General features: G+C 69.9%; 61 protein-coding genes and 1 pseudogene (2 of these 62 cut by a window edge). 53 read left to right on the top strand and 9 right to left on the bottom strand.

The genetic code is table 11. From position 1 onward, the window contains the following. The 6 genes from nusG to GIS00_RS10785 all read left to right on the top strand — a co-directional run. A protein-coding gene (nusG, locus tag GIS00_RS10810) for a transcription termination/antitermination protein NusG (RefSeq protein WP_154768471.1) crosses the window boundary here: on the top strand, positions 1-135 show its final stretch. The gene continues 720 nt to the left of window position 1, outside the view; only the last 135 of its 855 coding nucleotides appear in the window; its start codon lies beyond the left edge, outside the window; it ends in the stop codon at positions 133-135. Positions 136-202: 67 nt separating this feature from the next. Continuing rightward, complete coding sequence (gene rplK / locus GIS00_RS10805; RefSeq protein ID WP_154768470.1) at positions 203-637, top strand: 50S ribosomal protein L11; 435 nt, start codon at positions 203-205, stop codon at positions 635-637. Positions 638-754: 117 nt separating this feature from the next. Next, positions 755-1474, top strand: a complete 720-nt coding sequence (gene rplA / locus GIS00_RS10800) for a 50S ribosomal protein L1 (protein WP_154768469.1) — start codon at positions 755-757, stop codon at positions 1472-1474. 455 nt (positions 1475-1929) lie between these two features. After that, positions 1930-2505 (top strand): 50S ribosomal protein L10, encoded by a 576-nt coding sequence (gene rplJ / locus GIS00_RS10795; protein ID WP_154768468.1) that lies wholly within the window; start codon positions 1930-1932, stop codon positions 2503-2505. 117 nt (positions 2506-2622) lie between these two features. Beyond that, positions 2623-3015 (top strand): 50S ribosomal protein L7/L12, encoded by a 393-nt coding sequence (gene rplL, locus GIS00_RS10790; RefSeq protein WP_154768467.1) that lies wholly within the window; start codon positions 2623-2625, stop codon positions 3013-3015. Between the two features lie 570 nt (positions 3016-3585). Continuing rightward, positions 3586-4122: a hypothetical protein gene (locus tag GIS00_RS10785; RefSeq protein ID WP_154768466.1), complete on the top strand. Its 537-nt coding sequence runs from the start codon at positions 3586-3588 to the stop codon at positions 4120-4122. A 150-nt stretch (positions 4123-4272) separates the two neighbouring features. Here GIS00_RS10785 and GIS00_RS10780 read toward each other — a convergent pair whose 3' ends face one another. Then, the gene (locus tag GIS00_RS10780) at positions 4273-4659 is read right to left on the bottom strand and encodes a VOC family protein (protein WP_154768465.1); all 387 of its coding nucleotides are present in this window, start codon (positions 4657-4659) and stop codon (positions 4273-4275) included. A 1166-nt stretch (positions 4660-5825) separates the two neighbouring features. Here GIS00_RS10780 and rpoB point away from each other — a divergent pair. The 6 genes and pseudogenes from rpoB to GIS00_RS10750 form a co-directional block, all read left to right on the top strand. Then, positions 5826-9247 (top strand): annotated as a pseudogene (gene rpoB / locus GIS00_RS10775) (DNA-directed RNA polymerase subunit beta); the annotation flags it as partial. Between the two features lie 200 nt (positions 9248-9447). Beyond that, positions 9448-13362: a DNA-directed RNA polymerase subunit beta' gene (locus GIS00_RS10770; protein WP_322097881.1), complete on the top strand. Its 3915-nt coding sequence runs from the start codon at positions 9448-9450 to the stop codon at positions 13360-13362. A gap of 310 nt (positions 13363-13672) precedes the next feature. Beyond that, entirely contained in the window at positions 13673-14146 is a 474-nt protein-coding gene (locus tag GIS00_RS10765) for a VOC family protein (RefSeq protein WP_154768463.1), read from the top strand. Positions 14147-14261: 115 nt separating this feature from the next. Next, on the top strand, positions 14262-15224 hold the full coding sequence (locus GIS00_RS10760; protein ID WP_154768462.1) for a phosphotransferase enzyme family protein: 963 nt from the start codon (positions 14262-14264) through the stop codon (positions 15222-15224). Between the two features lie 144 nt (positions 15225-15368). Beyond that, on the top strand, positions 15369-15884 hold the full coding sequence (locus GIS00_RS10755) for a sigma-70 family RNA polymerase sigma factor (protein ID WP_154768461.1): 516 nt from the start codon (positions 15369-15371) through the stop codon (positions 15882-15884). Next, on the top strand, positions 15881-16624 hold the full coding sequence (locus tag GIS00_RS10750; protein ID WP_154768460.1) for an anti-sigma factor family protein: 744 nt from the start codon (positions 15881-15883) through the stop codon (positions 16622-16624). The genes GIS00_RS10755 and GIS00_RS10750 overlap by 4 nt, the downstream gene beginning before the upstream one ends. 266 nt (positions 16625-16890) lie before the next feature. Here the strand turns inward: GIS00_RS10750 and GIS00_RS10745 are convergent, their stop codons facing one another. The 5 genes from GIS00_RS10745 to GIS00_RS10725 all read right to left on the bottom strand — a co-directional run bounded on the left by GIS00_RS10745 (position 16891) and on the right by GIS00_RS10725 (position 22901). Beyond that, positions 16891-18369, bottom strand: coding sequence for a mannitol dehydrogenase family protein (locus tag GIS00_RS10745; protein WP_154768459.1), 1479 nt, complete (start codon positions 18367-18369; stop codon positions 16891-16893). Further along, entirely contained in the window at positions 18370-19266 is an 897-nt protein-coding gene (locus GIS00_RS10740; RefSeq protein ID WP_154768458.1) for a carbohydrate ABC transporter permease, read from the bottom strand. Further along, positions 19263-20228 (bottom strand): carbohydrate ABC transporter permease, encoded by a 966-nt coding sequence (locus tag GIS00_RS10735; protein WP_154768457.1) that lies wholly within the window; start codon positions 20226-20228, stop codon positions 19263-19265. Before GIS00_RS10735 ends, GIS00_RS10740 begins: the two co-directional genes overlap by 4 nt. A gap of 238 nt (positions 20229-20466) precedes the next feature. Further along, positions 20467-21921, bottom strand: a complete 1455-nt coding sequence (locus GIS00_RS10730) for an ABC transporter substrate-binding protein (protein WP_154768456.1) — start codon at positions 21919-21921, stop codon at positions 20467-20469. Between the two features lie 206 nt (positions 21922-22127). After that, the gene (locus GIS00_RS10725; protein WP_154768455.1) at positions 22128-22901 is read right to left on the bottom strand and encodes a DeoR/GlpR family DNA-binding transcription regulator; all 774 of its coding nucleotides are present in this window, start codon (positions 22899-22901) and stop codon (positions 22128-22130) included. A gap of 1061 nt (positions 22902-23962) precedes the next feature. Between GIS00_RS10725 and rpsL the strand changes: the two genes are divergently transcribed. The 5 genes from rpsL (at position 23963) to GIS00_RS10700 (ending at position 29610) form a co-directional block, all read left to right on the top strand. After that, positions 23963-24337 carry a 30S ribosomal protein S12 gene (rpsL, locus tag GIS00_RS10720; protein ID WP_154768454.1) on the top strand — a complete coding sequence of 125 codons (375 nt, stop codon included), beginning with the start codon at positions 23963-23965 and terminating at the stop codon, positions 24335-24337. Between the two features lies 1 nt (position 24338). Beyond that, positions 24339-24809, top strand: coding sequence for a 30S ribosomal protein S7 (gene rpsG, locus GIS00_RS10715; protein ID WP_154768453.1), 471 nt, complete (start codon positions 24339-24341; stop codon positions 24807-24809). A 179-nt stretch (positions 24810-24988) separates the two neighbouring features. Beyond that, a complete protein-coding gene (gene fusA / locus GIS00_RS10710; protein WP_322097831.1) occupies positions 24989-27085 on the top strand; it encodes an elongation factor G in 2097 nt (698 codons plus the stop codon). Positions 27086-27339: 254 nt separating this feature from the next. Further along, positions 27340-28530 carry an elongation factor Tu gene (tuf, locus tag GIS00_RS10705; RefSeq protein WP_322097830.1) on the top strand — a complete coding sequence of 397 codons (1191 nt, stop codon included), beginning with the start codon at positions 27340-27342 and terminating at the stop codon, positions 28528-28530. Positions 28531-28797: 267 nt separating this feature from the next. Then, entirely contained in the window at positions 28798-29610 is an 813-nt protein-coding gene (locus GIS00_RS10700; protein ID WP_154768451.1) for an MBL fold metallo-hydrolase, read from the top strand. A 68-nt stretch (positions 29611-29678) separates the two neighbouring features. On the opposite strand, the gene GIS00_RS10695 is transcribed toward GIS00_RS10700, so the two are convergent. After that, positions 29679-30164, bottom strand: coding sequence for an SRPBCC family protein (locus GIS00_RS10695; protein ID WP_154768450.1), 486 nt, complete (start codon positions 30162-30164; stop codon positions 29679-29681). Next, entirely contained in the window at positions 30161-30679 is a 519-nt protein-coding gene (locus GIS00_RS10690) for an ArsR/SmtB family transcription factor (RefSeq protein ID WP_154768449.1), read from the bottom strand. Before GIS00_RS10690 ends, GIS00_RS10695 begins: the two co-directional genes overlap by 4 nt. An 89-nt stretch (positions 30680-30768) precedes the next feature. On the opposite strand from GIS00_RS10690, the gene GIS00_RS10685 reads away from it, so the two are divergent. The 30 genes from GIS00_RS10685 (at position 30769) to GIS00_RS10540 (ending at position 51168) form a co-directional block, all read left to right on the top strand. Next, positions 30769-31032, top strand: a complete 264-nt coding sequence (locus GIS00_RS10685; RefSeq protein WP_230313442.1) for a hypothetical protein — start codon at positions 30769-30771, stop codon at positions 31030-31032. Positions 31033-31444: 412 nt separating this feature from the next. Further along, positions 31445-31879, top strand: a complete 435-nt coding sequence (locus GIS00_RS28930) for an NUDIX domain-containing protein (RefSeq protein WP_322097829.1) — start codon at positions 31445-31447, stop codon at positions 31877-31879. Between the two features lie 528 nt (positions 31880-32407). After that, a complete protein-coding gene (gene rpsJ / locus GIS00_RS10675; protein WP_003938093.1) occupies positions 32408-32713 on the top strand; it encodes a 30S ribosomal protein S10 in 306 nt (101 codons plus the stop codon). Positions 32714-32780: 67 nt separating this feature from the next. Then, on the top strand, positions 32781-33443 hold the full coding sequence (gene rplC / locus GIS00_RS10670) for a 50S ribosomal protein L3 (protein ID WP_154768447.1): 663 nt from the start codon (positions 32781-32783) through the stop codon (positions 33441-33443). After that, complete coding sequence (gene rplD, locus GIS00_RS27490; RefSeq protein ID WP_154768446.1) at positions 33443-34126, top strand: 50S ribosomal protein L4; 684 nt, start codon at positions 33443-33445, stop codon at positions 34124-34126. Before rplC ends, rplD begins: the two co-directional genes overlap by 1 nt. Beyond that, positions 34123-34416 carry a 50S ribosomal protein L23 gene (rplW, locus tag GIS00_RS27485; protein ID WP_322097828.1) on the top strand — a complete coding sequence of 98 codons (294 nt, stop codon included), beginning with the start codon at positions 34123-34125 and terminating at the stop codon, positions 34414-34416. Before rplD ends, rplW begins: the two co-directional genes overlap by 4 nt. Positions 34417-34438: 22 nt before the next feature. Beyond that, positions 34439-35278 carry a 50S ribosomal protein L2 gene (gene rplB, locus GIS00_RS10655; protein ID WP_154768444.1) on the top strand — a complete coding sequence of 280 codons (840 nt, stop codon included), beginning with the start codon at positions 34439-34441 and terminating at the stop codon, positions 35276-35278. Between the two features lie 9 nt (positions 35279-35287). Further along, positions 35288-35569: a 30S ribosomal protein S19 gene (gene rpsS, locus GIS00_RS10650; protein ID WP_154768443.1), complete on the top strand. Its 282-nt coding sequence runs from the start codon at positions 35288-35290 to the stop codon at positions 35567-35569. A 19-nt stretch (positions 35570-35588) separates the two neighbouring features. Further along, entirely contained in the window at positions 35589-36014 is a 426-nt protein-coding gene (gene rplV, locus GIS00_RS10645) for a 50S ribosomal protein L22 (protein WP_154768442.1), read from the top strand. Continuing rightward, on the top strand, positions 36014-36856 hold the full coding sequence (gene rpsC / locus GIS00_RS10640) for a 30S ribosomal protein S3 (protein ID WP_154768441.1): 843 nt from the start codon (positions 36014-36016) through the stop codon (positions 36854-36856). Before rplV ends, rpsC begins: the two co-directional genes overlap by 1 nt. A gap of 3 nt (positions 36857-36859) precedes the next feature. Then, the gene (gene rplP / locus GIS00_RS10635) at positions 36860-37279 is read left to right on the top strand and encodes a 50S ribosomal protein L16 (RefSeq protein WP_154768440.1); all 420 of its coding nucleotides are present in this window, start codon (positions 36860-36862) and stop codon (positions 37277-37279) included. Continuing rightward, positions 37279-37521 (top strand): 50S ribosomal protein L29, encoded by a 243-nt coding sequence (gene rpmC, locus GIS00_RS10630; RefSeq protein ID WP_154768439.1) that lies wholly within the window; start codon positions 37279-37281, stop codon positions 37519-37521. The genes rplP and rpmC overlap by 1 nt, the downstream gene beginning before the upstream one ends. Continuing rightward, entirely contained in the window at positions 37518-37829 is a 312-nt protein-coding gene (gene rpsQ / locus GIS00_RS10625; protein WP_154768438.1) for a 30S ribosomal protein S17, read from the top strand. The genes rpmC and rpsQ overlap by 4 nt, the downstream gene beginning before the upstream one ends. A 113-nt stretch (positions 37830-37942) precedes the next feature. Then, entirely contained in the window at positions 37943-39253 is a 1311-nt protein-coding gene (locus GIS00_RS10620; protein WP_154768437.1) for a phosphotransferase, read from the top strand. Between the two features lie 161 nt (positions 39254-39414). Continuing rightward, the gene (locus GIS00_RS27480; RefSeq protein WP_230313441.1) at positions 39415-40011 is read left to right on the top strand and encodes an N-acetyltransferase; all 597 of its coding nucleotides are present in this window, start codon (positions 39415-39417) and stop codon (positions 40009-40011) included. 484 nt (positions 40012-40495) lie between these two features. Beyond that, complete coding sequence (gene rplN, locus GIS00_RS10610; RefSeq protein ID WP_322097827.1) at positions 40496-40864, top strand: 50S ribosomal protein L14; 369 nt, start codon at positions 40496-40498, stop codon at positions 40862-40864. 2 nt (positions 40865-40866) lie between these two features. Further along, on the top strand, positions 40867-41187 hold the full coding sequence (gene rplX / locus GIS00_RS10605) for a 50S ribosomal protein L24 (protein WP_154768436.1): 321 nt from the start codon (positions 40867-40869) through the stop codon (positions 41185-41187). After that, entirely contained in the window at positions 41187-41756 is a 570-nt protein-coding gene (gene rplE / locus GIS00_RS10600; protein ID WP_154768435.1) for a 50S ribosomal protein L5, read from the top strand. The genes rplX and rplE overlap by 1 nt, the downstream gene beginning before the upstream one ends. 2 nt (positions 41757-41758) lie before the next feature. Then, complete coding sequence (locus tag GIS00_RS10595) at positions 41759-41944, top strand: type Z 30S ribosomal protein S14 (RefSeq protein WP_154768434.1); 186 nt, start codon at positions 41759-41761, stop codon at positions 41942-41944. A 167-nt stretch (positions 41945-42111) separates the two neighbouring features. Next, the gene (rpsH, locus tag GIS00_RS10590) at positions 42112-42510 is read left to right on the top strand and encodes a 30S ribosomal protein S8 (RefSeq protein ID WP_154768433.1); all 399 of its coding nucleotides are present in this window, start codon (positions 42112-42114) and stop codon (positions 42508-42510) included. A 19-nt stretch (positions 42511-42529) separates the two neighbouring features. After that, positions 42530-43066 (top strand): 50S ribosomal protein L6, encoded by a 537-nt coding sequence (gene rplF, locus GIS00_RS10585; protein ID WP_154768432.1) that lies wholly within the window; start codon positions 42530-42532, stop codon positions 43064-43066. Further along, entirely contained in the window at positions 43066-43434 is a 369-nt protein-coding gene (gene rplR, locus GIS00_RS10580; protein WP_154768431.1) for a 50S ribosomal protein L18, read from the top strand. Before rplF ends, rplR begins: the two co-directional genes overlap by 1 nt. Positions 43435-43465: 31 nt before the next feature. Continuing rightward, positions 43466-44098: a 30S ribosomal protein S5 gene (rpsE, locus tag GIS00_RS10575; protein WP_154768430.1), complete on the top strand. Its 633-nt coding sequence runs from the start codon at positions 43466-43468 to the stop codon at positions 44096-44098. 2 nt (positions 44099-44100) lie between these two features. After that, positions 44101-44298, top strand: coding sequence for a 50S ribosomal protein L30 (gene rpmD, locus GIS00_RS10570; protein WP_154768429.1), 198 nt, complete (start codon positions 44101-44103; stop codon positions 44296-44298). Positions 44299-44305: 7 nt separating this feature from the next. After that, complete coding sequence (gene rplO, locus GIS00_RS10565) at positions 44306-44749, top strand: 50S ribosomal protein L15 (RefSeq protein WP_154768428.1); 444 nt, start codon at positions 44306-44308, stop codon at positions 44747-44749. A 434-nt stretch (positions 44750-45183) separates the two neighbouring features. Next, positions 45184-46536 carry a preprotein translocase subunit SecY gene (gene secY, locus GIS00_RS10560; RefSeq protein ID WP_154768427.1) on the top strand — a complete coding sequence of 451 codons (1353 nt, stop codon included), beginning with the start codon at positions 45184-45186 and terminating at the stop codon, positions 46534-46536. Next, positions 46536-47087, top strand: a complete 552-nt coding sequence (locus GIS00_RS10555; RefSeq protein ID WP_154768426.1) for an adenylate kinase — start codon at positions 46536-46538, stop codon at positions 47085-47087. The genes secY and GIS00_RS10555 overlap by 1 nt, the downstream gene beginning before the upstream one ends. Positions 47088-47093: 6 nt before the next feature. Next, complete coding sequence (gene map, locus GIS00_RS10550; protein ID WP_322097826.1) at positions 47094-47963, top strand: type I methionyl aminopeptidase; 870 nt, start codon at positions 47094-47096, stop codon at positions 47961-47963. 522 nt (positions 47964-48485) lie between these two features. Then, positions 48486-50456, top strand: coding sequence for a sensor histidine kinase (locus GIS00_RS10545; RefSeq protein WP_154768425.1), 1971 nt, complete (start codon positions 48486-48488; stop codon positions 50454-50456). Continuing rightward, on the top strand, positions 50443-51168 hold the full coding sequence (locus tag GIS00_RS10540; protein ID WP_322097825.1) for a response regulator: 726 nt from the start codon (positions 50443-50445) through the stop codon (positions 51166-51168). Before GIS00_RS10545 ends, GIS00_RS10540 begins: the two co-directional genes overlap by 14 nt. On the opposite strand, the gene GIS00_RS28925 is transcribed toward GIS00_RS10540, so the two are convergent. After that, positions 51056-52129: a phosphatase PAP2 family protein gene (locus tag GIS00_RS28925; RefSeq protein ID WP_154768423.1), complete on the bottom strand. Its 1074-nt coding sequence runs from the start codon at positions 52127-52129 to the stop codon at positions 51056-51058. The two genes, GIS00_RS10540 and GIS00_RS28925, sit on opposite strands and share 113 nt — an antisense overlap. 616 nt (positions 52130-52745) lie before the next feature. Between GIS00_RS28925 and infA the strand changes: the two genes are divergently transcribed. The 6 genes from infA to GIS00_RS10505 all read left to right on the top strand — a co-directional run. Further along, a complete protein-coding gene (gene infA / locus GIS00_RS10530) occupies positions 52746-52967 on the top strand; it encodes a translation initiation factor IF-1 (protein ID WP_010228514.1) in 222 nt (73 codons plus the stop codon). A gap of 197 nt (positions 52968-53164) precedes the next feature. Continuing rightward, the gene (gene rpmJ, locus GIS00_RS27470) at positions 53165-53278 is read left to right on the top strand and encodes a 50S ribosomal protein L36 (RefSeq protein ID WP_322097824.1); all 114 of its coding nucleotides are present in this window, start codon (positions 53165-53167) and stop codon (positions 53276-53278) included. A 350-nt stretch (positions 53279-53628) separates the two neighbouring features. Continuing rightward, positions 53629-54006: a 30S ribosomal protein S13 gene (gene rpsM / locus GIS00_RS10520; RefSeq protein WP_154768421.1), complete on the top strand. Its 378-nt coding sequence runs from the start codon at positions 53629-53631 to the stop codon at positions 54004-54006. Between the two features lie 6 nt (positions 54007-54012). Further along, entirely contained in the window at positions 54013-54423 is a 411-nt protein-coding gene (gene rpsK / locus GIS00_RS10515; RefSeq protein WP_154768420.1) for a 30S ribosomal protein S11, read from the top strand. A 19-nt stretch (positions 54424-54442) separates the two neighbouring features. Next, a complete protein-coding gene (gene rpsD / locus GIS00_RS10510) occupies positions 54443-55048 on the top strand; it encodes a 30S ribosomal protein S4 (RefSeq protein ID WP_154768419.1) in 606 nt (201 codons plus the stop codon). Positions 55049-55220: 172 nt separating this feature from the next. Next, positions 55221-55967 carry the 5' portion of a DNA-directed RNA polymerase subunit alpha gene (locus GIS00_RS10505; protein WP_154768418.1) on the top strand. Its footprint extends 312 nt past the window's final position, so the window shows 747 of its 1059 coding nt (coding positions 1-747); the start codon lies at positions 55221-55223; its stop codon lies off the right edge, out of view.

Genomic DNA, 55967 nt, shown 5'->3' with positions numbered 1-55967 from the left:
GACGGCCCGTTCGCGACGCTCCCGGCCACCATCAACGAGGTCAACGCCGACGCGCAGAAGCTCAAGGTGCTGGTCTCCATCTTCGGCCGCGAGACGCCGGTCGAACTCAACTTCACCCAGGTCGCCAAGATCTGACCCGGGGAGAGAACGTCCGGGGTACAGGCCCGGATGCACCATCACCCAGACGACGAGGAAGAAAGAAATGCCTCCCAAGAAGAAGAAGCTTGCAGCGATCATCAAGCTGCAGATCAAGGCCGGCATGGCCAACCCGGCCCCGCCGGTCGGCCCGGCGCTCGGCCAGCACGGCGTCAACATCATGGAGTTCTGCAAGGCCTACAACGCCGCGACCGAGTCGCAGCGCGGCGAGGTCGTGCCGGTCGAGATCTCGGTCTACGAGGATCGGTCGTTCGACTTCAAGCTGAAGACCTCGCCCGCCGCCCGCCTGCTGCTCAAGGCCGCCGGTGTGGAGAAGGGCTCCGGCACGCCGCACACCACCAAGGTCGCGACGATCACCATGGCCCAGGTCAAGGAGATCGCCGAGATCAAGAAGGTCGACCTCAACGCCAACGACGTGGACGCCGCCGCGAAGATCATCGCCGGCACCGCCCGTTCCATGGGCATCATCGTCAAGGACTGACGAGAAGCCGCACCACCAGCACCGTTCGACCGGCGGACGATCCCGTCCGCCGGAGTGGGAGGGCCTGCGCAGGCCCGATGACCACGAACTCCGTTCACCGCAGTACGAGGAGAAGAGATGAAGCGCTCGAAGGCCTACAAGGCCGCCGCAGCACTGGTCGACCGCGAGAACCTGTACGCGCCGCTCGCCGCAGCCGCGCTCGCGCAGAAGACCAGCACCACCAAGGGCCAGGACGCCACCGTCGAGGTCGCCATGCAGCTGGGTGTCGACCCGCGCAAGGCCGACCAGATGGTCCGTGGCACCGTCAACCTGCCGCACGGCACGGGCAAGACCGCCCGCGTCATCGTGTTCGCGGTCGGTGACAAGGCCGCCGAGGCCGAGGCCGCCGGCGCGGACGCCGTGGGCTCGGACGACCTGATCGCCCGCATCCAGGGTGGTTGGCTCGACTTCGACGCCGCGATCGCGACGCCGGACCAGATGGCCAAGGTCGGCCGGATCGCCCGGGTGCTGGGGCCCCGCGGTCTGATGCCGAACCCGAAGACCGGCACCGTCACGGCCGACGTGACCAAGGCCGTGTCCGACATCAAGGGCGGCAAGATCAACTTCCGCGTCGACCGGGCTGCGAACCTGCACCTGGTCATCGGCAAGGTGTCCTTCCCGACCGAGAAGCTGGTCGAGAACTACGCCGCCGCGCTGGACGAGATCCTGCGGGCCAAGCCGTCGGCCGCCAAGGGCCGGTACCTGAAGAAGATCTTCTTCAGCACCACCATGGGCCCGGGGATCCCGGTCGACCCGGCGGTCACCCGCAACCTGCTCGAGGTCGCCGAGACCGCCTGATCGGTCCGGCAACACAGCAGCACGCCCAGCAGGACCCCGGCTCTCGAGCCGGGGTCCTGCTGCGTTCCCGGGTCGCGGAGCCCGGGCACCCGGGTGGGTCGATGTCGGGACCTTCGTGGTCGTGCGCCCGTCACGCAGTGGTGCGCCGGAGGGCGCCCCGCTCGTCATGGAACACCGGCGTTCCGGGATTGGGCTGGTGGGCCGCTCGCTGCTACTCTGGTCGACGTTCCACCGAAGACCGTCGGCTCCCGGCTGCCCGCCTCGCGGGTGATCGGGTGAAGGTTCCGGATTCCGGACGGCCCACGCAGGAGGACGAGGTTCGTCGGGGCATGCCCCGATCATGACGCCCCGTGCCGCTTGCGCCGGGGCGTTCGTCGTCTCTCCCCTCCGATGCCCGAGGTGGTGGGCGCCGGCAGTTGCCGGTGTCCGTCCCGACGCAAGAGGAAGGAGGCGAGATGGCAGGGTCGAGCAAGAAGAGCGAGAAGGTCGGCACCGTCGCCGAGATCGCGGATCAGTTCCGTACCTCGAGCGCAGCGGTCGTCACCGAGTACCGCGGCCTGACCATGGCGCAGCTCACCACGCTGCGTCGCTCGCTGGGTGGCGACACGTCGTACACCGTCGCCAAGAACACGCTGGTCAAGCGTGCAGCTGCCGATGCCGGCGTGGAGGGTCTGGACGACCTGTTCACCGGTCCGACGGCCGTGGCCTTCATCAACGGCGAGCCGGTCGATGCCGCGAAGGCGCTCCGCGACTTCGCCAAGGCCAACCCGCTGCTGGTGATCAAGGGCGGTCTGCTGGACGGCAAGGCACTGGACGCCGCCGAGGTCACCAAGCTGGCCGACCTGGAGTCCCGTGACGTCCTGCTGGCCAAGCTGGCCGGCGCGATGCTCGGCACGCTCACCAAGGCGGCCGTGGTCCTCAACGCGCTGCCGTCGAAGATGGCGCAGCTCGCTGCGGCACTGCAGGAGAAGAACTCTGCGGGCGAGGCTCCGGCCGAAGCCGCGCAGGAGGAGCAGGCCGTCGAGGCCTGATCCGACCACCGGTCGCGCTCCCGTCGGGAGTGCGGCCACCACCCCGGTCGGATCAGACCGGTACCACCCTTTCCCCACCGGTTCGACCCGGCGGGGTTGCTACGAAAGGACGCCATCATGGCGAAGCTGAGCACTGACGAGCTGCTGGATGCCTTCAAGGAGCTCACCCTCATCGAGCTCTCCGAGTTCGTGAAGCAGTTCGAGGAGACCTTCGGCGTCACCGCCGCCGCCCCGGTTGCCGTTGCCGGCCCGGCCGGCCCGGCCGGTGGCGCTCCGGCCGAGGCCGCCGAGGAGCAGGACGAGTTCGACGTCATCCTCGAGGCTGCTGGTGACAAGAAGGTCCAGGTCATCAAGGCCGTCCGCGAGATCGTTTCCGGGCTGGGCCTGAAGGAGGCCAAGGATCTGGTCGACGCCGCGCCGAAGCCGATCCTGGAGAAGGTCGCCAAGGAGCAGGCCGAGGCCGCCAAGGCGAAGCTCGAGGAGGCCGGAGCCAAGGCCACCGTCAAGTGACCTTGCGCCTCGCGCGTCCCGTCCGCTGAGCGGACGACAGCAGTCCCCGCAGGGCGGGCATCCGATCCGGATGCCCGCCCTGCGGCGTTCCCGGGCGTCGATCGGGAGTGCCGTGCGATACTTGCGGCCGAACGGGTGAACGGGGGAATCATGCGCGGACGCATGGCGGGTGCAGTGCTGGGTCTGGTTCTGGGGGTGGCCGTCCTCGCCGGCTGCTCCTCCGCCGTGAGCGGGGGAGGGACCTTGCCGGCCGCGTCGTCCGCGGCGATGGCGTCGCAGTCGACGACAGATGCTGTGCCCCACACCTTCTCGTCGTCGACCACGTCAGTGCCGGCATCCACCTCGTCACCCTCGTCGACTGCTCCGGCGACGGGTGCGACATCGGACGGGACGCACGTCCCGCAGTCATCATCCTCGTTCTCAGCCCCGTCCTCAGGCCCGTCCTCATCGACGTCGGCGGATCTCGACTGGCGAACCTCGGTGCTCGGGTTGCTCGACGGCGCCGCTAACATCCACACGCAGCTGATCGCATACCTGCCCGGCGGGAAGACGGCGGGCCTGAATTCGACAGTGAACTTCGGGGCCGACGGCACGCCGGTGTCCGCGGACTCGTCGCGGCACTCTCCTGCGGGGGACCGGTACTGGATCTGGACCGAGGATCGCTGCTTCGCCCTGGGTCTCGCGGTCGAAGAGCTGGGATATCCGGTCGAGCTGATGCCTGAGGGGTACTTCCTGGAGGTACCGGTGGAGGAGGCCCGCGAGGACTCGGGCATCTGCGACCCGAACTCGGTGTTCCCGAATCCGGCTGCTCTCGAGGAGCTGGTGGACATCCTGCAGGTGGAGCCGGGGACCACGGGAGGCGGTCGCAGCGTGCAGGCGGCTGCTGATGCTGCGGGCCTGGCCCGGCTGCTCCAGCTCCCGCCGGACGTCGTCGCCCAATTCGAGGACAAGGAGGCGACCGTCAGCTTCTCGGTCCACGAGCACCGGTTGGCCGGCTCCTTCCGGTTCCCCGCGGGCGACGGGATCACGGTGGTCGCCAACTTCCAGGTCTCCGAATCCCCGGAACAACGGAAGATGGAGCCGCCCCGGCTGATCGTCGTGCCGTGATGATCCGCCGCACCGGGGAACGGCGAGCGCCGGCACCCGCGGACCGGTCGGCCCTCGACGTGAACACCTCGGACACCGCGGCTCGGGTTCCGGTTGCCCGGCTGGATCCGCGTGCCCTGACCACGCGGGCCTGCTCGGACCCGGTCGCAGTCAGCCGTGGTGGACGGTTTCGACGTTGTGGCCGTCGGGATCACGCAGGAAAACGGCGTAGTAGCCGGGGTGGTACTCGGGCCACTCGCGGGGCGCGTGCAGCACCTCGACGCCCGCGTCGAGCGCGGCCTGATGGACGGCGTCGACCTCGTCCCGGCCGCCGGCGGCGAACGCGAAGTGGCTCTCCCGGGTGGGGCCGTCGCCCGGGCTCAGCCAGAAGTCCGGCGGACCGGACCTGCCCGAGAACCCCACCACCAGACCGGCTTCCGGACCGGGACCGGTCGGGAAGCGCACCGCCTCGGTGATCCCGATCGGCGCGAAGACCGTCGAGTAGAACTGCGCGGAGGCCGCGACGTCGGCGGCCTGGATGCCGAAGTGATCGATCATGCCGACATCCTGACCCCCGCCACCGACAGTCGCCCGGCGGGCCGCTGCTCGTCCGCTCGCAGTGAGCGTGCGGTGCGGTGGGGGACTGCACCCGGGTCGGTGGCAAGTCCGTGTGGGCGGGAGCGGGTGGCGCCGGCGGCGGGTCATCAGCCTCGGCATCCGGACCGAAGGTCGACGTCCGCCGTCGCGTGGTCGCGACGGATCAGCGATCCGTTGCCGGCGGCCACGTGGGCCGTGGCTGTTCGCACCGGATCCGGTGGGGCCGGGGGCGGTCGTGGTCGGGCCCGTCGCCGCTCGCCGATCCGGGAGACCCTGCCCGGACTTCGGTGCGCGGCGATTCGCGATCCGTTGCTGCAGGCCACGTGGGCCGTGGCTGTTCGCACCGGATCCGGCAGGGCCGCGCTCCTGTCGGGGCCGGGCGCCGACACGCGGGTCGGGCGGTGGCACCTCTGCCGCGTGCGGCAGGCCCCGGCCGGGCCGGGCGCCCCGGGCCGGTCGCGCCCGGCACACCGGCGCCCGATCGGCCGGCCCTCGATCGACAAGAGCACCCGGGCAACAGCCGCTGCCCGCCTCACGCGTGAGGACACGCCGCGGCACCGCCCCGAACAGGGAAGTTGTCCACACTTCGGGGGAGAACCGGGCGATGGTGCTTGACGGATCGCCCCGCTGGGGCCACTCTTTCCCTACGACGTCGGCCATATGGCGGGCCGAAGTCCCTTCCGAAGTCGCGACGCGACGGGAAGTCGGCTCCTGATGGTTTTCCGGGAGCCGCCCCGTTCTGCGAGTCGTGAAGGGTACGTCTTGATAGGCGTGCCCTGAGCTGCTAAGCTGCGTGTTTGCGCTGCCTTCTTTGCGCTGCCCGATCCCCGTCCGCTCCCACCGGTCCTGAATTCTGCCGGTCGGAAGGGCACTGATCAGGGAGAACGGGCGGGGGCGCGAGCAGGACCCAGCACCGCCGCACCACCCAGCACGATGCACGACCCAGCGACACCAGCAGCAGGCACCACCCGCACCGAGCAGTACCAGCACCGAGCAGTACCAGCACCACCCAGCAGCAGGCGGCACGACCCGACACCCCACCGGAAGCACCTCCGGCCGACCGGGTCCGATGCCGCAGACCGCGACCGAGTCCTCGGAAGGACGCATCTTGGCAGTCACCGGCACCACCTCCGGCACCACCCAGCGGGTCAGCTTCGGAAAGCTCCGTGAGCCCCTGGAAGTCCCCAATCTCCTCGCACTGCAGACCGAATCGTTCGAGTGGCTCGTCGGCGCCCAGGCGTGGCGCGACCGCCAGGACGGTCCGACCCCCAGCGGTCTGGACGAGATCCTGGCCGAGATCTCCCCGATCGAGGATTTCGCGGGCAACCTCTCCCTGTCCTTCATGGATCCCCGTTTCGACGAGGTCAAGGCGAACGAGGAGGAGTGCCGGGACAAGGACATGACCTACTCGGCGCCGCTCTTCGTCACCGCCGAGTTCATGAACAACGAGACCGGTGAGATCAAGTCCCAGACCGTCTTCATGGGTGACTTCCCCATGATGACCAGCAAGGGCACCTTCATCATCAACGGCACCGAGCGCGTCGTCGTCTCGCAGCTGGTGCGTTCCCCGGGTGTGTACTTCGACCGCACCCTGGACAAGACCGCCGGCAAGGAGGTCTTCGCGGTCAAGGTCATCCCGTCGCGGGGTGCCTGGCTCGAGTTCGACATCGACAAGCGCGACACCATCGGTGTCCGCATCGACCGCAAGCGCCGCCAGCCGGTCACCGTGCTGCTGAAGGCGCTGGGCTGGGACGCCGACCGCATCCGGGAGAAGTTCGCCTGGTCGCCGGTCCTGCTGGCCACCCTGGAGAAGGACCACATCGCCGGCGTCGACGAGGCGCTGCTCGACATCTACCGCAAGCTGCGTCCGGGCGAGCCGCCGACCAAGGAGTCGGCGCAGGCCCTGCTGGAGAACCTGTTCTTCAAGGACAAGCGCTACGACCTGGCCAAGGTCGGCCGGTACAAGCTGAACAAGAAGCTGGGTCTGAACATCCAGACCAACGTCGGCACCCTCACCGAGGACGACCTGGTCGCCGTCGTCGAGTACCTGCTGCGCCTGCACGACGGCCAGGAGTCCTGGACCGTCCGTGGTCAGGACCTGCCGGTCGGCACCGACGACATCGACCACTTCGGCAACCGCCGGCTGCGCACCGTGGGCGAGCTGATCCAGAACCAGATCAGGGTCGGCCTGTCCCGTATGGAGCGCGTCGTCCGCGAGCGGATGACCACCCAGGACGTCGAGGCGATCACGCCGCAGACCCTGATCAACATCCGGCCGGTCGTCGCCTCCATCAAGGAGTTCTTCGGCACCAGCCAGCTGTCGCAGTTCATGGACCAGACCAACCCGCTCGCCGGTCTGACCCACAAGCGCCGGTTGTCCGCGCTCGGCCCGGGCGGTCTGTCGCGTGACCGCGCCTCGCTCGAGGTCCGTGACGTGCACCCGTCGCACTACGGCCGCATGTGCCCGATCGAGACCCCTGAGGGCCCGAACATCGGCCTCATCGGTTCGCTGTCGACCTTCGCCCGGGTGAACCCCTTCGGGTTCATCGAGACGCCGTACCGCAAGGTCGTCGACGGCAAGGTCACCGACCAGATCGACTACCTGACCGCCGACGAGGAGGACCGTTTCGTCATCGCCCAGGCCAACGCCCGGACGAACCTGACGACCGGCGCCTTCCTCGAGGACCGGGTGCTCGTCCGCCGCAAGGGCGGCGAGGTCGACCAGGTCGGCGCCGACGAGGTCCAGTACATGGACGTCTCCCCGCGCCAGACGGTGTCCGTCGCGACCGCGATGATCCCGTTCCTGGAGCACGACGAGGCGAACCGTGCGCTGATGGGCGCCAACATGCAGCGCCAGTCGGTCCCGCTGCTGCGCAGCGAGTCGCCGCTGGTCGGCACCGGCATGGAGGCCCGCGCGGCCGTCGACGCCGGTGACGTCGTGGTGGCGGAGAAGGCGGGTGTGGTCGAGGAGGCCACCGCCGACTACATCTCGGTCATGGCCGACGACGGCACCCACCGCACCTACCGGCTGCACAAGTTCCGCCGCTCCAACCAGGGGACCAGCTTCAACCAGAAGCCGATCGTCGAGGAGGGCATGCGGGTCGAGGTCGGCCAGGTCATCGCCGACGGCCCGTGCACCGAGGGCGGCGAGATGGCCCTCGGCAAGAACCTGCTGCTGGCGATCATGCCGTGGGAGGGCCACAACTACGAGGACGCGATCATCCTCTCTCAGCGCATCGTCCAGGACGACGTGCTGACCTCGATCCACATCGAGGAGCACGAGATCGATGCCCGCGACACCAAGCTGGGGCCGGAGGAGATCACCCGGGACATCCCGAACGTCTCCGAGGAGGTGCTGGCGGATCTCGACGAGCGCGGCATCATCCGCATCGGCGCCGAGGTCCAGGACGGCGACGTGCTGGTCGGCAAGGTCACTCCGAAGGGCGAGACCGAGCTGACCCCCGAGGAGCGGCTGCTGCGCGCGATCTTCGGCGAGAAGGCCCGCGAGGTCCGCGACACCTCCCTCAAGGTGCCCCACGGCGAGACCGGCAAGGTCATCGGCATCCGGGTCTTCTCCCGGGACGACGACGGCGCCGAGCTGCCCCCGGGCGTCAACGAGCTGGTCCGCGTCTACGTGGCCCAGAAGCGGAAGATCCAGGACGGCGACAAGCTCGCCGGCCGCCACGGCAACAAGGGCGTCATCGGCAAGATCCTGCCGGTCGAGGACATGCCCTTCCTGCCGGACGGCACTCCGGTCGACATCATCCTGAACCCGCACGGCGTGCCGCGACGGATGAACGTCGGCCAGATCCTGGAGACCCACCTGGGCTGGGTGGCCAGCCAGGGCTGGAGCATCGACGGCGACCCCGACTGGGCGAAGAGCATCGGTGAACTGGCCCGGACCGCGGATCCGTTCACCCGGACCGCGACCCCGGTGTTCGACGGTGCCTCCGAGGAGGAGATCGCCGGTCTGCTGGACTCCACCATCCCGAACCGGGACGGCCAGCGGATGGTCTCCACCGACGGCAAGGCGACGCTGTTCGACGGCCGCTCCGGCGAGCCGTTCCCGTACCCGGTGGCCGTCGGCTACATGTACATCATCAAGCTGCTGCACCTGGTGGACGACAAGATCCACGCCCGCTCGACCGGCCCGTACTCGATGATCACGCAGCAGCCGCTGGGTGGTAAGGCGCAGTTCGGCGGTCAGCGGTTCGGCGAGATGGAGTGCTGGGCCATGCAGGCCTACGGCGCCGCCTACACGCTGCAGGAGCTGCTCACCATCAAGTCGGACGACATCGTCGGCCGGGTGAAGGTGTACGAGGCCATCGTCAAGGGCGAGAACATCCCCGAGCCGGGCATCCCCGAGTCGTTCAAGGTGCTCCTCAAGGAGCTCCAGGCCCTGTGCCTGAACGTCGAGGTGCTGTCCAGCGACGGTGTCGCCATCGAGATGCGCGACAGCGACGACGACGACCTCGAGCGAGCTGCCGCCAACCTCGGCATCAACCTCTCCCGCAACGAGTCCGCCTCGGTGGACGACCTGGTCAACTGACCTCCGCGCCGGCGGTGCGAACCGCCGGCCGGGGCAGTTGCCTCTCGGAGCCCCCGCGGCGGTCCGGGCCCCACTCCTCGGGGCCCGGATCGCCCGGGATCAGCAGGCCCCCGGGATCCACGCGATCCCACCCCGGCCGGGACCCGGTGCAGCAACCGGGATCCGGCCACAGACACACGACACAAAGGGACGTGCAACCAGTGCTCGACGTCAACTTCTTCGACGAGTTGCGTATCGGCCTCGCCAACGCGGACGACATCCGCGCGTGGTCCCACGGCGAGGTCAAGAAGCCCGAGACGATCAACTACCGCACCCTCAAGCCGGAGAAGGACGGGCTCTTCTGCGAGAAGATCTTCGGCCCCACCCGTGACTGGGAGTGCGCCTGCGGCAAGTACAAGCGTGTCCGGTTCAAGGGCATCATCTGCGAGCGCTGCGGCGTCGAGGTCACCCGCGCCAAGGTGCGTCGCGAGCGGATGGGCCACATCGAGCTGGCCGCTCCGGTCACCCACATCTGGTACTTCAAGGGTGTTCCCTCGCGCCTGGGCTACCTGCTCGACCTGGCCCCGAAGGATCTCGAGAAGATCATCTACTTCGCGGCCTACCTGATCACCTCGGTCGACGAGACGGCCCGGCACAACGACCTGCCGACCATCGAGGCCGAGATGTCGGTGGAGCGCAAGAACGTCGAGAACGCGCGTGACGCGGACCTCGACGCGCGCTCCAAGAAGCTCGAGTCCGACCTGGCCGAGCTCGAGGCCGAGGGTGCGAAGTCCGACGTGCGCCGCAAGGTGCGCGAGGGCGGCGAGCGGGAGATGCGGCAGATCCGCGACCGCGCGCAGCGTGAGATCGACCGCCTCGACGAGGTGCTCGACGCCTTCCGCAAGCTCAAGGTCCGCGATCTGATCATCGACGAGCTGATCTACCGCGAGCTCGAGGACCGCTTCGGTGACTACTTCACCGGTGGCATGGGTGCCGAGGCGCTGCAGAAGATCATCAAGGACTTCGACATCGACGCGGAGTCCGAGTCGCTGCGCGACACCATCAAGAACGGCAAGGGCCAGCGCAAGATCCGCGCGATCAAGCGCCTCAAGGTCGTCGCCGCGTTCCAGACCACCGGCAACTCGCCGCTGGGCATGGTGCTCGACTGCGTACCGGTGATCCCGCCGGAGCTGCGGCCGATGGTGCAGCTGGACGGTGGCCGCTTCGCGACCTCCGACCTCAACGACCTGTACCGCCGGGTGATCAACCGCAACAACCGGTTGAAGCGACTGATCGACCTCGGCGCGCCCGAGATCATCGTGAACAACGAGAAGCGGATGCTGCAGGAGGCCGTCGACGCGCTGTTCGACAACGGCCGCCGCGGCCGGCCGGTGACCGGCCCGGGCAACCGCCCGCTGAAGTCGCTGTCCGACCTGCTCAAGGGCAAGCAGGGCCGGTTCCGCCAGAACCTGCTCGGCAAGCGTGTCGACTACTCGGGCCGTTCGGTCATCGTGGTCGGCCCGCAGCTGCAGCTGCACCAGTGCGGTCTGCCGAAGCTGATGGCGCTCGAGCTGTTCAAGCCGTTCGTCATGAAGCGGCTGGTCGACCTGAACCACGCGCAGAACATCAAGTCCGCCAAGCGGATGGTGGAGCGTCAGCGGCCGCAGGTGTGGGACGTGCTGGAGGAGGTCATCGGGTCGCACCCGGTGATGCTCAACCGTGCGCCGACGCTGCACCGCCTGGGCATCCAGGCCTTCGAGCCGCAGCTGGTGGAAGGCAAGGCCATCCAGCTGCATCCGCTGGTCTGTGCCGCGTTCAACGCCGACTTCGACGGTGACCAGATGGCGGTCCACCTGCCGCTGTCCGCCGAGGCCCAGGCCGAGGCGCGGGTGCTGATGCTCTCGAGCAACAACATCCTGTCCCCGGCCTCCGGCAAGCCGCTGGCCATGCCGTCGCTGGACCTCGTCACCGGTCTGTACTACCTGTGCGGCAAGGACGACGAGGCCAAGGGCGCCGGGCTGGCGTTCTCCTCGCCGGCCGAGGCGATCATGGCGCGCGACGCGGGCCTGATCGACGTGCGGTCGCCGATCAAGATCCGGCTGACCGGGGTCAACCCGGGCAGCCTGCCGCTGCCGGAGGACCACGAGGAGGGCCAGCCCTTCCTCGCGGAGACCACCCTGGGCCGGGTGCTGTTCAACGAGCTGCTCCCGGACGGCTACCCGTACATCAACGAGGAGATGCCGAAGAAGCGCCAGGCGGCGATCGTCAACGATCTCGCCGAGCACTACCCGATGTCGGTGGTGGCGCAGACGCTGGACAAGCTGAAGGAGGCCGGCTTCTTCTGGGCGACCCGCTCGGGGATGACGGTGGCCATCGGCGACGTCATCATCCCGGACGCCAAGAAGGACATCCTCGCGAAGTACGACCTCGAGGCCGAGAAGGTCGAGAAGGCGTTCCAGCGCGGCAACCTGTCCGGCGACGAGCGTCGTGAGGACCTGGTCAAGATCTGGGAGGCCGCGACCGTCGAGATCGGCAAGGCCGTCGAGACCGCGTACCCCAAGGGCAACCCGATCTACAACCTGGTCGCCGCGGGTGCCGCCGGTAACTGGATCCAGGTCCGGTCGCTGGCCGGCATGAAGGGTGTGGTGGCCAACTCCAAGGGCGTGCAGATCGCCCGTCCGATCCGGGCCTCGTTCCGCGAGGGCCTGTCGGTGCTGGAGTACTTCATCAACACCCACTCGGCCCGTAAGGGTCTGGCCGACACCGCGCTGCGTACGGCGGAGTCGGGCTACCTGACCCGTCGTCTGGTCGACGTCTCGCAGGACGTCATCGTGCGCGAGTCGGACTGCGGCACCGAGCGCGGTGTCGAGCAGCCCGTCGCGCAGCGGCTGGCCGACGGCCGGCTGGTCGCCGACGAGTTCGTCGAGACCTCGGTGCAGGCCCGGGTGCTGGCCGTGGACGCGATCGGGACCGACGGTTCCGTGGTCGTGCCGGCCGGGACGGACCTGCGCGAGGAGCACGTCGCGGCCCTCGTCGCGGCGGGCGTGGAGAACGTCAAGGTCCGGTCCGTCCTCACCTGTGAGGCCGCGATCGGCACCTGCGCGGTCTGCTACGGCCGCAGCCTGGCCACCGGCGAGCTGGTGGACGTCGGCGAGGCGGTGGGTGTCGTCGCGGCGCAGTCCATCGGCGAGCCCGGTACCCAGCTGACCATGCGGACCTTCCACACGGGTGCGGCGTCGGGTTCCTCCGACATCACCCAGGGTCTGCCGCGTGTGCAGGAGCTGTTCGAGGCCCGGGTCCCGAAGGGCAAGGCGCCGATCGCCGACGCCGCCGGACGGATCCGGATCGAGGACGCCGACAAGTTCCTGACGATCACCATCGTCCCGGACGACGGCTCCGAGGAGGTCGTGTACCCGAAGCTGCCCAAGACGCAGCGGCTGGCCACGATCACCGTGGACGGCAGCGAGCGCCTGCTCGACGAGGGTGACCACGTCGAGGTCGGCCAGCAGCTGCTCGAGGGCAACGTCGACCCGCACGAGGTGCTGCGCGTCATGGGTGCCCGCCGGGTGCAGCTGCACCTGGTCCGGGAGACCCAGGAGGTCTACCGCTCGCAGGGCGTGTCGATCCACGACAAGCACATCGAGGTCATCGTCCGGCAGATGCTCCGCCGCGTCACGATCATCGACTCCGGCTCGACCGAGTTCCTGCCGGGTGCGGTGATCGAGCGCAAGGAGTTCGAGGCGACCAACCGCCGCGTGCTCGCCGAGGGTGGCGAGGCCGCAGCCGGTCGTCCGGCGCTGATGGGCATCACCAAGGCGTCGCTGGCCACCGACTCGTGGCTGTCGGCGGCGTCCTTCCAGGAGACCACCCGCGTGCTCACCGACGCCGCCATCAACGGCAAGTCGGACAAGCTCGTGGGCCTGAAGGAGAACGTGATCATCGGCAAGCTGATCCCGGCCGGTACCGGCATCGCCCGGTACCGCGACATCCAGGTGCAGCCGACCGAGGAGGCGCGGGCCGCGGCCTACAGCCTGTCCTCGTTCGACGACACCTACTACGGCGCCGACACCTTCGGTGCCACCACGGGTGCCGCAGTGCCGCTGGACGACTACGACATGGGCCGCGACTACCGCTGACCCTGCTCCGACGTCCCGCACGTCGACGAACCACCCGGACGGGCCGGTCTCCTCACGGAGGCCGGCCCGTCCGGCGTTCCCGGCCACCTACCCCTGCGCGCGAGGATCTTCATCGCCGACGCGTACGAAGATGTCGGTTCTGGGACGTGTGAGGCGGGAGTCGCCACTTTCGTACGCGTGCAGGGGGGCGCCTGCCCTTGTCCGCCGGCTCGTGAGCACCACCGCGGTGGCGATGAGTCCGGGGCTGCGGCACAGTCGGTCCAGCAGTGGGCCGGAGCCGCCGGCCCGGGGACGACGAGTGAGGCGCACGATGCCCGAGTTGACGACCTGCCTGTGGTTCGACACCGAAGGGGAGCAGGCGGCGGAGCTGTACGTGTCGATCTTCCCGGACTCCCGGATGGGCACCATCACCCGTTATCCGGAGGGCGGCGGCCGGCCTGCTGACCTTGCCCTCACCGTGGAGTTCGAGCTGCAGGGACAGAAGTTCGTCGCGCTCAATGGCGGCCCGCAGCACACCTTCACCGAGGCGGTTTCGTTCCAGATCCCGTGCGCCGACCAGGCCGAGATCGACCGGTACTGGTCACTGCTCGGGGACGGCGGGGAGGAAGGGCCGTGCGGGTGGATCAAGGACCGGTTCGGCCTGTCCTGGCAGGTGATCCCGGCGAACATGGGGGAGCTGATGGGCGGCGACGACCCCGACGCCTCCGCCCGCGCGTTCGGCGCGATGATGCAGATGTCCAAGCTGGACATCGCCGCGCTCGAGGCCGCCCGCGCCGCCGGCTGACCCCGGCCGATCCGGATGATCCCGTTCGACGACCTCGACCACGCCGGCCAATTCGTGCGTCTCCAGCAGCTCGCCGAGCAGGCATTGACGGAGTACGACCTCCGGCGGCCGGTTCTTGTCCCCGTCCAGCACGAGGAGAACACCACCTTCCGGGTGGAGGCCGGCGGCGAGCGGTACGCCCCTGCGGATCCACCGCCCGCCGCTGCGCACCGAGGCGGCGGTGGAGGGCGAACTGCGCTGGCTCGAGGCACTGCGGCGGGACACCGACGTGCTCGTCCCGGAGCCGGTGCGGACCGGGGCCGGGCGGCTGCTGACGACCGCCACGGCGGAGGGTGTGCCGGAGTCCCGCATCTGCGTGCTGTTCCGGTGGGTCGACGGCGACTTCCGCGAGGTCGACGACCTCACCGCCGACGACCTGCACCGCGTCGGGGTGCTCACCGCCGCACTGCACGACCACGCGACCGGGTTCGTCAGCCGGAACACTGACCTCTGCCGCCCGCGCATCGGACTGCTGACCGCCCGGGCGAGGGAGGAGGAGGCGGGCGGGACGACTGTGCAGCAGGCATGCAGCGATCCCCGGCACGGCAGGGACGCCGGGTGGGCGGCCGAGGAGGTTGCTGCTTTCTCCCCGCGCGGTGCCGCTGCGGTTCGCCGGGTCGCCGAGGCCACCCGCCGGATCCGTGACCGATTGGGCACCTCGCCTGCGGTCTACGGCCTGGTCCATGCCGACCTGCACCAGGAGAACTACCTCTTCGGGCCGGACGACGTGCGGTTGATCGACTTCGACGACTGCGGCTTCGGCCATCACCTCGACGACCTCGCGGTGACGCTCAGCGAGATCACCGAACACGACGACAGTGCCGGGCTGCGGGCCGCCCTGCTGGACGGGTACCGGTCGGCGCGATCGCTGCCGACCGGGGCGGAGGCCGACCTTGAGGTCCTGGTCGCCTTCCGGTTCGCGCAGATCCTGCTGTGGAAGGTCTCGCTGCGCGACCACCCGGTGTTCCGGGACAGCTGGCGGGAGGACGCCGACGACCTGATCGACGAACTGGAGGCGTCGGCGATCGACAGCGGGTAGCGGCGGGGGTGATCCGGACGACGCCGGTGAACCACCCGGATGGCGGCGTCGTACGGTCGGTGAGAAGGGCGATCAGGAGGACGGCATGGTGCGACGACACCCCGGCGCGGGTGCGCCGGGGACGGCCGCGATGCCCGCTCCCCGATGAACCGCGACGCGGACCTGATGAAGGCGCTGCACGACGAGCATGCCGCCGCGCTGTGGTCGTTCGTACTGCAGCTGGTCGGAGGCGACCGGGCCCGGGCCGAGGACGTGGTGCAGGAGACGCTGCTCCGGGCCTGGCGCAAGCCGGAGGTGCTGGAGCAGGAGGGTTCGCCGCGCAGCTGGCTGTTCACCGTCGCCCGCAACATCGTGGTGGACCAGTGGCGGGCCGGGCGGCGCCGCCCGGAGGACTCCTGGGCCGAGGTGCCGGAGCCGCTGCAGGCACACGCCGGGTCGGACTCCACCGACAAGGCCCTGCAGACCATGCTGGTCGGCGAGGCCCTGCGCCGGCTGACCCCGGACCACCAGAGCGTGCTGCTGGAGTGCTACTTCCGTGGCTCGACCACCACACAGGCCTCCGCCCGGCTCGGCATCCCGGTCGGCACCGTCAAGAGCCGGACGCACTACGCGCTGCACGCGCTGCGACTCGCACTGCAAGAAATGGGGGTGGTCGCATGACCGCCGACGACTTCGGCCGACGCGGGCCGGAGCACCGGGGCGCCGCCCCGGACGAGGAGATCCACCTGCAGGACGCCGCCTACGTGCTCGGCGCCCTGACCCCGACCGACCGCCAGGCCTACGAACGGCACCTCGCCGGGTGCGCCCGCTGCCAGGAGTCGCTGCGGGAGCTCGCCGGTCTGCCCGGCCTGCTCTCGATGGTCGACGCCTCCGTACTGGCCCCGGCCGACGTGCCGGTGATGCCGCCGACGATGCTCCCGGGCGTGCTCGACGAGGTGGCCCGGCACCGCCGCCGGCGGCGCTGGGTGACCGCCGGTGCCATGGTCGCCGCTGCTGCCGTGGCGGCCGCGGTGGTGGTGCTGGTGGTGCCGTCCTCCGGGGAGAACACCGCCGCCCCGCAGACGAGTGCCGCGGTGAGCACGACGGCGGCGCCGGACGCCGACGTCGAGCTGACCGCGGTCGAGCCCGGTCCGATGGCCGTCTCCGTCTCGCTGACCGACAAGCAGTGGGGGACCAGCCTCACGGTGCACTGCCGGTACTACAGCCAGGTGCTCGACAACCCGGAGTACCAGCTGATCGTCGTGGACAAGAGCGCCAAGGAGTACGACGCCGGGTCCTGGACCAGTGTGCCGGGGGAGACCTCGACCATCACCTCGGCGACGTTCCTGCACCGCGAGGACATCGCCCGCTTCGAGGTCCGCCTCTCCGACGGCCGGGTGCTGCTCCGCTCCGAGGGCTGATCGGGCCGGGTCCTCGTGCCCGGATCAGGTGCGGTCGGGGAGGCGGGTTGCAGGGGCGAACTCGGCGACTCCTGTCCCGCCCGTCCCATTGCCAGGCCGGGATGCCCTGCGGGCGTTGATGATCCACGCAACTCACCGGGCCGCGACCAGCACAAGGGAAAGGCCGGGTCGCCTGCCCGCGAGGCAGACGTCCCGGCCTTTCCGTGTACGCCCCCGATGCGCGGGGAGCAGGCCCTGCGCACCGGGAGCCGTCGGCCCCCGGCCGATCAGCTGGTGGAGGCGGCCACCAGCGACTCGAGGGTCGCGCGCGAGCCCTTGTCGTGGAGGGATGCCAGTGCCGCGAGGTACGGTTCGGTGAAGCCCTTCTCGTCCACCAGGTCGCCGAACAGGTCGCGGTCGCGGACGAAGGCGAGCGGGTCGGCGTCCTGGGTCCGGGCGACGGCGGTCAGCTGGTCGGCCAGCCGGTCGACGACGGTGATCGGCTGCCCCTCCTCGTCGACGCCCTCGGCGTACCGCGCCCAGGACGCGACGATCGCGGCGGACAGCGGGGCACCCCGGCCGGCGGCCAGGTTCTCCCGGATCACCGGGACCAGCCACTTCGGGATCCGGTCCGAGCTCTCCGCGCACAGCCGGGCCACGGTGTCCCGCACCTCGGCGTTGGAGAACCGGGCGATCAGCTGGTGCCGGTAGGCGTCCAGGTCGATCCCCGGCACCGGGGCCAGGGTGGGCGAGGCCTCCTGCTCCATGTAGTCGAGCAGGAACCGGGCGAACAGCGGGTCCTGGCAGACGTCGTGCACCAGCCGGTACCCGGCGAGGTACCCGAAGTAGCAGAGCCCCTGGTGGCTGGCATTGAGCAGGCGGAGCTTCATCAGCTCGTACGGCTCGACGTCCGCGACCAGCTGCACGCCGACGTCCTCGAACGGCGGCCGGCCCTGCGAGAAGTGGTCCTCGAGCACCCACTGGGTGAAGGTCTCGCAGACCACCGGCCACTCGTCCTCGACGCCGAACCGGTCGGCGATCGCGGTGCGGTCGGCGTCGGTGGTGACCGGGGTGATCCGGTCGACCATCGAGTTCGGGAACGGCACGCTCGCCGACACCCAGTCACCCAGCTCGGGATCACGCAGCCGGGCGAAGGAGGAGAACACCTTCTGCGCCATGTGCCCGTTGCCCTGGATGTTGTCGCAGGACATGACGGTGAACGGCGCGAGCCCTCGGGCCCGGCGCCGGACCAGCGCCTCGACGACCAGACCGAAGGTGGTCTGCGGCACCGCGCCCGGCACCAGGTCCGCGGCCACCGCCGGGGTGGTCGGGTCGAACTCGCCGGTCACCTGGTTGAAGTTGTAGCCGCCCTCGGTCACGGTCATCGACACGATCCGCACCTCGGGGGAGGCCATCTTCTCGATGACCGCCTCCGGGTCGTCCGGCGCGAACAGGTACTCGACCATCGACCCGATGACCCGCGGTTCCCAGGTGCCGTCGGAGTCCTTGAGCACCAACGTGTACAGACAGTCCTGCGCCGCCATCACGTCGGCCATCTTCTTGTCGTGGGGAAGGACCCCGACGCCGCAGATGCCCCAGTCGAGGGCCTTGCCCTCGTTCATCAACCGGTCCAGGTACATCGCCTGATGCGCCCGGTGGAACCCGCCGACACCGAAGTGCACGATGCCGGCGGTGACCGCGGAACGGTCGTAGGACGGGACGGGGACGGTGAGGTCCCCGAGGGTGGACGTGCGCAGCGCGGTCATTTACTTCACGGCTCCCAGCGAGAGTCCCTGCACCAGCTTGTCCTGGGCAGCGAAGCCGGCGATCAACACCGGCAGGGAGATCATGATCGATGCCGCGGACATGGTGGCGAGGAAGGGGTTCCGCGGGTCGAACAGGCTCGGCAGGAAGACGGGCAGGGTCTGCGCGTCGACACTGCTGGTGAGCAGCTGGGCCAGCAGCAGCTCGTTCCACGAGAAGATGAAGCAGATCAGCGATGTCGACGCGATGCCCGGGGTGGCGATCGGCATGATCACCCGGACCAGCGTCTTGACCAGGCCGGCGCCGTCCAGCGAGGCCGCCTCGAACAACGCCGGCGGGATGTCCGCGAGGAACGAGCGCATCATCCAGACCGCGATCGGCAGGTTCATGGCGGTGTAGAGGATCACCAGGAACCAGATGTTGTTCAGCATGCCGATGTTGTTGGCGATGACGAACAGCGGCACCAGCGCGGCGGCGACCGGCAGGAACTTGGTCGACAGGAAGAAGAACATCACGTCGGTCCACTTCTTGACCGGACGGACGGACAGCGCGTACGCCGTGGGGATCGAGATCGCCACCACCAGCAGGGTCGAGACCACCGAGGCGATCAGCGAGTTGATGATGTACGGCCAGGTCGACTGCCCGGTGGTGGAGCCGAAGAAGCGGGCGTAGCCCTCCATCGACAGCGGGTCGAACAGCCCCGGGGTGTTCAGCGTCGCGGTCTGGTTCTTGTGGAAGCTGACCAGCAGCATGAAGAACAGCGGCGCGACGAAGATCAGGCCGATGATCCAGGTCAGCGTGGTCAGCAGGATCGGGCCGAGGCGCTTGGGCCGCGGGGCCTCGCCGGGGGCCGGGACGTAGCCGGAGACGGCCGGGGTGGTGGGGGTCGCGGTGCTCATCGGGCGTTCTCCTCCTTGAACAGGCTGGACACGGTCCGCAACGCGAAGGTGGCGATGACGATCGTCAGGATCACCACGACGACACCCTGCGCGGAGGCCAGGCCGTAGTCGGAGTCCGCCTGGATGGTGCGGAAGATCAGGTAGGGCAGGTTCTCGGTCTGCGGGTTCAGCGGGGTCAGCGTGAACACGGCGTCGAAGTTCTGGATGATGTAGATGGCGCCCAGCAGGCCGGCCAGTTCCAGGTACTGCCGCATGTGCGGCATGGTCAGCGAGCGGAACACCTGCCAGCCGTTGGCGCCGTCGACGGCGGCGGCCTCGAGGATGTCGCCGGGGCGGGACTGCAGACCGGCCAGCAGGATCAGCGTCATGAACGGCGTCCACTGCCAGACCAGCGTGATGATGATCGTCAGCATCGGCTGCGACTCCGCGATGCTGATGGTCGCGGCGGCGGCGTCCGGGTCGAAGATCCGCTTGAACGAGGTCACGATGCCGGCCAGCAGGCCGTTGGAGGCGTCGAAGACGCCGTACCGGAAGAAGGTCGCGGCGGCCACCGGGACGATCAGGAACGGGGCGATCATCATCGTCCGCACCGCGCCGCGGCCGCGGAAGGTCCGGTTCAGCAGCAGGGCGATGCCCAGTCCGAAGACCAGGGAGATGACCACGACGGACACCGTGAGGATCACGGTGTGCCACATCGCGGACAGGATGCCGGAGTCGGAGAAGACCTCCTGGTAGTTCCGCAGGGTCCAGCCCGACAGCCTCGGCCGGTCTGCGTCCCAGCGGCGGAACGACAGCACGATCGTCACCACGAACGGCAGCTGCGTGACGATGATGGTGAAGATCAGACCGGGCAGCAACGGGGCCCGGCGCAGCCAGGCCTCCTTCTTCGCGCGGCGGGTGGCGTCGGCGACGGCCGAGGCCGAGGGCCCCGAGTCCGCCGGCGCCTTCTGCAGGGTGGTCATGTCCGAACCGTTCCTTTGCTGATCCGAGGGTGTCGCCGATGCCGTGGATGACTGGTGCTGGGCTGGGCTCAGCTGGTGCGGCCGGTGGGCGCCGCCCCGGCGGCCGGTGGGACCGGGCTGCCGGGACGGCGGGCGTCCGCGTGCCGGGCGGCACACGCCGTGCCGGAAGGGCACTCCGTGCGCCGGTCAGGCACACACAGCGGCGGGGCCCGGAGGTCCGGACCCCGCCGTGCGGGTGTTACTTGTAGTCGTCGCCGACCTTCTGGGCCGACTCCTGCGCCTTGGCCAGCGCGTCCTCGACGGTGCCGTTGCCCGCCAGGACCTGCGACAGCGAGGCCGTGACCTCGTCACCGAGGCTGGTGAACTCCGGGATGTCGACGAACTGGATGCCGACGGTCGGCCGGGGCTGCAGGCCCGGGTTCTGCGGATCGGCGTTCTGCAGCGCGGTCAGCGTGGCCGGGGCGAAGGCCTCGGCGGCCGCGGTGTAGTCCGGGTTGCTGTACAGCGAGGCGCGCTTGCCCGACGGGACCTTGGCCCAGCCCAGCTTCTCGCCCACCAGCTGCTCGTACTGTGCCGAGGAGGCCCAGGAGATGAACTGCCAGGCGGCGTCCTTGTTCTGGGAGGCCTCCTCCATCGCCCACGACCAGGTGTACAGCCAGCCGGAGGACTTGGTGTCCTTCACCGGGGCCTGCACGTAGCCGACCTTGCCCTTGACCGGCGAGTCGTCGGCCTCGAGCGAACCGGCGGCCGAGGTCGCGTCGTACCACATGGCGACCTTGGACTGCAGCATGTTGTTCAGGCACTCGGTGAAGCCCGCCTGCGAGGGGCTGACCTCGCCGTGCTCCTTGACCAGGGTCGTGTAGAAGTTCACGGCCTCGACGGTCTTCGGGTCGGTGAGCAGGGCGTTCCAGTCCGCGTCGAACCAGGCGCCACCGAAGGTGTTGATGACGGTGGTCAGCGGGGCACCCAGCTGGCCCCAGCCCGGCAGGCCGCGCAGGCAGATGCCCTTCATGCCGGACTCCGCGCCGTCGACCTTCTCCGCGGCCGCGGCGACCTCGTCCCAGGTGGGGGCGTCCGGCAGGGTGACGCCGGCCTTCTCGAAGACGTCGGTGCGGTACATCAGGAACGAGGACTCGCCGTAGAACGGCTCGCCGTAGATCTTGCCGTCCATGGACAGCGAGGAGGTCATGGCCGGGAAGATGTCGCCCTGGTTGAAGGCGGCGTCGTTGGTCGAGTACTCGGTCAGGTCGGCCAGCCAGCCGTTCTGCGACCAGATCGGGATCTCGAAGTTCGACAGCGTGGCCACGTCGTACTGGCCGGCCTGGTTCTTGAACTCGATGTCCGCCTTGGCGCGCATGTCGTTCTCCGGCAGCACGGTGTAGTTGACCGTGATGCCGGTCTTGGCGGTGAAGTTCTCCGCCGTCAGGCTCTGCAGGTCGGTCATCTGCGGGTTGGCGACCATCAGCACGTTGATGGTCTTGCCGTCGGTCTCCGGGTTGCGGGTGAGCACGTCGCCGGTGGCCGGGGCGGCACTCGCCGACGAGTCCACCGAGAAGCCGCCGCCCGAGCTGGTCGACGCCGCGGCACCGCCGGACGTCGTCTCCTCATCGGACTCCGAGGAGCTGCCGCACGCGGCAGCGGTCAGCAGCAGCGCGGCGACGCCGGCCACCACTGCTCTCTGGTTCCAACGCATCTGGTGTGTTCCTTTCGTTGCGTGCCGGCCGCCCTGGCCGGCTGCAGGAGTGGTGTGCTGGTGGTGCTGTCGCCCGGTCCGTGCGCGGTACCGGTCGGGTCTGGCAGGTGGATCGGGGTCAGAGGTGCGGATCAGGGGCCGGGGTCGACATCCTCGGCGGGGACGTCGATCTCGCGGACGGGCCGGCCACACTGGCCGGCGCACGCCTACACACGGATGACCTGCGGTCCGAGTGCGGCGTACCGGTGTGCCTCGTGGGTGGAGAGCGCGCTGTCGGTGATCAGCGACTCGAAGTCGGAGACCTCGGCGAACCGGCAGAAGCTGGTCACGCCGAACTTGGTGTGGGCGCCCACGAAGATCTTGCGACGGGAGACCTCCATCGCCTTGGCCTTGACCGCTGCGACGGCGGTGTTCGGCACGGTGAGTCCGCGGTCCCGGGTGATGCCGTTGGCGCCGATGACCGCGACGTCCAGCACGAACTGGGCCAGCATCGAGGTCGCCCAGTGGTCGACGGTGCCCAGCGTGCGGGAACGGACCCGGCCGCCGAGGGCGATGACGTCGATGGTGGGGGAGAGCGAGAGTGCGGCGGCCCCGGAGAGCGAAGCGGTGACCACGGTCATCGACCGGCCGCTGCGCGCCAGTTCCTCGGCGACCAGCTGCGGGGTGAAACCCTCGTCCAGGAAAACGGTCTCGGCCGGGCCGAGCTGCTCGACGGCGGCCGTGGCGATGCGCTTCTTCTCCGCCACCCAGCTCTCCGAGCGGCGGGCCATGTTCGACTCGAAGCCGGCGCTCTCCACCGGGTAGGCGCCACCGTGGGTCCGTCGGACCAGCCCGTGGTCCTCCAGCACCTTGAGGTCGCGGCGGACGGTCTCTGCGGCGACGTCGAGTTCGCTGGCGATGTCGGTGACCGCGACATGGCCGCTGCCGCGGGCCTGCTCGAGGATCATGCGCCGGCGTTCCTCGCCCTGTCGGGTGCTCATCGCCGTGCCCACCTCCCCACCTGCCACTCCGAAACGGTCACGCGGAGTTGTGGGCTGGGCCACACCGCCGCCCATCCATCAGATCAGGAATCCACCGGACCCGCTCACTCGGAAGAGGTTCCCGCGCTGCCCGAGTTCTGCCCGCTATCGGGCAGCGAAACTGCAGGGTCCGCGGCATCGACGCACAATCGTGACCTGAATCACCGACCGGAACCGGTCGGATCGCTGCCCGTTCTCTGTGGGAACGTGTGGACGCCATGGATGCGTGATGGGAGTTCGCAATGCCCCGGAGATGACCGGACGGTGACAGCACGGGACAAAAGGTCCGCACTCCCTGCCCGGACTCGGAACGGATCCGTGCCCGACCGGACGGCCCGTTGCCCGACCTGTTGTGCGTGCTGCCGCGCCGGCTGCGACGTCGGCGCGCCGACGCCGGGGGTGCCCGTCCGGTGACGGACCACATCCGGACCGCAACCGGGCCACAATCGGACCGCGGAATCGTGGATGACGGATCGATAACGATCATGCAGTCCCGTGGCCGGGTGCCGCCGCTGGGCGCCGCCCGTGCGTGGCCGGAGCACCCGCCGGTGGGGAGTAGACTGGATCACGAATCGCCCAGCGCTGCGGTCTGGTCTGCCCCCGTCGGGTTCCGAGAGGAGCCCTGGCGGATCCGGGGACCGGGCCGGCAGGGTCCGGAGTTCCGGAACCGCTGCCCAGCTCGTGCGGTCACCCGAGTACTGCCACCCGAATGTTCGGGTGCGCGGATCGCGGTGGCTCGTGCCTGCTGGGCCGCTCGCATGTGCTGGGTGCAGCGAGTCTCGGCAGTGTCGAGGCGCTCCCGTCACCGGCGCGGCGACGGGGGAGCCGGGCACACGACGCCCGTGGAGCGATCCGCGGGCCGGACCTGCCGACCGGGCCGTCCTGGTGACGATCTCCCGGGACAGCACCACCTGCCGCGCAGTCGTCCCAGTGGTCGCCCCGGCGGCCGGGACGTCAGTTCACCCGGTCCGACGACCACCCGGTCGCCGCGCCACGAGACATGTCAGGAAGAACACCGGCACATGCCCACGATCCAACAGCTGGTCCGCAAGGGCCGACAGGAAAAGGTCGGCAAGACCAAGACGCCGGCCCTCAAGGGGTCCCCGCAGCGTCGTGGTGTCTGCACCCGCGTCTACACCACCACCCCGAAGAAGCCGAACTCCGCGCTCCGCAAGGTCGCGCGCGTCAAGCTGACCAGCCAGGTCGAGGTCACCGCCTACATCCCGGGCGAGGGCCACAACCTGCAGGAGCACTCCATCGTGCTGGTCCGCGGCGGTCGTGTGAAGGACCTGCCGGGTGTCCGCTACAAGGTCATCCGTGGCTCCCTGGACACCCAGGGCGTGAAGAACCGCAAGCAGGCCCGCAGCCGCTACGGCGCGAAGAAGGAGAAGAGCTGAGATGCCTCGTAAGGGTCCCGCTCCGAAGCGACCGGTCGTCGCCGATCCGGTCTACAACTCCCCGCTGGTCACCCAGCTGGTGAACAAGGTCCTGCTCGACGGCAAGCGCTCCATCGCGCAGTCGATCGTGTACGACGCGCTGGAAGGCTGCCGCGAGAAGACCGGCAGCGATCCGGTCACCATCCTCAAGCGCGCGCTGGACAACGTGAAGCCCGCCCTCGAGGTGCGCTCCCGTCGTGTCGGTGGCGCCACCTACCAGGTCCCGGTCGAGGTGCGTGTGCCCCGGCAGACCACCCTGGGCCTGCGCTGGCTGGTCGGCTACTCCCGCGCCCGTCGCGAGAAGACCATGACCGAGCGGCTGATGAACGAGCTGCTGGACGCCAGCAACGGCCTCGGTGCCGCGGTCAAGCGCCGCGAGGACACGCACAAGATGGCCGAGTCGAACCGCGCCTTCGCCCACTACCGCTGGTAGTCGTCGCAGGTGGACGCCGTCGGCGGGTCGTGCCGGGGAACGCAGGTTCCCCGGTACGACTACGCTGGTCGGCGGTAGTTCCCGCGCCGGTCCCGGGTACCCCCGGACCCGGCGCTTTCCCGCGCGTCGCACGCACCCCGTGACGCGCCCATGCACGCGAGACGAGAGAAGAACCGCACGTGGCACCCACCGCCCTCGACAAGGTCCGCAACATCGGGATCATGGCGCACATCGACGCGGGTAAGACCACCACGACCGAGCGCATCCTCTTCTACACCGGTATCACCTACAAGATCGGTGAGGTCCACGACGGCGGTGCCGTCATGGACTGGATGGAGCAGGAGCAGGAGCGGGGGATCACGATCACCTCCGCCGCGACGACGACGTCGTGGAAGAACCACAAGATCAACATCATCGACACCCCCGGGCACGTCGACTTCACCGTCGAGGTGGAGCGCTCGCTCCGCGTCCTCGACGGTGCCGTCGCCGTCTACGACGGTGTCGCCGGCGTCGAGCCGCAGACCGAGCAGGTCTGGCGGCAGGCGGAGAAGTACCACGTGCCGCGGATGTGCTTCGTCAACAAGCTCGACCGCACCGGTGCCGACTTCTTCCGCTGCGTCGACATGATGATCGACCGCCTGGGTGCCACCCCGGCCGTGCTGCAGCTCCCGATCGGCGCCGAGGGCGACTTCATCGGTGTCGTCGACCTGCTCACCATGAAGGCCTTCACCTGGCGTGGTGAGACCAAGAAGGGCGAGGACTACGCGATCGAGGACATCCCGGCCGATCTGCAGGAGCAGGCCGAGGAGTGGCGGGCCAAGCTCGTCGAGACGATCGCCGAGAACGACGACGACGCCATGGAGAAGTTCCTGGAGGGCGAGGAGCTCTCCGTCGACGAGCTGAACGCGGCGCTGCGTCGCGCGACCATCGGCCTCAAGGTCAACCCGGTCGTCTGCGGGTCCGCGTTCAAGAACAAGGGCGTCCAGCCCATGCTCGACGCGGTCGTCACCTACCTGCCGTCGCCGATCGACATCGGCGCCGTGCACGGCACCCTGCAGGACGGCGAGACCCCGGCCGAGCGCGAGCCCGACCCGAAGGCCGCCTTCTCCGGGCTGGCGTTCAAGGTCGCGACCGACCCGCACCTGGGCAAGCTGACCTTCGTCCGTGTCTACTCCGGCACGCTGGAGTCGGGCACCCAGGTCGTCAACGCGACCCGGGACCGCAAGGAGCGGATCGGCAAGATCTATCAGATGCACGCCAACAAGCGTGAGGAGCTGTCGTCGGTCGGCGCCGGCGACATCTGCGCGGTCATGGGCCTGAAGCAGACCACCACCGGTGAGACGCTGGCCGACCCGGCGAACCCGATCGTGCTCGAGTCGATGTCCTTCCCGGACCCGGTCATCTCGGTCGCCATCGAGCCGAAGACCAAGTCCGACCAGGAGAAGCTGGGCACCGCGATCCAGAAGCTCGCAGAGGAGGACCCGACCTTCAAGGTCAAGAACGACGAGGAGACCGGCCAGACCGTCATCTCCGGCATGGGCGAGCTCCACCTGGACATCCTGGTGGACCGCATGCGCCGCGAGTTCAACGTCGAGGCCAACATCGGCAAGCCGCAGGTCGCCTACCGGGAGACCATCCGCGGCACCGTGGAGCGGCTGGACTACACCCACAAGAAGCAGACGGGTGGCTCCGGCCAGTTCGCCAAGGTGCAGATCAAGGTCGAGCCGCTTGACATGACCGCCTCGGAGGGCGCGACCTACGAGTTCGTGAACTCGGTGAGCGGTGGCCGCATCCCCAAGGAGTACATCCCCTCGGTGGACGCCGGCGCCCAGGACGCGCTGCAGTACGGCATCCTCGCCGGCTACCCGATGCTGGGTGTGAAGCTGACCCTGCTCGACGGTGCCTACCACGAGGTCGACTCCTCGGAAATGGCGTTCAAGATCGCCGGCTCGATCGCGATGAAGGAAGCGGCCCGCAAGGCGAAGCCGGTCCTGCTCGAGCCGATGATGAGCGTCGAGGTCGTCACCCCCGAGGACAACATGGGCGACGTGATCGGCGACCTGAACTCCCGCCGTGGCCAGATCCAGGCCATGACCGAGCGTTCCGGCGCCCGCGTCGTGACCGCCCTGGTCCCGCTGTCCGAGATGTTCGGCTACGTGGGCGACCTGCGGTCCAAGACCGCCGGCCGGGCCTCGTACTCGATGGTGTTCGACTCCTACGCGGAGGTCCCGGCCAACGTGGCCAAGGAGATCGTCGCCAAGGCCACGGGCGAGTGATCCGGCGGCCGCCGGGATCGTGAGGTCCCGGCGGCCCCTGCTCGACCCCCCAACTCCATATGTGAAGGAACCCGGCCGCCGCCGCTAGACTGCGCGGCGGCCAGGATCCGCCCCGAAGACGTGGCGTCCGGGAGTCATCCCGCCGCCTCGGGTCTGAGCCCGAAGTTGGACTCGGTCCAGATCCACCCACCAAAGCTTCGCCGACGAGTTCTGCCGGCGGGGCATCCACCACAGTCCCGAGGAGGACACAGCAAGTGGCGAAGGCGAAGTTCGACCGGAGCAAGCCGCATGTCAACATCGGCACCATCGGTCACGTCGACCACGGCAAGACGACCCTGACCGCGGCCATCACCAAGGTCCTGGCAGACAAGTACCCGGCCATCAACACGGCCTCGGCCTTCGATCAGATCGACAAGGCCCCCGAGGAGCGTCAGCGCGGCATCACCATCAACATCGCGCACGTCGAGTACTCCACCGACAAGCGTCACTACGCGCACGTGGATGCCCCGGGTCACGCGGACTACATCAAGAACATGATCACCGGTGCCGCCCAGATGGACGGCGCGATCCTGGTCGTGGCCGCCACCGACGGCCCGATGCCGCAGACCAAGGAGCACGTGCTCCTGGCCCGCCAGGTCGGCGTGCCCTACATCCTGGTCGCGCTGAACAAGTCCGACATGGTGGACGACGAGGAGATCCTGGAGCTCGTCGAGCTCGAGGTCCGCGAGCTGCTGGCCGCCCAGGAGTTCGACGAGGACGCGCCGGTCGTGCGCACCTCCGGCCTGAAGGCCCTCGAGGGCGACCCGGTGTGGGTCAAGACCGTCGAGGACCTGATGGACGCCGTCGACGAGTCCGTTCCGGACCCGGAGCGCGACACCGACAAGCCGTTCCTGATGCCGATCGAGGACGTCTTCACGATCACCGGTCGTGGCACCGTCGTCACCGGCAAGGTCGAGCGCGGCACCATCAACGTGAACGAGACCGTCGAGATCGTCGGCATCAAGCCGAAGTCGTTCCAGACCACGGTCACCGGCATCGAGATGTTCCGCAAGCTGCTCGACTCGGCGCAGGCGGGCGACAACGCCGGTCTGCTGCTGCGTGGCACCAAGCGCGAGGACGTCGAGCGCGGCCAGGTCGTCGTGAAGCCGGGTTCGATCACTCCGCACACCGAGTTCGAGGCCCAGGTCTACATCCTGGGCAAGGACGAGGGCGGGCGTCACACCCCCTTCTTCAACAACTACCGCCCGCAGTTCTTCTTCCGCACCACCGACGTCACCGGCGTCGTCTCGCTGCCCGAGGGCACCGAGATGGTCATGCCGGGCGACACCACCGAGATGACCGTCGCGCTGATCCAGCCGATCGCCATCGAGGAGGGCCTGCGCTTCGCCATCCGCGAGGGCGGCCGCACCGTCGGTGCCGGCTCGGTCACCAAGATCGTCAAGTGATCTGACGGGAGCCCGCTCCCGTTCGTAGGACCCGGCGAACCCCGCCACGCGATGCGCGTGGCGGGGTTCGCTGCTTTCCCGGGTTGGTGGGGGACGGGGATGTCCGGGCGGGTGTGTGCCCAGATCTGTTGCTGTGCGCCACGGGGGACGTGGTGGGTGGCAACGGATCGGTGATGGCGCTGGGGGCTCCGACGCGGCGCCGGACGAACCGGTCCGGGTCGCCGATCGACCGGGCGGGGTGCAGGCTTCACTTCTAGAGTCGTGATCATGAGGATCTGTGCGACCTGCGCCGTCGAGTTCGACGAGCCGGTTCCGGACGTCTGCCCGATCTGCGAGGACGAACGGCAGTGGATGCCGGCCGAGGGGCAGATCTGGACCTCGATCGACGAACTGGCGGGCAACGGCCAACGGCTGACCGTGCACGAGGTCGAGCCGGACATGCTCGGCATCCGGGCCGATCCCGGGCTGGGCATCGGACAGCTGATGACGGCCACCCGGACGAGCGCCGGCGTGGTGCTGTGGGATCCGACCGGGTACGCCGACGAGGCCACGGCGGATCGGATCCGGCAGCACGGCGAGGTGATCGCCATCGCGACCAGCCATCCGCACATGTACGGCGTGCAGCTCGAGTGGTCGTCGCTGCTCGGCGACGTCCCGGTGCTGGCGTGTGCCGCCGACCGGGAGTGGTTGGGGCGCAAGGACGACCGGATCGAGTTCTGGTCGGGGGAGCACCGGGTCGCCGACGACTACGTGCTGCACCAGGTCGGTGGGCACTTCGTCGGTAGCGCGGTCGCCCACTGGGCGGCCGGGGCGGAGGGGCGTGGCGTGCTGCTGGTCGGCGACACGGTCTTCCCGAACCCGGACCGCCGCACCATCAGCTTCCAGCGCAGCTACCCGAACCGGCTGCCGTTGTCCGGCGCGGTCGTCGACCGGATCACCACGGCGCTCGAGGGGCTGGACTTCGACCGGGTCTACGGCAACTTCGGCAACTGCATCGAGCGTGACGCCCGGCAGGTGCTGCGCGCTTCCGCCGATCGTCACATCGGTTGGGTGCGAGGGGATTTCGACCACCTCACCTGAGCGAACCCGTCCGGGGACCCGCCGCCGGCGCCGGGCGTCGCAGGTGGTGCGGAGCAGTTGCCGCTGGTTCAGTAGCGGACCTGCGCGGCGAAGTGCTCGCTCATCGCCGGGTGGTAGTCGCCGAAGTCGGGCAGCGGACGGCCCTCCCGGGACGCGACGAGCTGGTCCAGGTAGTACTCCCACCCCGGTCCGATGTCGCCGACGCCGTCGGTGTCGTCGAGGTGGTGGACGAAGGTCAACAGCGTGCCGGTGTCCTGCTGCTCGAGAGTGATCTCCAGTCGCCACTGCCCGGCGTCGTCGGCGGTCGCGACGGCGACGTGCCGCGGCGGCTCGCAGGCGGTGATGGTGAAGTCCGACCACGGCGCACTTTCCTCGAAACCGAGCTGCAGCCGGCCGGTGGATCCGGCCCCGGTGCCGCCCTCCCACCGCCCGATCCACCGGGCGGTGCGCTCAGGGTCGGTGACCGAGGCCCAGACGTCCTCGATCGGTCCGGCGAACTGCCTGGTCAGCACCAGATCGGTGCCGATGACCCGGCCGGTCGGGGTGGGGGTCATGCGGTCTCCTCGGTGGGGTGGAGGTCAGGTTTGCGGTGCTGATCCGGGCTGCCGGTGGTCCGGGCGGGATGGTCGGGCCCGGCGTGGTGGTCGGACCCGGCGTGGTGGTCGGACCCGGCGTGGTGGGTGGACTCGGTGAGGTCGGCAGGTGGGGTGGCCTGACCCCTCCGCCGGTCTCGGCCAGTCCGCCGTACCTCGGTGTCCAGGGCATCGAACCGGCGCTGCCACGCCGTCTCCCGGTCCGCGGGGTCGACGATCCCCGCCCCGGTCAGGCCGGTGAGCCAGTCGCGGAGCTCGGTGAGCGGGCCGATCACCAGCCGGTACTCGTGCACCCGACCCCGCACCTGCTCCTCCACCAGGCCGCCCTCGCGGAGGACGCGGAGGTGCCGGCTGACCGCGGGACGGCTGATGGCGAAGGCGGACGCCAGCGCACCCGCTGGGGCCGGCCCCTCGCGCAGGATCTCCAGGATCCGCCGGCGCGTGGGGTCGGCCACTGCCCGCGCGGTGCGATCCATGGGAACAGGTAACCACATGGTTACGCACGACGCCATCGATTCTGCCGATCCGGGCCCGCGGCGGGCGCGACCGTTCTAGCGTTCGCAGCATGACGACTTCGGACGACCAGATGGTCCAGGTGCCCGCCACTGCCCCGCACTGTCCCGGGTGCGGAGCGGTCTCCGCGGCGGAGCCGGGATTCCTCGAGGACTCCGGCGAAGGGTCCCGCGGGTTCGTGCGCTGGATCGCCGGCCCACTGGAGCGCGGGGTGTTCGGCGGCGCCAAGCGGATGGGCAAGCAGCGGTGGACGGTGGAGGCGTTCCGCTGCACCAGGTGTGGTCTGCTCACGATGTACTCGACCCAGCCGGCCTGAGGCCTCTTCCGCCGTCGGTGGCGACGCGGCGAGGGCGCCGACACCTACGCGCCCTCTCGGTCGGATCCGGGACCTTTTCCGTTGCAGGGCAATGGATTCCGTCCCGGATGCGCGGGCGGGGCGCAACGGCGAATCCTGGCACGGTCGGCACCCGGGTCGGGCCGTTGCCGTGATCGGGACCGGACTCTGTGGTGGAGTAGGGTTGTCGTTCCCGGGTTGCCCACGGTCGATCCGCCGGGGCCTACCGGCGCGGTGGGAGCGGGACTGGGTCGAGTTCTTCGGCGCCACCTACGGCAACTTCCACATCAACCGGAGCAGCGTGGCGGAACCGCCGCCCGCCTCGACCGGATCAGGCTCCGACGTCCGCCTGCCTCGCCGGCGACGGTGCCCGGTGGGGGAGGAGACTGGCCCTGTGTCGACGACGGCGACCCGGGTGGGGTGCTACTGCGTGCTGGTGCAGGACGGCCGGATCCTGCTCGCGCACTGGAACGAGGGTGGCCGGCACGGGTGGACCCTGCCCGGGGGTGGCATGGAGGACGGCGAGAGCACGGAGCAGACCGCCGTCCGGGAGTGTCTGGAGGAAACCGGACTGCAGGTCACGACCGGGGAGCTGCTCGGGGTCGACACCATCTACATCTCCGGTGCCGACCGGGTCGTCCCGGCCGCTGGTGACCTGCGGGCGCTCCGGGTCGTGTACGCCGGCACGGTGGTGGGCGGCGAACTGACCGTCGAGGCCGACGGCAGCACGGACGACGTGCGCTGGTTCGCCCTCGACGACCTGCCGGAGGACCGCGTCGGGCTGGTCGACGTCGCCCTCCGGTTCCGTGGGGAGAACGCCCCGCGCTGACCGTCCCGTCGGCACCAGCCCTGAGAAGTGCGTCACAACCACCGGCCGGCAACCGGATTCGGGGCCCAGAACCGGTGTGCCGCAGCGGTTCGACCCGTCGTGGCCGGTCGGGGGCGGTTGTCCGACTTGAACCGGGCACCGGATCTCAGGCATACTTCTCGGGTTGCCCTGCACGGGACGCTGCTTCATCGCGGCCCGGATCCGGTGGTCGGCCCTCGCGGGCGGTGCCGGACGGTAGATGCAGGGAAGAACAGCAGTGTGCAGTACCGATTCTTCGCGCCCCTCGCGGGCGCGGCTGGTCCAGGTGCTCGGCCAAGGGCGGAGCATGTGCGGAAGTGGCGACACGCCCGACCGCGTGGACCGGTGGACCCGGACAGTTGAACAGCGGCGGACGACATGGTCCGCGCCCGGCAGGGCCCAGGCGCACACACGTGTGTGCCGGACGGGCGGGCCGGGACAGCAGGACCAGGCGGCACAGGCCGGTCACCCGCGAGGTGATCGACGACAAACAGGAAGAAGGACGGCAAGGTGGCGGGACAGAAGATCCGCATCAGGCTGAAGGCCTACGACCACGAGGCGATCGACGCCTCCGCGCGCAAGATCGTGGAGACCGTGACCCGGACCGGTGCCCGTGTGGTCGGCCCGGTGCCGCTCCCCACGGAGAAGAACGTGTACTGCGTCATCCGCTCGCCGCACAAGTACAAGGACTCGCGCGAGCACTTCGAGATGCGCACGCACAAGCGGCTGATCGACATCCTCGACCCGACGCCGAAGACGGTGGACGCTCTCATGCGCATCGATCTGCCGGCGTCCGTGGACGTCAACATCCAGTAGGGATCCTCGGCGATCCCGCTCAGCGGTGATCACGTCTGCGTTCAAGTAGGAGATAGGTAATTCAGTCATGGCAAACACGATCAAGGGGATCCTGGGCCACAAGCTCGGGATGACCCAGGTCTTCGACGAGGCCAACCGGGTCGTCCCGGTCACCGTCGTCGCCGCCGGTCCGGTCGTCGTCACCGCTGTGCGCACCCCGGAGACCGATGGGTACACCGGTGTCCAGCTGGCGTTCGGCGCGATCGACCCGCGCAAGGTCACCAAGCCCGTCGCCGGGCACTTCGCGAAGGCGGGTGTCACGCCCCGGCGTCACCTCGCCGAGCTGCGCCTGGAGGACGCCTCGGCGTACACCGTCGGCCAGGAGCTGACGGCCGACGAGGTCTTCGCCGCCGCCGACGTCGTCGACGTCACCGGCACCACCAAGGGCAAGGGCACCGCCGGCGTCATGAAGCGCCACGGGTTCTCCGGCCTCAAGTCCAGCCACGGTGTGCACCGCAAGCACCGCGCGCCGGGCTCGATCGGCGGGTGCTCCACCCCCGGTCGCGTCTTCAAGGGCCTGCGCATGGCCGGTCGCATGGGTGTCGCCAAGGTGACCACCCAGAACCTGACCGTCCACGCCATCGACGCCGAGAAGGGCCTCGTGCTCATCAAGGGTGCCGTTCCCGGCCCCAAGGGCGGCGTCGTCTTCATCAAGTCCGCCGTCAAGTCGTCCGGGAAGGGTGACGCCTGATGAGCACCGTCGACATCACGACCCCCGCCGGCACCACCGACGGCTCGGTCGACCTGCCCGCCGAGATCTTCGACGTGCAGTCGAACATCCCGCTGATGCACCAGGTCGTCGTGGCCCAGCTGGCCGCGGCCCGCCAGGGCACGCACAAGGCGAAGACCCGTGGCGAGGTCAGCGGTGGCGGCAAGAAGCCGTACCGCCAGAAGGGCACCGGTCGCGCCCGCCAGGGTTCGACCCGGGCGCCGCAGTTCGCCGGCGGTGGCACGGTCCACGGACCGGTCCCGCACACCTACACCCAGCGGACCCCGAAGAAGATGAAGGCCGCCGCGCTGCGCGGTGCCCTCTCCGATCGGGCCCGCGCCGGTCAGGTCCACGTCCTGTCCGGTCTGGTCGAGGGCGAGACCCCGTCGACCAAGGTCGCCCTGTCCGCGCTGAGCGCGGTCGCCGGCGGCGTCCGCAGCGTCCTCGTGGTCATCGACCGCGACGACGAGGCCGGTTGGAAGAGCCTGCGCAACGCGCCGCAGGTCCATCTGATCGCCCCGGACCAGCTGAACACCTACGACGTGCTCGTCAACGACGACGTCGTGTTCACCAAGGGTGCGCTCGACGTGTTCCTGTCCTTCGCCGGCGTCACCGCCGCGGAGACCGGGAAGGTCAGCACCGCCAAGAAGGGAGCCTCCGCGTGAGCACCGATCCGCGCGACATCATCCTGGCGCCGGTCGTCTCCGAGAAGAGCTACGGCCTGCTCGAGACCGGCCGGTACACCTTCCTGGTGCACCCGGACGCGAACAAGACCCAGGTCAAGATCGCGATCGAGAAGATCTTCGACGTGAAGGTCACCTCGGTGAACACCATCAACCGCAACGGCAAGCGCAAGCGGACCCGTGTGGGCTACGGCCAGCGGAAGTCGACCAAGCGCGCGATCGTCACGCTGTCCCCGGACAGCAAGTCGATCGACCTCTTCCAGGGCGCCTGAGGCCAGAGGGAATTCGAGAACAATGGGTATCCGTAAGTACAAGCCGACGACCCCCGGTCGTCGTGGTGCCTCGGTCGCGGACTTCTCCGAGCTGACCCGGGCCACCCCCGAGAAGTCGCTGCTCGCTCCGCTGCACAACAAGGGCGGCCGCAACGTCCACGGCCGGGTCACCGCCCGCCACCAGGGCGGCGGTCACAAGCGCGCCTACCGTCTGGTCGACTTCCGTCGGTCCGACAAGGACGGCGTGCCGGCCACCGTCGCGCACATCGAGTACGACCCCAACCGCACGGCGCGGATTGCGCTGCTGCACTACGCGGACGGCGAGAAGCGCTACATCATCGCGCCGAACCGGCTGAACCAGGGCGATCGCATCGAGACCGGTGCGGGCGCCGACATCAAGCCGGGCAACAACCTGCCGCTGCGCAACATCCCGGTCGGCACCGTCGTGCACGCGATCGAGCTCCGCCCCGGTGGCGGCGCGAAGATCGCCCGCTCGGCCGGCACCAAGGTGCAGCTCGTCGCCAAGGACGGCCCCTACGCCCAGCTGCGTATGCCGTCGGGCGAGATCCGCAACGTCGACGTCCGCTGCCGCGCCTCCATCGGCGAGGTCGGCAACGCCGAGCAGGCCAACATCAACTGGGGCAAGGCCGGCCGTATGCGGTGGAAGGGCAAGCGCCCCTCCGTCCGTGGTGTGGCGATGAACCCGGTCGACCACCCGCACGGTGGTGGCGAGGGCAAGACCTCCGGTGGCCGTCACCCGGTCAACCCGGCCGGCAAGCCGGAGGGTCGCACCCGTCGCCCGAACAAGGCCAGCGACAAGCTGATCGTCCGTCGTCGTCGCAAGTCCGGCAAGAAGCGCTGAGGGTAAGAGATGCCTAGAAGTCTGAAGAAGGGCCCGTTCATCGACGGCCACCTGCTCAAGAAGGTGGACGCGGCGAACGACAAGGGCTCCAAGTCGGTCATCAAGACCTGGTCGCGCCGTTCGACGATCATCCCGGACATGCTCGGCCACACCATCGCCGTTCACGACGGCCGCAAGCACGTCCCGGTCTTCGTGACCGAGTCGATGGTCGGCCACAAGCTCGGTGAGTTCGCCCCGACGCGCACCTTCAAGGGGCACGTCAAGGAAGACCGCCGGTCGCGGCGCGGCTGACGAGAAGGACTGACAACTCATGAACGCACAGCAGACGGCTGATCTGCCGCGCGCCACGGCCAAGGCCCGGCACGTGCACACCACGCCGATGAAGGCGCGCCGGGTCGTCGACCTGGTGCGCGGCCGGACCGCGGCGGACGCCGCGAACATCCTGGCCTTCGCCCCGCAGGCCGCCGCCGAGGTGGTCGGCAAGTTGCTGGCCTCCGCCGTCGCCAACGCCGAGCACAACCAGGGCCTCGACACCGAGACCCTGGTCATCGACAAGGCCTACGTCGACGAGGGCCCGACCATGAAGCGGTTCCAGCCGCGCGCCCAGGGCCGGGCCTTCCGGATCCGCAAGCGCACGTGCCACATCACGATCGAGCTCGTCTCGGTCGAGACCGCGAAGAGCAGCGGCGGCCGGTCCCGGCGCGTCGCGTCGAGTGAGAAGGGAAGGGCTCGCTGATGGGGCAGAAGATCAACCCGCACGGGTTCCGACTCGGCATCACCACCGACTGGAGCTCCCGCTGGTACGCGGACAAGTCCTACGCCGACTACGTGGCCGAGGACGTCGAGATCCGCAAGCTCATGTCCAAGGGCATGGACCGCGCCGGCATCGCCAAGGTCGAGATCGAGCGCACCCGTGACCGGGTCCGCGTCGACATCCACACCGCGCGTCCGGGCATCGTCATCGGCCGCCGTGGCGCCGAGGCCGACCGCATCCGTGGCCAGCTCGAGAAGCTCACCGGCAAGCAGGTCCAGCTGAACATCCTCGAGGTGCGCAACCCCGAGTCCGATGCGCAGCTGGTCGCCCAGGGTGTCGCGGAGCAGCTGAGCAACCGCGTGTCGTTCCGTCGCGCCATGCGCAAGTCCATGCAGTCCGCGCAGCGGTCCGGTGCCGTCAAGGGCATCCGGATCCAGTGCTCGGGCCGTCTGGGCGGCGCCGAGATGAGCCGGTCGGAGTTCTACCGCGAGGGTCGCGTGCCGCTGCACACCCTGCGTGCGGACATCGACTACGGCTTCTTCGAGGCCAAGACCACCTTCGGCCGGATCGGCGTGAAGGTCTGGATCTACAAGGGTGACAAGACCGGCACCCTGGCCGAGCAGAAGGCCGCCGAGGCCCTGCAGGCGCAGCGTGCCGGCGCCAACCGTGGTGCGGGCGACCGCGACCGTGGTGGCGACCGCGCCCGTGGCCGTCGCAGCGGAGCCTCCGGCACCACCCCGACCTCCACCGATGCCGGCCGCGCGGCCGCGTCGGACGCGGACGGGACCGCTGCCGCGGCCCCGGCCGAGAACCAGGAGAGCTGACCCATGCTGATCCCCCGTCGGGTGAAGCACCGGAAGCAGCACCGGCCCACCCGGACCGGTATGGCGACCGGTGGCACCCAGGTCACCTTCGGCGACTACGGCATCCAGGCCCTCGAGCCCGCCTACGTCACCAACCGGCAGATCGAGTCCGCTCGTATCGCCATCAACCGTCACATCCGTCGTGGCGGCAAGGTCTGGATCAACATCTACCCGGACCGCCCGCTGACCAAGAAGCCGGCCGAGACCCGCATGGGTTCCGGCAAGGGTTCGCCGGAGTGGTGGGTCGCCAACGTCAAGCCCGGCCGTGTGCTCTTCGAGATGAGCTACCCGACCGAGGAAATCGCCCGCGAGGCCCTGCGCCGCGCGATCCACAAGTTGCCCATGAAGTGCCGCATCGTGACCCGGGAGGGTGGTGAGTCCTGATGGCGATCACCGCGAACGAACTGCGTGAGCTCGGCGCCGAGGAGATCGAGGCCCGGCTGCGCGAGGCCAAGGCCGAGCTGTTCAACCTCCGGTTCCAGCTGGCCACCGGGCAGCTCGACAAGAACCGTCGGCTCCGCGAGGTCCGGCACGACATCGCCCGGATCTACACCGTGCAGCGCGAGCGCGAGCTCGGCCTGTCGGTGGGCCCGGACGGTCCGGCTGATGAGGAAGGTGCGGCATGAGCGAGAACGCTGCCGTGAACACTGAGGGCGCCGCCGACGAGGCCGCTGTTGCCGAGAAGCGCGGCGAGCGCAAGGTCCGCGAGGGCTACGTCGTCTCCGACAAGATGGAGAAGACGATCGTCGTCGAGCTGGAGGACCGGGTGAAGCACCCGCGGTACTCCAAGGTCATCCGCCGCACCTCGAAGGTGAAGGCGCACGACGAGCAGGGTCTGGCCGGCATCGGCGACCGCGTCCTGCTCGCCGAGACCCGGCCGCTGTCCGCCACCAAGCGGTGGCGTCTGGTCGAGGTCCTCGAGAAGGCCAAGTGATCCTGCCGGTCCGTCCGGCCTGATCTCCCACGGAACCCCCGTTCGCACTTCGGTGCGGCGGGGGTTCCGTCGTTCCGGGGTGTCCCGCGGATCCTGCTGGTAGAACCGACCCCGTGCTGTCCCGCCGTCACGAGGTCGCGCTGCTGCACCCGGATCTCGACCGGGTGCTGGCCGTCGACGGCAAGCGGGGCGGGGCGACGCTGCCGGTGGTGCCCGACGAGTGGCCCGACCACCGGGACCTGGTGGCCGCGACCGGGGACCCTGGCGCCGTGCTCGCTGCGCCCGCGGAGCGGCGGGCCGACGGCACGGTGACGAACGTGCTGCGGGGGAGCAGCGCAGGGATCGGCCGGGTGGGCGCCCGTTGGGTCGCGGTCGACGACCTGGACCACGCGGGGGCAGCGGTCGCGGTCCGCCGGGCGGTCACGGCAGTGGCGGAGGGTGCACGCGGTGCGGGGTGGCCGGACTGGTTCGGCGCCGGGTGGCGGCCGGCCGTCGACGACTGGGTGGCCGGGAACTGCGCCGACCTCGGTCTGACACCTACGGGGCCGGCCGAGATCACCAAGATGTGGGGTCTGTCCGCGGTGCTGCGCCGGCCGGTGACCGGCCCCCGCGGACCGGCCGACGTGTGGTTCAAGGCGACCTGCGCGCGTTTCCACGACGAGCCCGCGATCACCGCCGTCCTGCACGAGCTGGTCCCCGACCTGGTGCCCGGCCTGCTCGGGATCGACACCGACCGGGCCTGGATGCTGATGGAGCCGGTCGTCGGGATCGACGACGAGCAACCCGGCACGCCGGCCGCGGTCGCCCGGGCCCTGGCGCGCGTGCAGCGGGAGACCCTGGCCGGGCTGGCCGCCCTGCAGGCCGCCGGGGCACCGGACCGGGGCGCCGCGTCGACGATCGAGGAGCTCCGGACCGTACTGCACGATTCGGTCGAACTCCCGCTGATGACCGCGCAGCAGCGCGGTGCCGCACGGGAACTCGAGCCCTGGCTGATGGAGTCCGTGCAGCTGCTCGCCGGGTCGGGGTTGCCGGACACCCTGTCGCACGGGGACCTGCACCTGGGCAATGCCGGAACCGGGTCCGGCGGGCCGGTGATCTTCGACTGGACCGATGCCTGCCTCGCGCACCCGCTGCTGGACGTGCGGCACCTGGCCGCGAGTGCCGCGGCCGGGGCGCCGGCGGGCGGTGGGGAGGCGGCGGCCGCCGCGGTGCGGGCCGCTCACGCCGAACTGTGGCGCCCGGACTTCCCGCAGATCGACGACGACAGGTACTGGGAGGCAGCGGGTGTCGTGGAGCTGGTGTTCACCGCCATCTCCTACGAGCACATCCAGCGGGCGCAGCCCGAGGTGTCCCGCTGGGAGCTCGGCGGCGTGATCGTGGACATCCTGGACCGGTTGATCCGGCTGCACGCAGCGCGGGGCTGACCGCCCCGGACCTGGTCGATGCGGCAGTCCCGCAACAGGGTTGCAGCCGCATCGGCCGACCGGAGGTGGTCCGTACCCGCCGACCCCGGGCGTTCCGCTGACGCCGGGTGCGGCGGCGCCGTGCGGTTGTGGGTACGACCGGTCCCCAGCAGACTGACCGCATGGGCATCGAGGTCCGCCACCATCCGGTCCGGCACCGCTACGAGATCACCGTCGACGGGGAACTGGCCGGGATCACCGCCTACACCCCGGATCTCGCGGAGCAGGGGGTGCTCGACTTCAACCGGACGTTCGTGCTGGAGGAGTTCGAGGGCCGCGGCATGGCCGGTCGGCTGATCGCCGGCGCCCTGGCCGACGTCCGCGACCGCGGGTCCCGGATCAGGGCCACCTGCTCCTTCGTCCGGTACTGGCTGCAGACGCACCACGACTTCGACGACCTGGTGGTGGAGCCGGTCGCCACCGTGCTGGTCACCGGCACCTTCCGCATCCCGGCCGACCGGATCGAACCGGCCCGGCCGGTGCTGGCGGCGATGATCCGGGCGAGTCGGGCCGAGTCCGGCTGCCTGGAGTACGCCTACGCGCTGGACGTGATGGACGCGGGCCTGGTCCGCGTGCACGAGCGGTGGGCCGACCGGGCGGCGCTGGACCGGCACACCGCGTCCCTGCACCTGACGGCCTGGCGGGCGAGCTGGGACGAGCTCGGCATCGGCGAGCGGCACCTGCGCAGTTACGAGGCCGGCACCTCCTCCCCGCTCTGACCGCCACCCGCCACCCCTCCCAGCGCGAGGATCTTCATCGCAGACGCGTGGGAAGTTGCCGCCGTTGGGACGGGTGGGACGGGAGTCGCCACTTTCCTGCGCGCCTGCGATGAAGATCCTCGCGGGGGGAGGGGTCGGGGGAGCAGGGGGATGGGATCGCCGCTGATCAGCCCCGCTCCGACTGGTCAGGAAGGCCGCTCCGACCTGGTAAGGTGGACGACTGGTGTCCCGTGTGCGCGAGCACCGGTGCATCGCACTGGCCTGGCGGGGTCGGAAATCCTGCCAGGGCTTCGTTTCTCCTTCCGGCCGGGTGCTCGCACCCGGTGAGCGGGCCGCACGGCCCCCACAGGTCCGTCACGCGGACCACGGGCAAGAGGAAAAGGCGGGCAGATGCCCGCACCTCCTCTTGTCTTTTCGCGTGTGAGGGCCCCGGAAGGGATCGGAACCAGGCAACACCCCGTAAGACCAGAAGGTTGGTTCGGACGTGATTCAGCAGGAGTCCAGGCTCCGTGTCGCCGACAACACCGGCGCCAAGGAGATCCTGTGCATCCGCGTGCTCGGCGGCTCCTCGCGCCGCTACGCGGGCATCGGCGACATCATCGTCGCCACCGTGAAGGACGCGATCCCGGGTGCCGGCGTCAAGAAGGGCGACGTCGTCAAGGCGGTCGTCGTGCGCACGGTCAAGGAGAAGCGTCGTCCGGATGGCTCGTACATCCGCTTCGACGAGAACGCCGCGGTCCTCATCAAGGGCGACGGCGACCCGCGCGGCACCCGCATCTTCGGGCCGGTCGGCCGCGAGCTGCGCGACAAGCGCTACATGAAGATCATCTCTCTGGCACCGGAGGTGCTCTGACCATGGGTCTCAAGGTGAAGAAGGGCGACACCGTGCTGGTGATCGCCGGCAAGGACAAGGGCGCCAAGGGCAAGGTCATCCAGGCCTACCCGGAGACCGGCCGCGTGCTGGTCGAGGGTGTCAACCGGATCAAGAAGCACACCAAGGTCTCCACGACCCAGCGTGGCGCGAAGTCCGGCGGCATCGTGACCCAGGAGGCCGCGATCCACATCTCCAACGTGATGGTCGTCGACGGCGACAACAAGCCGACCCGGGTCGGCAAGCGGACCGACGACAACGGCCGCAACGTCCGGGTCAGCCGCAAGAGCGGGAAGGACCTGTGATGAGTGCCCCCACCACCGAGAAGACCGCCCCGCGGCTGAAGACCCGGTACCACGCCGAGATCAAGACCGCGCTGCACGAGCAGTTCTCGTACGGCAACGTCATGCAGATCCCGGGCGTCGTCAAGGTCGTCGTCAACATGGGCGTCGGCGAGGCCGCGCGTGACGCGAAGCTGATCGAGGGTGCCGTCAAGGACCTCACCGCGATCACCGGCCAGAAGCCGATCGTCCGCAAGGCCCGCAAGTCCATCGCCCAGTTCAAGCTGCGCGAGGGCATGCCGATCGGCGCCAAGGTCACCCTGCGCGGCGACCGGATGTGGGAGTTCCTGGACCGGCTGGTCACCATCGCCCTGCCGCGTATCCGTGACTTCCGCGGTCTGTCGCCGAAGCAGTTCGACGGCAACGGCAACTACACCTTCGGCCTCAACGAGCAGTCGATGTTCCACGAGATCGACGTGGACCGCATCGACCGCTCGCGCGGCATGGACATCACCGTGGTCACCACCGCGACCACCGACGACGAGGGTCGTGCCCTGCTGCGCGCCCTGGGCTTCCCCTTCAAGGAGAACTGAGCATGGCGAAGACCGCTCTGATCAACAAGGCCAAGCGCAAGCCGAAGTTCGCGGTGCGCGGCTACACCCGCTGCAACAAGTGCGGCCGCCCGCACTCGGTGTACCGCAAGTTCGGCCTGTGCCGGATCTGCCTGCGGGACATGGCGCACGCCGGCGAGCTGCCGGGCGTCACCAAGTCCTCCTGGTGACTGTTCCCCGGTGACCACCCGGTGGTCCCGCCCCGCACCGTGGCTCCGGCCGCGGACCGGGCCGGGCCACCGCACCACGACCTGCACCCGGCGCGACCCGTCGCGCCCCTCTTCGCACAGGCCGCCCCACCCGGGCGGAACCGGGCGAGAAAGGCACCACAGATCCCATGACCATGACCGACCCGATCGCGGATTTCCTGACCCGGATCCGCAACGCCAACTCCGCGTACCACGACGAGGTGGTGATGCCGTTCAGCAAGCTGAAGGGCCACATCGCCGACATCCTGGTCAAGGAGGGCTACATCGGCTCCTGGACCACCGCCGACGCCACCGTCGGCAAGAGCCTGGTCGTCAAGCTGAAGTACGGCCCGAGCCGTGAGCGCTCGATCGCCGGCGTCAAGCGCATCTCCAAGCCCGGTCTGCGCGTCTACGCGCGCTCGACCGAGCTGCCGAAGGTGCTCGGCGGCCTCGGCATCGCCATCATCTCGACCTCGACCGGTCTGCTGACCGACCGGCAGGCCGCCAAGAAGAAGGTGGGCGGGGAAGTCCTCGCCTACGTCTGGTAATCGGACAGGAACGACTGACATGTCGCGAATCGGAAAGCTGCCGATCCCCGTTCCCTCGGGGGTCGACGTGACAATCGACGGCTCGCACGTCACGGTCAAGGGGCCCAAGGGCACCCTCTCGCACACCGTGGTCGAGCCGATCAGTGTCGCCAAGGGCGACGGCACCCTCGAGGTGACCCGCCCGGACGACGAGCGTGACTCGAAGGCCCGTCACGGCCTGACCCGCACGCTGGTCAACAACATGGTGATCGGTGTGACCACCGGCTACGCCAAGGCCCTGGAGATCCAGGGCACCGGCTACCGCGTCACCGCCGAGGGCAAGGACCTGGTCTTCGCGCTCGGCTTCTCCCACCCGGTGCCGGTCAAGGCGCCCGAGGGCATCAGCTTCGTCGTCGAGACCCCCACCCGCTTCCGGGTCGAGGGCATCGACAAGCAGCTGGTCGGCGAGGTCGCCGCCAACATCCGGCGGATCCGCAAGCCCGAGCCGTACAAGGGCAAGGGTGTCCGTTACGCCGGCGAGGTCGTCCGGCGCAAGGAAGGAAAGAAGGGTAAGTGATGGCAGCCAACTACAGCGCCGCACGTCGGACTGCCAGAGCGAACCGGCACTTCCGCCTGCGCAAGAAGGTCGTCGGCACCACCGGGCGTCCGCGCCTGGTCGTCAACCGCTCCGCCCGGCACATCGCCGTGCAGCTGGTCGACGACTCGGTCGGCCGCACCATCGCCGCGGCCTCGACGCTCGAGGCGGACGTGCGTGCCGCCGAGGGCGACAAGAGCGCCAAGGCCCGCAAGGTCGGCGAGCTGGTCGCCGAGCGTGCGAAGGCCGCCGGGGTCTCCTCGGTGGTGTTCGACCGCGGTGGCGACAAGTACCACGGCCGCATCGCGGCCCTGGCCGACGCGGCCCGCGCGGCCGGGCTGGAGTTCTGATCATGAACACGAAGACTGGAAGGGACATCTGATGCCCGGACCGCAACGCGGAGGCGGCTTCGGCGGTGGCGATCGCGCCGGCGGCGGTGACCGTCGCGACGGTCGTCGCGGCGACCGTCGCAACGACCGCCGGGACGCTCCCCAGGAGCGCAACCCGCTGCTCGAGCGCATCGTGGTGACCAACCGTGTCGCCAAGGTGGTCAAGGGCGGCCGCCGGTTCTCCTTCACCGCCCTCGTGGTGGTGGGTGACGGCGACGGCAGCGTCGGCGTCGGCTACGGCAAGGCCAAGGAGATCCCGGCCGCCATCGCCAAGGGCGTCGAGGAGGCGAAGAAGCACATGTTCAAGGTGCCGCGCATCGCCTCGACCATCCCGCACCCGATCACGGGTGAGGCCGCCGCGGGCGTCGTCCTGCTCCGTCCGGCCTCGCCGGGTACCGGTGTCATCGCCGGTGGCCCGGTGCGTGCCGTGCTCGAGTGCGCCGGCATCCACGACGTGCTGTCCAAGTCCCTGGGCTCGGACAACCCGATCAACATCGTCCACGCGACCGTGGCGGCCCTCAAGGGTCTGCAGCGGCCGGAGGAGATCGCGGCCCGTCGTGGCCTGCCGATCGAGGACGTCGCCCCCGCCGCCATGCTGCGGGCGCGTGCCGGGCAGGGGGTGTGACCATGGCCCAGCTCAAGGTCACCCAGATCAAGTCGACCATCGGCAACAAGCGCCCGGCGCGGGAGTCCGTGCGTTCGCTCGGTCTGAAGCGGATCCACCACTCGGTGGTCGTGGAGGACTCGGCGATCGTGCGCGGCTACATCCGCTCCGCGACGCACCTGCTGACGGTCGAGCCGTACGAAGCAACCGAAGGGAAGTGAGCCGGAGATGACCATCAAGGTCCACCACCTCCGTCCCGCCCCCGGCGCCAAGACCGCGAAGACCCGTGTCGGTCGTGGTGAGGGCTCGAAGGGCAAGACCGCCGGCCGCGGTACCAAGGGCACCGGCGCGCGGAAGAACGTCCCGGCCTCGTTCGAGGGCGGCCAGCTCCCGCTGCACATGCGGCTCCCGAAGCTCAAGGGCTTCAAGAACCGCTTCCGCACCGCCTACCAGGTGGTCAACGTCGGTCAGCTCGCCACGGCCTTCCCGGCCGGCGGTGCCGTCGACGTCGACGCGATCGTCGCGGCCGGACTCGTCCGGTCCGGCGAGCTGGTGAAGGTGCTCGGCGACGGTGACGTCGCCGGCGTCAAGCTCGAGGTCACCGCGCACGCGTTCTCCGGCTCCGCCAAGGAGAAGCTGGCCGCGGCGGGCGGGTCCGCCGTCGCCGTCTGACGGACAGCCCGATAGCACGTCCCGGGGCCACCACCCCGGGTCGAGCGCCCCGAGCCCGTGACCAGGGTTCACCCACGATCCCCCGGATGTCCGGTCGCTGCGCCGCAGCGGTCCGGGCCCGGGGGATCGTGCGTTACCCTCGACCGAGCGGTGACCTGTGCCCGGCGCAGCCGGCCCGGGTCACTCCGGGCGGGGTGACCGGACCATCGGGAACACCGTCACGGGCAGCACCGCACGACCAGCAACTCCGCACGACCAGCAGCACCCGGCAGTACCGAGTCACCCGCACCAGCAGTGTCAGCAGCACCAGAAGCACCAGCAACGACTGAAGCTCCATCTGCACCCGAACAGACCCGGGTCCGCGCCGACGCGTCCGGTGCCGGCCCGTGCGGCGGCCCGTACGACAGCTGCGCCGCGCACCTGAAGGAGAACCTTTGCTCGCCGCATTCGTCTCGGCGCTGAAGACCCCGGATCTCCGGAAGAAGATCCTCTTCACGCTGGCCCTGGTCGCGGTCTACCGACTCGGTGCCACCCTGCCGTCCCCGGGCGTCTCCTACACGGCCGTGAACCAGTGTCTGGAAGAGGCGAACGGTGCCGACACCAGCCTGACCACCGTGCTGAACCTGTTCTCCGGTGGTGCGCTGCTCAAGCTGTCGATCTTCGCGCTGGGCATCATGCCGTACATCACCGCGTCGATCATCATCCAGCTCCTGGGTGTGGTCATCCCGCGGTTCGAGCAGCTGAAGAAGCAGGGCCAGGCCGGTCAGGCGAAGCTGACGCAGTACACCCGGTACCTGACCATCGGCCTCGGCGTCCTGCAGTCCACGGCGTTCGTCGGCCTCGCCATCACCGACGGCCCGAGCAACCTGTTCGGCAGCTGCACGGTGCGTAGCCAGGTGGTCCCGGACCAGAGCGTGTTCGGCCTGATCGTCCTGGTGCTCACCATGACCGCCGGCACCGCCGCCGTCATGTGGATGGGCGAGCTGATCACCGACCGCGGCATCGGCAACGGCATGTCGATCCTGATCTTCACCTCGATCGCCGCCCGGATCCCGGCCGAGGGCCAGAACATCCTGTCCGGCCAGGGCGGCGTCGTCTTCGCCGCGATCATCGTCATCGCGTTCCTGATCATCGCCGCGGTGGTCTTCGTCGAGCAGGGCCAGCGCCGGCTGCCGGTGCAGTACGCCAAGCGCATGGTCGGCCGGAAGATGTACGGCGGCACCTCGACCTACCTGCCGCTGAAGGTCAACCAGGCCGGCGTCATCCCGGTCATCTTCGCGACCTCGCTGCTCTACATCCCGTCGCTGATCCTCGGCCTGGTCAGCACGACCACGGTCAACGAGGTCACCGGTGAGGTGGAGTACTCCGGCGTCGCGCAGTTCTTCAACCAGTACGTGGTCAACCAGTCGAGCTGGGTGCACATCCTGCTCTACTTCGGCCTGATCATCTTCTTCACGTACTTCTACGTCGGGATCACCTTCAACCCGACCGAGCGCGCGGACGACCTGAAGAAGTACGGCGGCTTCATCCCGGGCATCCGCCCGGGCCGGCCGACGGCCGAATACCTGCAGTTCGTGTTGTCGCGGATCACACTGCCGGGGTCGATCTACCTCGGTATCGTGGCGATTCTCCCGAACATGTTCCTGTCCATCACCGGCGAAGGTCAGAACCAGAACTTCCCCTTCGGTGGCACAGCGGTGCTCATCATGGTCGGCGTCGGTCTGGACACCGTCAAGCAGATCGAGACCCAGCTGATGCAGCGCAACTACGAAGGGTTCCTCCGCTGATGCGACTTCTGATCGTCGGCCCGCAGGGTGCCGGTAAGGGCACCCAGGCCGAGCTCCTCACCAAGGCGGTGGGGATCCCCCATGTGTCGACCGGGGACCTGTTCCGGGCGAACATCTCCGGCAACACCCCGCTGGGCCAGAAGGTCAAGGCGATCATGGACGCCGGCCAGCTGGTGCCGGACGAGGTCACCCAGGACATGCTGGTCGACCGGTTGGCACAGCCCGACGCCGAGGTCGGTTTCCTGCTGGACGGCTTCCCGCGCAACATCTCCCAGGCATCCTGGCTGGAGGGCGTGCTCGCCGAGCGCGGCACCCCGATCAAGTGCGTGCTGTTGGTCGACGCCCCCGACGAGGTGCTCCGTGAGCGGATGACGGCCCGCGGGCGCAGTGACGACACCCCCGAGTCGATCGACCGGCGGTTGGCGATCTACCACGCGGAGACCTCCCCGCTCATCGAGTTCTACGGCGAGAAGGTCGCCCGGATCGACGGTGTCGGCGAGATCCACGAGGTGCAGGAGCGCATCCGCAAGGCGATCGACGCGCTGGACTGAGCTGTCGTGGTACGCGGGGAGATCGAGTACAAGACCCGGGGCGAGCTGCAGATGATGCGCGCGTCCGGGCAGATCCTGGCCCGGGCGATCGTGGCCGGCCGCGCCGCGGCGGTGCCGGGTGCGACCACCGCCGACGTCGACGGGGCGGTGGCCGCGGTCATCGCCGATGCCGGCGCGGTCAGCAACTTCAAGGGGTACGGCGGCGGCCCGGGCGGCGAGGGTGCCTTCCCGGCCACCATCTGCGCCTCGGTCAACGACGAGATCGTGCACGGCATCCCGGGTCCCCGGGTGCTGGCCGAGGGCGACCTGCTGTCCATCGACGCCGGCTGCGTGCTCGACGGCTGGCACTCCGACTCGGCGGTCAGTGTGCACATCGGGGCCGCCCCGGACGACGACGAGATCGGGCAAGCGGAGACGGACCTGCTGGTCGCGACGGAACTGGCCATGTGGGCGGGCATCGCCGCGATCAAGGCCGGTGGCCGACTGGGTGACGTGTCGTGGGCGATCCAGGCCTCCGCCGAGCGGTCCGGCAAGCAGGACGGCCGGCGCTACGGGTCCGTCCAGGGGTACGGCGGCCACGGCATCGGCACGGCCATGCACATGGACCCGTTCGTGCCGAACCAGGGCAAGCGCGGCAAGGGCGTGCGGCTCGCCCCCGGCATGGCCCTGGCCATCGAGCCGATGCTGTCCCTGGGTCGCGCGCTGACCCGGGAGCTGGACGACGGCTGGACCGTCTCCACCCGGGACGGCGCCCGGGCCGCGCACTTCGAGCACTCGGTCGGCATCCTGTCCGACGGGATCTGCGTACTCACCGCCGCCGACGGCGGTCTCGCCGGGCTCGCGCCGTTCGGCGTCACCCCGGTCTCCCTGGACTGAGCCCCGCCCCGGCCGGGTCGCCACGCGGCCGGTGAGACAGGCGGTCGGCCGCACGCGCGCCCGTGGGTGCGCGCAGTCGGCGTGGACGAAACGCAGAGTTGCGGTGGCTCCGGCATCGGTCGTCCCGCGCCGGCGTCCACGGGCGGCAGCGGCACCCTGACCGGCGGGTGAACTGCGCAGGAGCCGGGCGGGCCGGACGGGTCCGCCACCACCCCTCGACGACGGCGGAGCGACCCGTCCGGTCCAGCAGGTCGCGCGTCCCGGTCGGGAGGGGGACCGAGGTACCACGAACGGCTGTGCCCGTGATCACAGCGTGCGTGCCTGCTGTGGCCGATGTCGATGTTTCGTTCGTACTGTTCACAGCATGCGAGCCGAGCGCGGTGTTCCCGCGGTGGGTGCCGTGCGATCCTCCGACGGAGGGCCGTGTCCACGGCGACCCGCCGGCCGCGCCGTCCCCGCACGGACGCTCGCGGCACCTGCTGCGTCGGCCCTCCTGGTCCGGCTGCGGGAGGAGGTGGGGCGGTGCGCGGTTCGTCGGCCGCTGCTGCCCTCCCGACCGTGCCCGGCGATCCCGGCGACCCGGCCCCGGCCAGGGGACCGGTGGGCCGGATGATGGCCCGGCTGGGGCGGTCCGGCCGGTCGATCGCCGCCCGGATGCTGGTCCTGCTGACGGTCCTGCTGCTGGTGGTCATCGTCGTCGGTCTGGGCCTGGTGTTCCTCGACAGCCGTGAGTACACCGACCAGGTCACCCGGGAGCGGGTGGTGGCGGTGTCCACCACTGCGGCGTCCTCCCCGGGTGTCGCCGAGATCCTCGGCGAGGACCTCGATGTCGCCGGCGCGTCGGCAGCGCTGCAGCCGTACGCGGAGCAGATCCGGCTCGCCACGTCCGTCGACTTCGTGGTCTTCCTGCGGGCGGACGGCACCCGGCTCACCCACCCGAACACCACGTTGATCGGCGGCACCTTCGAGGGTGACCTGTCCACCGCGCGGTCCGGCCAGCCGTACGTCACCGTCGCGGACGGCAGTCTCGGCCCGTCCATGCGGGCGGTCACCCCGATCATCGCCGCCGACGGCACCTTCCTCGGCCTGGTCTCGGTGGGGGTGACGCAGGCGCACATCTCCGCCACCGTTCAGCAGCGGATGTGGCTGCTGGTCGGGGTCGGAGTGGTCGCCCTGGTCGTGGGCGGTCTCGGCATCCTGCTCATCGCGCGTCGCCTGCGTCGGGAGACCCTCGGCCTGGGACCACGCGAGCTGGCCCGGCTGTACTCGTACTACGAGACCGTGCTGGACGCCGTGCACGACGGCATGGTCCTGCTCGACACCGCGCACCGCGTCGTCGGCATCAATCGGCAGGGCCAGCTGCTGCTCGACCTGCCCGACGAGGACGTCGCCGGCCGGACCGCCGAGGAGGCAGGGATCACCGGCGATCTCGCGGAGATCGTCGAGTCGGACGAGGAGATCACCGACCAGTTGGTGATCACCCCGTCCCGGGTGCTCGCGGTGACCCGGCGCCGGGCCGCCGGCGCCGGTGGGCCGGTCGGCGCGGTGCTGACGATGCGCGACCACACCGCACTGCAGGAACTCTCCGGCGAGGTCGACGAGATGCGCGGGTTCACCCGGGCGCTGCGCGCGCAGGCGCACGAGTCGGCGAACCGCCTGCACACCGTGGTCTCGCTGCTCGAGCTGGGGGAGGTCGAGGAGGCGTTGCAGTTCGCGGTCGAGGATCTGGAGATGGCCCAGTCGCTCGCCGACCAGGTGGTCGAGGGCATGGGTGAACCGGCGGTCGCCGCGCTGCTGCTCGGCAAGTCGGCCGAGGCCTCGGAGCGTGGCGTCGAGCTGATCGTCGACCCGGACTCCGACCTGCCGCACGGCGCCGCCGATGCGCGCGAGCTGGTCACCGTCCTCGGGAACCTGGTGGACAACGCCATCGACGCCGCCGCGGCTGCGCCGCTGACGGCCGGCGACGGTCGCGCCGGACCGGCCGGCCCGCCGGGCACCGCAGGTGTTCCGCGCCGGATGGTCGGGGTGCGCTGCGCACCCCTCGACGACCGGCTGGTGCTGGAGGTGTGGGACACCGGCGCCGGCCTGTCCGCCGAGGTCGCCGAGCGGATCTTCGCCGACGGCTTCACCACCAAGTCCGTCCGCGGCCCGGCCGGTGCCCGCGGCCTCGGCCTGGCGTTGGTGCGGCAGGCCGTCGCCCGCTGCGGTGGCACGGTCCAGGCGGTCCCCGGTGACCACGGGCGTTTCCGGGTCGAACTGCCCCTGGTCGGTCACGGTGACCGGCGGAGCGGGGGAGCGGAGGACGTCGCACCCGCGGCACAGGACGGGACGGCGGCCGGCGGCTCGGCCGGTCACGGATCCGCGCACGGCCAGACCGACCCGCCCGGCGGGGCGGTGCACGGCCCGGCAGCCGGGGATGGGACTCTGGTGTCCGAGTCGGTCGAGCCCGAGGGGGACGCAGTCGTGCAGGGTCGGACCCGTGGCAACGGATGAGCCGGTCGGCGCCGCCCGCAGCACCGCCCGGGCCGGCGCGGCCATCCGCACGCTGGTGGTCGAGGACGACCCGGTCGCGGCGAGGGCACACGCGCACCACGTGTCCCGCCAGCAGGGTTTCACCGTGGTCGGGGTGGCCGGGAGCGGCGCCGAGGCGCTCGCGTTCATCGAGACCGGCGACGTCGACCTCGTGCTGCTCGACCTGCACCTGCCGGACCTGACCGGACTCGAGGTGATGCGCCGGCTCCGGTCGGCGGGCCGGCCGATCGACGTCATCGTGGTGTCGTCGGCGCGGGAGTCCGACGCCGTGCGCGCCGCGGTCGCCCAGGGTGCCGTGCAGTACCTGATCAAACCGTTCGCCTCCGCCGCGCTGCGGGACCGGCTGACCGCCTACCGCTCGTTCCGGGCCCAGGTGCAGGTCAGCGACCGGGTGGCGCAGGAGGACGTGGACCGGGCCTTCGCGGTGCTGCGCACCCCGCTGGGCGCGCCGCTGCCGAAGGGCCTCACCCCGCAGACCCTGGAGCTGGTGTCCGCGGCACTGCGCCGGCGCGACGACGCGTCGGCGGTCGAGCTCGCCGAGGAACTCGGCATCTCCCGGATCACCGCGGGTCGGTACCTCGCACACCTGGTGGAGACAGGGGTGGCCCGGCGGGGTCATCGGTACGGGCAGGTCGGCCGCCCGGAGTCCCGGTACCGGCTGGCGGATCACTGACCGGCGGATCACTGACCGGTTGATCGCTCACCGCACCGGCCGCGCCGGCGCCCGTCGCGTCTCCGACCACCGGCATTCCCGCCACCGGCACTCCCACCACTCCCTCCGCCGCCACTCCCTCCGCCGCCGCTCCGGCCACCGCTGCGACCCGGCGCCACGGCGGTCGCCGCGCCGCGTCGAGGAAGTCCCAGATGGTGACGGCGGTGATCAGCCAGGCCGCCCCGGTCAGCCAGCCGCCGAGGATGTCCGTCGCCCAGTGCACGCCGAGGTAGATCCGGCTCAGCCCGATGCCCAGCCAGAAGACGCCCAGCACCACGGCGACCATGATCCACCGCCGGTCGCGCAGGTGGCGCCGGACCAGCAGCACGACGATCCCGAGCACGGCCGTCGCCGCCAGCGCGTGGCCGGACGGGAACGACTCGTTGGTCTCAGTGACCAGTCGCATGTCCACCGGCGGCCGGGTGCGCCCGACGATCCGCTTGCCGATCACCACCAGCAGGCCGGCGCCGATACCCACCGTCGCCAGCAGCCCGGCGCCGGCGAAGTCCTTGCGCCACATCAGGTATCCGAAGCCGATCAGACAGATCACGGTCATCCCGACGGTGCTGCCGATGGTCGTCCAGGCGATGACGACCGGGGTCAACCAGTCCGCGCGCAGGTCGATGGCACGTTGCCAGACCGGGATGTCGAACGACGCCAGCCCGTCGCCCTCGGTCGCCGCATCCGCCAGCAGCAGGATGGCTCCGGCCAGTACCAGCAGCGCCGCGGCCCGCAGCACCAGTCGGTCCCGCATGGCCGGACCCAGCTGCCGGCGGTGCCGGGCGATCAGCGCGATCGCGATCAGGGCGACGGCGGCGATCGCGTAGGGCAGCCAGACGTAGCCGTACCGCTCGATCAACGGATCCCGCCGATCGTCGCTCCGTCTGCTGCGGCCACGGTGCAGGTCGACGACCTCGGCCACTCTCCCCGGGTGGGCGGCACCCCGTTCCGGTCGGTGATGCCGGGTCGGAACGCCACCGTCACGGCTCGATCCGCCACTGCTGCCCGTCGCGCCGCCACGCCGCCCTCTTCCGCCACACCCCAAGGATGCCCGCGCGGGCGGGCGGTTATGCTCGCCGGGATCCCGGGTGGGTGGTCCCCGGGGGAGTGCCGACCGGCGGCAGCAGCGCCGTTCGAGGACCGCACGGTCGGGGTCGGTGGGGCCGGGCCGGTGCGGGGACCTGCCGGAATTGGTGGGTGCGCGCCTCCGCGCGTATAGTTGAACGTCGGCGCGTGTGTCGCCGCTGTTCCGTGTGCATGTCAGCTGGTCACGTCAGGTCCCTCCCGTCCGCGGGTCGGTCACCGGGTGTCCCGGCCCTGGTGCGGGGCGGTGGGTCGAACGGCAGCGCGGCGTGCGGAAGTCTCTCCCGGGCGGGTCCCGGGTCAGCCACTCGTACCGGACCGGCGATCGCCTTGCGGTCGCGGGATCGGCATGTCCGCGCGTCCGGCCGGCAGTGATGCCGGCGGGCAGGCAGTGACAGCCGATCCGGGCCTCAGGTCCGGGCGACTGACCAGGACTACTACGGATTGTGGAGGCTATGGCTAAGAAGGACGGGGCCATCGAGGTCGAGGGCCGCGTGGTCGAGCCGCTCCCCAACGCCATGTTCCGCGTGGAGTTGGAGAACGGGCACCGCGTGCTCGCGCACATCAGCGGCAAGATGCGACAGCACTACATCCGCATCCTGCCCGAGGACCGCGTGGTCGTGGAGCTCTCGCCGTACGACCTGAGCCGCGGCCGGATCGTCTACCGCTACAAGTGAGCCGGCCGGCCCGTCGTCACGACAGGGCCTGCGCCCGCACCAACTGAAGACTTCTGCTCCTCCCTCAGGGAGCAGGGCCGGGACCACGTCCCGGCTGCGACCGGGGCGGCCCGACGGCCGGACCGGTAGGGAGCGCCTCCGAGGTGGGGGCGCGTGGACTCCGGCACACCGCCGGATCTAGGGAAAGGGCGACGACCGTGAAGGTCCAGCCGAGTGTCAAGCCGATCTGCGACAAGTGCAAGATCATCCGCCGCCACGGCCGCGTCATGGTGATCTGCGACAACGTGCGTCACAAGCAGCGCCAGGGCTGAGTGCCTGCGGGAGTGAGCATCGCAGCCCGACCGAGGTACGAGGGAGGGCGAGGAGCGGAGCTCCCAGCAGGTCACGAAAATCAAGCACTGAGTCCCGGCGCTGAGCCCGCGCAGGTTGCGTCCGTGCGGATGGCCGCTATTGCGGCCACTTCCACGGACGCAAGCACGGCACAGCAGGTCGAGCACCACCAGCAGTACCAGCACCACCAGCACGACAACGTGTCACCACCCGCACCACGCCTCCGGGCGCGGGGCGGTCACCCCCGGACCACAGGCCGGGGCCCGGATCGGATGTCCGGGGAGGGACACGACCGACACCTGTGGCACCGCAGAAAGAGGGTGTGTGCCTGATGGCACGACTCCAGGGAGTGGACCTCCCCCGCGACAAGCGGATGGAGGTCGCACTGACCTACATCTACGGGATCGGCCGCACGCGTGCCGCCGAGCTCCTGAAGGCGACCGGCATCAGCCCGGATCTCCGCTCCAAGGACCTGACCGACGACGACGTGCTCGCGCTTCGCGACGCGATCGAGGCGAACGAGTTCAAGGTCGAGGGTGACCTGCGCCGCGAGGTGCAGGCCGACATCCGTCGCAAGATGGAGATCGGCTCGTACCAGGGTCTGCGTCACCGCCGCCACCTCCCGGTGCGCGGCCAGCGGACGAAGACCAACGCGCGTACCCGCAAGGGACCCAAGAAGACCATCGCCGGCAAGAAGAAGGCCAGGTAATCCGCCATGCCCCCCAAGACCCGCCAGGGTGCCGCCGGCGTCAAGAAGATCCGCCGCAAGGAGAAGAAGAACGTCTCCCACGGCCACGCCCACATCAAGAGCACCTTCAACAACACCATCGTGTCGATCTCCGATCCGACCGGTGCCGTGATCTCCTGGGCCTCCGCCGGCCACGTCGGCTTCAAGGGCTCCCGGAAGTCCACGCCGTTCGCCGCGCAGATGGCCGCCGAGAACGCCGCCCGCAAGGCGATCGAGCACGGCATGCGCAAGGTCGACGTCTTCGTCAAGGGCCCGGGATCGGGCCGCGAGACCGCCATCCGTTCCCTCCAGGCCGCCGGCCTCGAGGTCGGGGCGATCTCCGATGTCACCCCGCAGGCCCACAACGGAACGCGGCCGCCCAAGCGGCGACGCGTCTGACGGGCAGGAGAGATAACCCATGGCTCGCTACACCGGACCCGTCACCAAGATCTCCCGTCGCCTCAAGACCGACCTGGTCGGTGGGGACGTCGCCTTCGAGCGTCGCCCCTTCCCGCCCGGGCAGCACGGTCGTGCGCGCACCAAGGAGAAGGAGTACCTGACCCAGCTGCAGGAGAAGCAGAAGGCCCGCTTCACCTACGGCGTCATGGAGAAGCAGTTCAGCCGCTACTACAAGGAAGCCGCCTCGCGCACCGGCAAGACCGGTGACACGCTGCTGCAGATCCTCGAGTCGCGCCTGGACAACGTGATCTACCGCGCCGGCCTGGCCCGGACCCGTCGCGCCGCCCGCCAGCTGGTGACCCATGGCCACTTCGAGGTCAACGGCCAGCGTGTGGACGTCCCGTCCTACCGCGTCGAGCAGTACGACATCGTCACCGTCCGCAAGAACTCGGTCGAGAAGTTCCCGATCGAGCTGGCGCGGCAGACCTACGGCGAGCGCCCCGTCCCGGCCTGGATGCAGGTCGTGCCGAACACGCTGCAGATCCTGATCCACCAGCTCCCGGTGCGCGCGCAGATCGATTCGCAGATCACCGAACAGCTGATCGTCGAGTACTACTCGAAGTGATCCACCACGATCCCCGCCGGCCGTGCGCCGGCGGGGATCGTGCCGGTCCCCGTCCGCCCTCCCGGCGGCGGGGGCCACTCCCGTTCCCGTGGGTGCACGCACCCCCGGGGCGTGCAGCACCCGTGTGTGGCGTCATATGGCGGTCGCCACCAGAACCTGGAGGTCATCCCTCATGCTGATTTCCCAGCGCCCGGTCCTCACCGAGGAGCCGCTGACCGCGACCCGGTCCCGGTTCGTCATCGAGCCGCTGGAGCCCGGTTTCGGTTACACCCTCGGAAACTCGCTCCGGCGCACCCTGCTGTCCTCGATCCCCGGTGCCTCCGTCACCAGCATCCGCATCGACGGCGTGCTGCACGAGTTCACCACCGTCCCGGGGGTGAAGGAGGACGTCACCGAGCTGATCCTCAACCTGAAGGAACTGGTCGTCTCCTCCGAGGACGACGAGCCGGTCACCATGTACCTGCGCAAGCAGGGCCCGGGTGAGGTCACCGCCGCCGACATCGCGCCGCCGGCCGGTGTCGTCGTGCACAACCCGGAGCTGCGCCTGGCCACCCTGACCAAGAAGGGCAAGCTCGAGATCGAGCTCGTCGTCGAGCGTGGCCGCGGCTACGTCCCGGCCTCGCCCAACAAGGTCGTCGGTGCCGAGATCGGCCGTATCCCGGTCGACTCGATCTACTCGCCGGTCCTCAAGGTCACGTACCGCGTCGAGGCGACCCGTGTCGAGCAGCGCACCGACTTCGACCGGCTGGTCCTGGACGTCGAGTCCAAGCCGTCGATCACCCCGCGCGACGCCGTCGCCTCCGCCGGCACCACGCTGGTCGAGCTGTTCGGGCTCGCCCGCGAGCTGAACATCGAGGCCGAGGGCATCGAGATCGGGCCGTCGCCGGCCGAGGCCGACCACATCGCGGCGTTTGCGCTG

The organism is Nakamurella alba (assembly GCF_009707545.1).
In the GTDB taxonomy this organism is placed as follows: Bacteria; Actinomycetota; Actinomycetes; order Mycobacteriales; family Nakamurellaceae; genus Nakamurella; species Nakamurella alba.
The sequence above is the reverse complement of the archived record's forward strand: the minus strand, read 5'-3'. Positions and strand labels throughout refer to the sequence as shown.

Excerpts from the sequence above, each read along its gene's own strand:
- rplK (WP_154768470.1), top strand. The coding sequence starts at position 203 with ATGCCTCCCAAGAAGAAGAAGCTTGCAGCGATCATCAAGCTGCAGATC.
- rplA (WP_154768469.1), top strand. The coding sequence starts at position 755 with ATGAAGCGCTCGAAGGCCTACAAGGCCGCCGCAGCACTGGTCGACCGC.
- rplJ (WP_154768468.1), top strand. The coding sequence starts at position 1,930 with ATGGCAGGGTCGAGCAAGAAGAGCGAGAAGGTCGGCACCGTCGCCGAG.
- rplL (WP_154768467.1), top strand. The coding sequence starts at position 2,623 with ATGGCGAAGCTGAGCACTGACGAGCTGCTGGATGCCTTCAAGGAGCTC.
- GIS00_RS10780 (WP_154768465.1), bottom strand. The coding sequence starts at position 4,659 with ATGATCGATCACTTCGGCATCCAGGCCGCCGACGTCGCGGCCTCCGCG.
- GIS00_RS10765 (WP_154768463.1), top strand. The coding sequence starts at position 13,673 with ATGCCCGAGTTGACGACCTGCCTGTGGTTCGACACCGAAGGGGAGCAG.
- GIS00_RS10755 (WP_154768461.1), top strand. The coding sequence starts at position 15,369 with ATGAACCGCGACGCGGACCTGATGAAGGCGCTGCACGACGAGCATGCC.
- GIS00_RS10750 (WP_154768460.1), top strand. The coding sequence starts at position 15,881 with ATGACCGCCGACGACTTCGGCCGACGCGGGCCGGAGCACCGGGGCGCC.
- GIS00_RS10745 (WP_154768459.1), bottom strand. The coding sequence starts at position 18,369 with ATGACCGCGCTGCGCACGTCCACCCTCGGGGACCTCACCGTCCCCGTC.
- GIS00_RS10740 (WP_154768458.1), bottom strand. The coding sequence starts at position 19,266 with ATGAGCACCGCGACCCCCACCACCCCGGCCGTCTCCGGCTACGTCCCG.
- GIS00_RS10735 (WP_154768457.1), bottom strand. The coding sequence starts at position 20,228 with ATGACCACCCTGCAGAAGGCGCCGGCGGACTCGGGGCCCTCGGCCTCG.
- GIS00_RS10730 (WP_154768456.1), bottom strand. The coding sequence starts at position 21,921 with ATGCGTTGGAACCAGAGAGCAGTGGTGGCCGGCGTCGCCGCGCTGCTG.
- GIS00_RS10725 (WP_154768455.1), bottom strand. The coding sequence starts at position 22,901 with ATGAGCACCCGACAGGGCGAGGAACGCCGGCGCATGATCCTCGAGCAG.
- rpsL (WP_154768454.1), top strand. The coding sequence starts at position 23,963 with ATGCCCACGATCCAACAGCTGGTCCGCAAGGGCCGACAGGAAAAGGTC.
- rpsG (WP_154768453.1), top strand. The coding sequence starts at position 24,339 with ATGCCTCGTAAGGGTCCCGCTCCGAAGCGACCGGTCGTCGCCGATCCG.
- GIS00_RS10700 (WP_154768451.1), top strand. The coding sequence starts at position 28,798 with ATGAGGATCTGTGCGACCTGCGCCGTCGAGTTCGACGAGCCGGTTCCG.
- GIS00_RS10695 (WP_154768450.1), bottom strand. The coding sequence starts at position 30,164 with ATGACCCCCACCCCGACCGGCCGGGTCATCGGCACCGATCTGGTGCTG.
- GIS00_RS10690 (WP_154768449.1), bottom strand. The coding sequence starts at position 30,679 with ATGGATCGCACCGCGCGGGCAGTGGCCGACCCCACGCGCCGGCGGATC.
- GIS00_RS10685 (WP_230313442.1), top strand. The coding sequence starts at position 30,769 with ATGACGACTTCGGACGACCAGATGGTCCAGGTGCCCGCCACTGCCCCG.
- rplC (WP_154768447.1), top strand. The coding sequence starts at position 32,781 with ATGGCAAACACGATCAAGGGGATCCTGGGCCACAAGCTCGGGATGACC.
- rplD (WP_154768446.1), top strand. The coding sequence starts at position 33,443 with ATGAGCACCGTCGACATCACGACCCCCGCCGGCACCACCGACGGCTCG.
- rplB (WP_154768444.1), top strand. The coding sequence starts at position 34,439 with ATGGGTATCCGTAAGTACAAGCCGACGACCCCCGGTCGTCGTGGTGCC.
- rpsS (WP_154768443.1), top strand. The coding sequence starts at position 35,288 with ATGCCTAGAAGTCTGAAGAAGGGCCCGTTCATCGACGGCCACCTGCTC.
- rplV (WP_154768442.1), top strand. The coding sequence starts at position 35,589 with ATGAACGCACAGCAGACGGCTGATCTGCCGCGCGCCACGGCCAAGGCC.
- rpsC (WP_154768441.1), top strand. The coding sequence starts at position 36,014 with ATGGGGCAGAAGATCAACCCGCACGGGTTCCGACTCGGCATCACCACC.
- rplP (WP_154768440.1), top strand. The coding sequence starts at position 36,860 with ATGCTGATCCCCCGTCGGGTGAAGCACCGGAAGCAGCACCGGCCCACC.
- rpmC (WP_154768439.1), top strand. The coding sequence starts at position 37,279 with ATGGCGATCACCGCGAACGAACTGCGTGAGCTCGGCGCCGAGGAGATC.
- rpsQ (WP_154768438.1), top strand. The coding sequence starts at position 37,518 with ATGAGCGAGAACGCTGCCGTGAACACTGAGGGCGCCGCCGACGAGGCC.
- GIS00_RS27480 (WP_230313441.1), top strand. The coding sequence starts at position 39,415 with ATGGGCATCGAGGTCCGCCACCATCCGGTCCGGCACCGCTACGAGATC.
- rplX (WP_154768436.1), top strand. The coding sequence starts at position 40,867 with ATGGGTCTCAAGGTGAAGAAGGGCGACACCGTGCTGGTGATCGCCGGC.
- rplE (WP_154768435.1), top strand. The coding sequence starts at position 41,187 with ATGAGTGCCCCCACCACCGAGAAGACCGCCCCGCGGCTGAAGACCCGG.
- GIS00_RS10595 (WP_154768434.1), top strand. The coding sequence starts at position 41,759 with ATGGCGAAGACCGCTCTGATCAACAAGGCCAAGCGCAAGCCGAAGTTC.
- rpsH (WP_154768433.1), top strand. The coding sequence starts at position 42,112 with ATGACCATGACCGACCCGATCGCGGATTTCCTGACCCGGATCCGCAAC.
- rplF (WP_154768432.1), top strand. The coding sequence starts at position 42,530 with ATGTCGCGAATCGGAAAGCTGCCGATCCCCGTTCCCTCGGGGGTCGAC.
- rplR (WP_154768431.1), top strand. The coding sequence starts at position 43,066 with ATGGCAGCCAACTACAGCGCCGCACGTCGGACTGCCAGAGCGAACCGG.
- rpsE (WP_154768430.1), top strand. The coding sequence starts at position 43,466 with ATGCCCGGACCGCAACGCGGAGGCGGCTTCGGCGGTGGCGATCGCGCC.
- rpmD (WP_154768429.1), top strand. The coding sequence starts at position 44,101 with ATGGCCCAGCTCAAGGTCACCCAGATCAAGTCGACCATCGGCAACAAG.
- rplO (WP_154768428.1), top strand. The coding sequence starts at position 44,306 with ATGACCATCAAGGTCCACCACCTCCGTCCCGCCCCCGGCGCCAAGACC.
- GIS00_RS10555 (WP_154768426.1), top strand. The coding sequence starts at position 46,536 with ATGCGACTTCTGATCGTCGGCCCGCAGGGTGCCGGTAAGGGCACCCAG.
- infA (WP_010228514.1), top strand. The coding sequence starts at position 52,746 with ATGGCTAAGAAGGACGGGGCCATCGAGGTCGAGGGCCGCGTGGTCGAG.
- rpsM (WP_154768421.1), top strand. The coding sequence starts at position 53,629 with ATGGCACGACTCCAGGGAGTGGACCTCCCCCGCGACAAGCGGATGGAG.
- rpsK (WP_154768420.1), top strand. The coding sequence starts at position 54,013 with ATGCCCCCCAAGACCCGCCAGGGTGCCGCCGGCGTCAAGAAGATCCGC.
- rpsD (WP_154768419.1), top strand. The coding sequence starts at position 54,443 with ATGGCTCGCTACACCGGACCCGTCACCAAGATCTCCCGTCGCCTCAAG.